Annotated in this window: 60 protein-coding genes (2 of these 60 only partly in view); 6 read left to right on the forward strand and 54 right to left on the reverse strand. The window is 46.4% G+C overall.

Going from position 1 to position 56,894, the window contains the following annotated elements; all coding sequences use genetic code 11:
- Positions 1-1,673 carry the 5' portion of a glycogen/starch/alpha-glucan phosphorylase gene (locus tag HRI96_RS09860; protein ID WP_210117188.1) on the reverse strand. The gene continues 799 nt to the left of window position 1, outside the view, so 1,673 of the gene's 2,472 nt are visible here — the first part of the coding sequence; its start codon is at positions 1,671-1,673; the stop codon falls past the left edge of the window.
- Positions 1,663-3,861 carry a glycogen debranching protein GlgX gene (gene glgX / locus HRI96_RS09865; RefSeq protein ID WP_210117189.1) on the reverse strand — a complete coding sequence of 733 codons (2,199 nt, stop codon included), beginning with the start codon at positions 3,859-3,861 and terminating at the stop codon, positions 1,663-1,665. The genes HRI96_RS09860 and glgX overlap by 11 nt, the downstream gene beginning before the upstream one ends.
- Positions 3,862-4,168: 307 nt before the next feature.
- Here glgX and era point away from each other — a divergent pair, with 307 nt between their 5' ends.
- The 3 genes from era (at position 4,169) to murA (ending at position 7,867) form a co-directional block, all read left to right on the forward strand.
- Complete coding sequence (gene era / locus HRI96_RS09870; protein WP_210117190.1) at positions 4,169-5,116, forward strand: GTPase Era; 948 nt, start codon at positions 4,169-4,171, stop codon at positions 5,114-5,116.
- 205 nt (positions 5,117-5,321) lie between these two features.
- The gene (pepT, locus tag HRI96_RS09875) at positions 5,322-6,584 is read left to right on the forward strand and encodes a peptidase T (protein ID WP_210117191.1); all 1,263 of its coding nucleotides are present in this window, start codon (positions 5,322-5,324) and stop codon (positions 6,582-6,584) included.
- A complete protein-coding gene (gene murA, locus HRI96_RS09880) occupies positions 6,584-7,867 on the forward strand; it encodes a UDP-N-acetylglucosamine 1-carboxyvinyltransferase (protein WP_210117192.1) in 1,284 nt (427 codons plus the stop codon). The genes pepT and murA overlap by 1 nt, the downstream gene beginning before the upstream one ends.
- Here murA and HRI96_RS09885 read toward each other — a convergent pair.
- From HRI96_RS09885 to HRI96_RS09905, 5 genes are all read right to left on the reverse strand, one after another.
- Positions 7,845-8,705 carry a J domain-containing protein gene (locus HRI96_RS09885; protein ID WP_210117193.1) on the reverse strand — a complete coding sequence of 287 codons (861 nt, stop codon included), beginning with the start codon at positions 8,703-8,705 and terminating at the stop codon, positions 7,845-7,847. The genes murA and HRI96_RS09885 overlap by 23 nt on opposite strands.
- 4 nt (positions 8,706-8,709) lie before the next feature.
- Positions 8,710-10,485, reverse strand: coding sequence for an energy-coupling factor transporter transmembrane component T family protein (locus HRI96_RS09890; RefSeq protein ID WP_210117194.1), 1,776 nt, complete (start codon positions 10,483-10,485; stop codon positions 8,710-8,712).
- The gene (locus HRI96_RS09895) at positions 10,482-11,528 is read right to left on the reverse strand and encodes a hypothetical protein (RefSeq protein WP_210117195.1); all 1,047 of its coding nucleotides are present in this window, start codon (positions 11,526-11,528) and stop codon (positions 10,482-10,484) included. The genes HRI96_RS09890 and HRI96_RS09895 overlap by 4 nt, the downstream gene beginning before the upstream one ends.
- A gap of 383 nt (positions 11,529-11,911) precedes the next feature.
- Positions 11,912-12,460, reverse strand: coding sequence for an STAS domain-containing protein (locus HRI96_RS09900; protein ID WP_210117196.1), 549 nt, complete (start codon positions 12,458-12,460; stop codon positions 11,912-11,914).
- Between the two features lie 414 nt (positions 12,461-12,874).
- Entirely contained in the window at positions 12,875-13,654 is a 780-nt protein-coding gene (locus tag HRI96_RS09905; protein WP_210117197.1) for an SDR family NAD(P)-dependent oxidoreductase, read from the reverse strand.
- Between the two features lie 45 nt (positions 13,655-13,699).
- Between HRI96_RS09905 and HRI96_RS09910 the strand changes: the two genes are divergently transcribed.
- A complete protein-coding gene (locus HRI96_RS09910; protein ID WP_210117198.1) occupies positions 13,700-14,482 on the forward strand; it encodes an RNA methyltransferase in 783 nt (260 codons plus the stop codon).
- Positions 14,483-14,534: 52 nt separating this feature from the next.
- Here the strand turns inward: HRI96_RS09910 and HRI96_RS09915 are convergent, their stop codons facing one another.
- From HRI96_RS09915 to HRI96_RS09930, 4 genes are read right to left on the reverse strand one after another with little or no spacing between them, the layout of a single operon-like run.
- Positions 14,535-15,701, reverse strand: a complete 1,167-nt coding sequence (locus HRI96_RS09915; protein ID WP_210117199.1) for a sigma 54-interacting transcriptional regulator — start codon at positions 15,699-15,701, stop codon at positions 14,535-14,537.
- Positions 15,702-15,723: 22 nt separating this feature from the next.
- The gene (locus HRI96_RS09920) at positions 15,724-16,464 is read right to left on the reverse strand and encodes a WecB/TagA/CpsF family glycosyltransferase (RefSeq protein WP_210117200.1); all 741 of its coding nucleotides are present in this window, start codon (positions 16,462-16,464) and stop codon (positions 15,724-15,726) included.
- Positions 16,464-17,306: an RsmE family RNA methyltransferase gene (locus HRI96_RS09925; protein ID WP_210117201.1), complete on the reverse strand. Its 843-nt coding sequence runs from the start codon at positions 17,304-17,306 to the stop codon at positions 16,464-16,466. The genes HRI96_RS09920 and HRI96_RS09925 overlap by 1 nt, the downstream gene beginning before the upstream one ends.
- Complete coding sequence (locus HRI96_RS09930) at positions 17,303-18,784, reverse strand: S41 family peptidase (protein ID WP_210117202.1); 1,482 nt, start codon at positions 18,782-18,784, stop codon at positions 17,303-17,305. Before HRI96_RS09930 ends, HRI96_RS09925 begins: the two co-directional genes overlap by 4 nt.
- 64 nt (positions 18,785-18,848) lie before the next feature.
- On the opposite strand from HRI96_RS09930, the gene HRI96_RS09935 reads away from it, so the two are divergent.
- Both HRI96_RS09935 and lgt read left to right on the forward strand, forming a co-directional pair.
- On the forward strand, positions 18,849-20,000 hold the full coding sequence (locus HRI96_RS09935) for a nucleotide-binding protein (RefSeq protein WP_210117203.1): 1,152 nt from the start codon (positions 18,849-18,851) through the stop codon (positions 19,998-20,000).
- A gap of 2 nt (positions 20,001-20,002) precedes the next feature.
- Complete coding sequence (gene lgt / locus HRI96_RS09940; protein WP_210117204.1) at positions 20,003-20,989, forward strand: prolipoprotein diacylglyceryl transferase; 987 nt, start codon at positions 20,003-20,005, stop codon at positions 20,987-20,989.
- Positions 20,990-21,118: 129 nt separating this feature from the next.
- On the opposite strand, the gene tkt is transcribed toward lgt, so the two are convergent.
- The 43 genes from tkt to rplJ all read right to left on the reverse strand — a co-directional run.
- Positions 21,119-23,089: a transketolase gene (tkt, locus tag HRI96_RS09945; RefSeq protein ID WP_210117205.1), complete on the reverse strand. Its 1,971-nt coding sequence runs from the start codon at positions 23,087-23,089 to the stop codon at positions 21,119-21,121.
- Positions 23,090-23,248: 159 nt separating this feature from the next.
- Positions 23,249-24,691, reverse strand: coding sequence for a hypothetical protein (locus HRI96_RS09950; protein ID WP_210117206.1), 1,443 nt, complete (start codon positions 24,689-24,691; stop codon positions 23,249-23,251).
- A gap of 74 nt (positions 24,692-24,765) precedes the next feature.
- Positions 24,766-25,410, reverse strand: coding sequence for a CBS domain-containing protein (locus HRI96_RS09955; RefSeq protein WP_210117207.1), 645 nt, complete (start codon positions 25,408-25,410; stop codon positions 24,766-24,768).
- Between the two features lie 194 nt (positions 25,411-25,604).
- Positions 25,605-26,309, reverse strand: coding sequence for an ABC transporter ATP-binding protein (locus HRI96_RS09960; protein ID WP_210117208.1), 705 nt, complete (start codon positions 26,307-26,309; stop codon positions 25,605-25,607).
- Entirely contained in the window at positions 26,302-27,102 is an 801-nt protein-coding gene (locus HRI96_RS09965; protein ID WP_210117209.1) for an ABC transporter ATP-binding protein, read from the reverse strand. Before HRI96_RS09965 ends, HRI96_RS09960 begins: the two co-directional genes overlap by 8 nt.
- Positions 27,099-28,136, reverse strand: coding sequence for a branched-chain amino acid ABC transporter permease (locus tag HRI96_RS09970; protein ID WP_210117210.1), 1,038 nt, complete (start codon positions 28,134-28,136; stop codon positions 27,099-27,101). Before HRI96_RS09970 ends, HRI96_RS09965 begins: the two co-directional genes overlap by 4 nt.
- Before the next feature lie 36 nt (positions 28,137-28,172).
- A complete protein-coding gene (locus tag HRI96_RS09975; protein ID WP_210117211.1) occupies positions 28,173-29,072 on the reverse strand; it encodes a branched-chain amino acid ABC transporter permease in 900 nt (299 codons plus the stop codon).
- Positions 29,073-29,317: 245 nt separating this feature from the next.
- A complete protein-coding gene (locus HRI96_RS09980; RefSeq protein WP_210117212.1) occupies positions 29,318-30,463 on the reverse strand; it encodes an ABC transporter substrate-binding protein in 1,146 nt (381 codons plus the stop codon).
- A 310-nt stretch (positions 30,464-30,773) separates the two neighbouring features.
- Positions 30,774-31,022, reverse strand: coding sequence for a hypothetical protein (locus HRI96_RS09985; protein WP_210117213.1), 249 nt, complete (start codon positions 31,020-31,022; stop codon positions 30,774-30,776).
- 243 nt (positions 31,023-31,265) lie between these two features.
- Positions 31,266-31,862: a 50S ribosomal protein L17 gene (rplQ, locus tag HRI96_RS09990; protein WP_210117214.1), complete on the reverse strand. Its 597-nt coding sequence runs from the start codon at positions 31,860-31,862 to the stop codon at positions 31,266-31,268.
- On the reverse strand, positions 31,852-32,907 hold the full coding sequence (locus HRI96_RS09995; RefSeq protein ID WP_210117215.1) for a DNA-directed RNA polymerase subunit alpha: 1,056 nt from the start codon (positions 32,905-32,907) through the stop codon (positions 31,852-31,854). The genes rplQ and HRI96_RS09995 overlap by 11 nt, the downstream gene beginning before the upstream one ends.
- 89 nt (positions 32,908-32,996) lie before the next feature.
- Entirely contained in the window at positions 32,997-33,377 is a 381-nt protein-coding gene (gene rpsK, locus HRI96_RS10000) for a 30S ribosomal protein S11 (RefSeq protein WP_210117216.1), read from the reverse strand.
- A gap of 16 nt (positions 33,378-33,393) precedes the next feature.
- Positions 33,394-33,765: a 30S ribosomal protein S13 gene (gene rpsM, locus HRI96_RS10005; RefSeq protein WP_210117217.1), complete on the reverse strand. Its 372-nt coding sequence runs from the start codon at positions 33,763-33,765 to the stop codon at positions 33,394-33,396.
- A 12-nt stretch (positions 33,766-33,777) separates the two neighbouring features.
- The gene (rpmJ, locus tag HRI96_RS10010; RefSeq protein ID WP_081478566.1) at positions 33,778-33,891 is read right to left on the reverse strand and encodes a 50S ribosomal protein L36; all 114 of its coding nucleotides are present in this window, start codon (positions 33,889-33,891) and stop codon (positions 33,778-33,780) included.
- Between the two features lie 101 nt (positions 33,892-33,992).
- On the reverse strand, positions 33,993-35,321 hold the full coding sequence (secY, locus tag HRI96_RS10015; protein ID WP_210117218.1) for a preprotein translocase subunit SecY: 1,329 nt from the start codon (positions 35,319-35,321) through the stop codon (positions 33,993-33,995).
- A 15-nt stretch (positions 35,322-35,336) separates the two neighbouring features.
- Positions 35,337-35,819, reverse strand: a complete 483-nt coding sequence (gene rplO / locus HRI96_RS10020; protein WP_210117219.1) for a 50S ribosomal protein L15 — start codon at positions 35,817-35,819, stop codon at positions 35,337-35,339.
- Positions 35,819-36,004 carry a 50S ribosomal protein L30 gene (gene rpmD, locus HRI96_RS10025; protein WP_210117220.1) on the reverse strand — a complete coding sequence of 62 codons (186 nt, stop codon included), beginning with the start codon at positions 36,002-36,004 and terminating at the stop codon, positions 35,819-35,821. The genes rplO and rpmD overlap by 1 nt, the downstream gene beginning before the upstream one ends.
- A gap of 3 nt (positions 36,005-36,007) precedes the next feature.
- A complete protein-coding gene (gene rpsE, locus HRI96_RS10030) occupies positions 36,008-36,523 on the reverse strand; it encodes a 30S ribosomal protein S5 (RefSeq protein WP_210117221.1) in 516 nt (171 codons plus the stop codon).
- Positions 36,524-36,531: 8 nt separating this feature from the next.
- The gene (gene rplR / locus HRI96_RS10035) at positions 36,532-36,894 is read right to left on the reverse strand and encodes a 50S ribosomal protein L18 (protein WP_210117222.1); all 363 of its coding nucleotides are present in this window, start codon (positions 36,892-36,894) and stop codon (positions 36,532-36,534) included.
- An 11-nt stretch (positions 36,895-36,905) separates the two neighbouring features.
- Positions 36,906-37,445 (reverse strand): 50S ribosomal protein L6, encoded by a 540-nt coding sequence (gene rplF, locus HRI96_RS10040; protein ID WP_210117223.1) that lies wholly within the window; start codon positions 37,443-37,445, stop codon positions 36,906-36,908.
- Positions 37,446-37,457: 12 nt separating this feature from the next.
- The gene (rpsH, locus tag HRI96_RS10045; RefSeq protein WP_210117224.1) at positions 37,458-37,856 is read right to left on the reverse strand and encodes a 30S ribosomal protein S8; all 399 of its coding nucleotides are present in this window, start codon (positions 37,854-37,856) and stop codon (positions 37,458-37,460) included.
- 17 nt (positions 37,857-37,873) lie between these two features.
- Positions 37,874-38,059, reverse strand: coding sequence for a type Z 30S ribosomal protein S14 (locus HRI96_RS10050; RefSeq protein ID WP_210117225.1), 186 nt, complete (start codon positions 38,057-38,059; stop codon positions 37,874-37,876).
- A gap of 11 nt (positions 38,060-38,070) precedes the next feature.
- Positions 38,071-38,622 (reverse strand): 50S ribosomal protein L5, encoded by a 552-nt coding sequence (rplE, locus tag HRI96_RS10055; RefSeq protein ID WP_210117226.1) that lies wholly within the window; start codon positions 38,620-38,622, stop codon positions 38,071-38,073.
- Complete coding sequence (rplX, locus tag HRI96_RS10060; RefSeq protein WP_210117227.1) at positions 38,622-38,936, reverse strand: 50S ribosomal protein L24; 315 nt, start codon at positions 38,934-38,936, stop codon at positions 38,622-38,624. The genes rplE and rplX overlap by 1 nt, the downstream gene beginning before the upstream one ends.
- A gap of 12 nt (positions 38,937-38,948) precedes the next feature.
- Entirely contained in the window at positions 38,949-39,317 is a 369-nt protein-coding gene (gene rplN / locus HRI96_RS10065) for a 50S ribosomal protein L14 (protein ID WP_210117228.1), read from the reverse strand.
- Positions 39,318-39,328: 11 nt separating this feature from the next.
- Positions 39,329-39,601 carry a 30S ribosomal protein S17 gene (gene rpsQ, locus HRI96_RS10070; RefSeq protein WP_210117229.1) on the reverse strand — a complete coding sequence of 91 codons (273 nt, stop codon included), beginning with the start codon at positions 39,599-39,601 and terminating at the stop codon, positions 39,329-39,331.
- Between the two features lie 10 nt (positions 39,602-39,611).
- On the reverse strand, positions 39,612-39,824 hold the full coding sequence (rpmC, locus tag HRI96_RS10075) for a 50S ribosomal protein L29 (RefSeq protein ID WP_210117230.1): 213 nt from the start codon (positions 39,822-39,824) through the stop codon (positions 39,612-39,614).
- Positions 39,825-39,835: 11 nt separating this feature from the next.
- Positions 39,836-40,255, reverse strand: a complete 420-nt coding sequence (rplP, locus tag HRI96_RS10080) for a 50S ribosomal protein L16 (protein ID WP_210117231.1) — start codon at positions 40,253-40,255, stop codon at positions 39,836-39,838.
- A gap of 3 nt (positions 40,256-40,258) precedes the next feature.
- Complete coding sequence (rpsC, locus tag HRI96_RS10085; RefSeq protein ID WP_210117232.1) at positions 40,259-41,032, reverse strand: 30S ribosomal protein S3; 774 nt, start codon at positions 41,030-41,032, stop codon at positions 40,259-40,261.
- A 1-nt stretch (position 41,033) separates the two neighbouring features.
- The gene (rplV, locus tag HRI96_RS10090) at positions 41,034-41,390 is read right to left on the reverse strand and encodes a 50S ribosomal protein L22 (RefSeq protein ID WP_210117233.1); all 357 of its coding nucleotides are present in this window, start codon (positions 41,388-41,390) and stop codon (positions 41,034-41,036) included.
- A gap of 12 nt (positions 41,391-41,402) precedes the next feature.
- Positions 41,403-41,702 carry a 30S ribosomal protein S19 gene (gene rpsS, locus HRI96_RS10095; protein WP_210117234.1) on the reverse strand — a complete coding sequence of 100 codons (300 nt, stop codon included), beginning with the start codon at positions 41,700-41,702 and terminating at the stop codon, positions 41,403-41,405.
- A 17-nt stretch (positions 41,703-41,719) separates the two neighbouring features.
- On the reverse strand, positions 41,720-42,544 hold the full coding sequence (gene rplB / locus HRI96_RS10100) for a 50S ribosomal protein L2 (protein ID WP_210117235.1): 825 nt from the start codon (positions 42,542-42,544) through the stop codon (positions 41,720-41,722).
- Positions 42,545-42,575: 31 nt separating this feature from the next.
- Positions 42,576-42,860: a 50S ribosomal protein L23 gene (locus tag HRI96_RS10105; protein WP_210117236.1), complete on the reverse strand. Its 285-nt coding sequence runs from the start codon at positions 42,858-42,860 to the stop codon at positions 42,576-42,578.
- Positions 42,860-43,501, reverse strand: coding sequence for a 50S ribosomal protein L4 (gene rplD / locus HRI96_RS10110; protein ID WP_210117237.1), 642 nt, complete (start codon positions 43,499-43,501; stop codon positions 42,860-42,862). Before rplD ends, HRI96_RS10105 begins: the two co-directional genes overlap by 1 nt.
- Before the next feature lie 18 nt (positions 43,502-43,519).
- Positions 43,520-44,140, reverse strand: coding sequence for a 50S ribosomal protein L3 (rplC, locus tag HRI96_RS10115; protein WP_210117238.1), 621 nt, complete (start codon positions 44,138-44,140; stop codon positions 43,520-43,522).
- A gap of 76 nt (positions 44,141-44,216) precedes the next feature.
- Complete coding sequence (gene rpsJ / locus HRI96_RS10120) at positions 44,217-44,525, reverse strand: 30S ribosomal protein S10 (protein ID WP_210117239.1); 309 nt, start codon at positions 44,523-44,525, stop codon at positions 44,217-44,219.
- A 71-nt stretch (positions 44,526-44,596) separates the two neighbouring features.
- Complete coding sequence (tuf, locus tag HRI96_RS10125) at positions 44,597-45,784, reverse strand: elongation factor Tu (protein ID WP_210117240.1); 1,188 nt, start codon at positions 45,782-45,784, stop codon at positions 44,597-44,599.
- Positions 45,785-46,417: 633 nt separating this feature from the next.
- Positions 46,418-46,888, reverse strand: a complete 471-nt coding sequence (gene rpsG / locus HRI96_RS10130) for a 30S ribosomal protein S7 (RefSeq protein ID WP_210117241.1) — start codon at positions 46,886-46,888, stop codon at positions 46,418-46,420.
- A 12-nt stretch (positions 46,889-46,900) separates the two neighbouring features.
- Complete coding sequence (gene rpsL / locus HRI96_RS10135) at positions 46,901-47,275, reverse strand: 30S ribosomal protein S12 (protein ID WP_210117242.1); 375 nt, start codon at positions 47,273-47,275, stop codon at positions 46,901-46,903.
- A 490-nt stretch (positions 47,276-47,765) separates the two neighbouring features.
- On the reverse strand, positions 47,766-52,019 hold the full coding sequence (rpoC, locus tag HRI96_RS10140; protein ID WP_210117243.1) for a DNA-directed RNA polymerase subunit beta': 4,254 nt from the start codon (positions 52,017-52,019) through the stop codon (positions 47,766-47,768).
- On the reverse strand, positions 52,012-55,572 hold the full coding sequence (rpoB, locus tag HRI96_RS10145) for a DNA-directed RNA polymerase subunit beta (protein WP_210118690.1): 3,561 nt from the start codon (positions 55,570-55,572) through the stop codon (positions 52,012-52,014). Before rpoB ends, rpoC begins: the two co-directional genes overlap by 8 nt.
- Positions 55,573-55,861: 289 nt before the next feature.
- The gene (rplL, locus tag HRI96_RS10150) at positions 55,862-56,245 is read right to left on the reverse strand and encodes a 50S ribosomal protein L7/L12 (protein ID WP_210117244.1); all 384 of its coding nucleotides are present in this window, start codon (positions 56,243-56,245) and stop codon (positions 55,862-55,864) included.
- A 258-nt stretch (positions 56,246-56,503) separates the two neighbouring features.
- Positions 56,504-56,894, reverse strand: partial view of a 50S ribosomal protein L10 gene (gene rplJ / locus HRI96_RS10155; protein WP_210117245.1) — the 3' portion only. The gene runs 284 nt beyond the window's last position; only the last 391 of its 675 coding nucleotides appear in the window; its start codon lies beyond the right edge, outside the window; the stop codon is at positions 56,504-56,506.

A 56,894-nucleotide genomic window follows, 5' to 3' on the forward strand; every position in this document is an offset into this window, starting at 1 on the left:
AGAATATTTAAAAGCTGACGCTTATATTCGTGCAGGCGTTTTACCTGAACGTCAAATATGCTGTCGGGATCAAGAAATTCATTCTGCGTCACTTTAAGATATTCGGTAAGCCGCCGCTTGTTTTCCTGCTTTATTTCCAAAAGCTCTCGCAAAGAGGCTTCGTCGTCCAGATATTTTTCCAGTTCCTTTAGCTTGGTCAAATCTTTTATCCAGCCCGGCCCGATTCTTTTGGTGATAAAGTCTGCAAGAAGAGGATTTGCGGAAAGGAGCCACCGCCGCTGGGTAATTCCGTTGGTTTTGTTGTTAAATTTTTTAGGATAAAGTTCAGCCCAATCCTTCAATTCCCTAGTCTTTAAAAGTTCCGTGTGCAATTCGGCAACTCCGTTCACGCTGAAGCAGGAACGGATCGCAAGGCGCGCCATATGCACCATGCCGTCCGCAATGATCGACATAGAGTTGTGTTTTTGGTAATCGCCCGGATATTTTTCACGGAGTTCGATCAGAAAACGGCGGTTTATTTCTTCTACGATTTGATAAATTCTGGGTAAAAGTCCCTGAAATATGTCTATAGGCCATTTTTCTAAGGCTTCGGCAAGTATCGTGTGGTTGGTATAAGCAAACGTCTTTACCACGATGTTCCAAGCCGTATCCCAGCTTACACGGTATTCATCCATCAAAATACGCATCAATTCGGGGATAGCGACTACGGGATGCGTGTCGTTAAGCTGAATTACATTATAGTCCGAGAATTTTGAAAAATCGGTGCCGTATTCGGAAACGAAGCTGCGCACTAAATCCTGAAGGCTCGCGGATGAAAAGAAATACTGCTGCTTTAAACGCAGCGCCTTTCCGCTGGGACCCGAATCGTTAGGATAGAGCACGCGGCTTATGTTTTCGGCGCTGATCTGCTTTTCCACGGCACGCGTATATTGCATATCGTTAAACAGCTGAAGGTTAAATCCGTCCGGCGAAGAAGCCTCCCAAAGGCGGAGCATTCCGACGGTATCCGTTCCGTAACCTACGACGGGAATATCAAAAGGGGTCGCCGTGACGGCTTCGGTATCTTCAAGATTAAAGCGCTCTTGTCCGTCCGGTGTTTTTCTGTACACTATCTTCCCGCCGAAATGCACCGTAACGGCCAAGTCGCTCCGCTTTATTTCCCACGGATCTCTGTGCGTAAGCCATCTGTCCGGATATTCCACTTGAAATCCGTTTTCTATGCGCTGTTCAAACATGCCGTATTCATAACGAATTCCGTATCCTCGCGCAGGATAGTCGAGCGTTGCAAGGCTGTCCAAAAAGCAGGCAGCAAGCCTTCCGAGACCTCCGTTTCCCAGTCCCGGCTCAGGTTCCGTATCTTCAATTACGTTCAGGTTAAGATGAAAACCTTTTAGAATGTCTTCAACAGCTTCTTTTATTTCAAGATTGATCAGATTGTTTCCTAAGGAACGTCCCATAAGAAATTCTGCGGAAAAATAGCAGACACGGCGCAGTCCGGGTTCTTTTTCGTATGTCCGCCGTGTGGCGATCCACTTATCCACAACCGTATTCATACACGCTGAAGCGACGGCGTCGTAGATATCGTGCCGCGTAGCGATGGCAATGTCCTTTCCGTACTGCTGGCGCAGACGATTCATCAATATATTTTTAAATCGTTCCTTATCAAATTCCATTTTTTCCCTCCGGATAATTTGCAAGAGACCTTCTGTTCTGTAATATATCTACACTCTGTAACAGCACCGCGCTTCCTGCCGGTACTACGTATCGTTTTTGCGATGGAAGGATTTCTTCATCCCCCGGATCGCAAATATCATTCGGCGAATAGGCGGACGTATCGACTACGCGGCGCCAGCTTTTTTCTGCGGGTAAGGGCGGCAGGACGGCGATACAATCCCTGTTATTCATGTTTACGGCAAGATAAAAGTTGTTGTCTTTAAGACCGTTAAAGCTCCGCATGCTGTCGCCGTCAAGGCGGCATGCTAAAAAATGCTTCATCTTAGGCCAATCGGGTTCCTGTCCTTCGGCATTATACCAAATTATGTCAGGCAATACTCCGCTTTGCAAGTCTCCGCCTTTAAAAAAGGCAGAACGCCTGAATACGCAGTGAGCTTTGCGAAGCTCTATAAGCTTACGGACAAAGCGCAAAAGATCCGCGTTTTTTTCGCACAAAGACCAATCCACCCATGAAACGTCGTTGTCTTGGCAATAAGCATTGTTGTTCCCTTTTTGAGTCCTTCGGAATTCGTCTCCCGCAAGAAGAAGAGGAACTCCCTGCGAAATGATCAAAAACAAGAGCATGTTTTTTATGGATATGAGCCTTTGTTTTTCGATCGCAGGATTATCGCTTTCGCCTTCTATTCCGTTGTTATAGCTGTAATTGCAATCCGAACCGTCGCGGTTATTTTCGGCGTTCGCCTCGTTATGCTTTGCCAAATAGCTCACAAGATCGTTAAGAGTAAAACCGTCGTGCACGGTAATAAAATTTATGGAATATTCGGGGCTTGAAGACATATAAAGATCGGAACTTCCGGTAAGCCTTGTAGCCATTTCAGTTACCATAAAATTTTCACCGCGGAAAAACCGTCTCATACCGTCGCGGAATTTGTCGTTCCAGCTGCACCAGCGCCCTCCGGGAAATTTTCCCACGTGGTAGGCGCCGGCCGCGTCCCATGCTTCGGCGATGATCTTTGTGTTGCGAAGGACGGGATCTTCGGATATGGCGCGCGTGAGTATCGGGAATTCTTCCAGAGAACCGCTTTCCGAGCGGCAAAAGACGCTCGCAAGGTCGAAGCGGAAGCCGTCCACGTGCATTTGCAAAACCCAATATCGCAGGCAATCGATTATAAAGCGCACCATCACCGGATGATTGCAGTTCATAGTGTTGCCGCAGCCGGTATAGTCGTTATAAAATCTGCGGTCGTCGTTTTGCAGAATATAGTAAATGTTGTTTGCCAATCCGCGGAAAGAAAAAGTGTGCCCCATGTGGTTGCCTTCGGCCGTGTGGTTAAAGACGACGTCCAAAATAACTTCAATGCCCGCGCTGTGAAAATCCTTTACCATCTGTTTGAATTCCGTTACGGCTTTGGAATTCTTTCCTGAAGAATAAGACTGCTTGGGCGCAAAAAAACAGACCGTGCTGTATCCCCAAAAATTTTTAAGTCTTTTCCCCGTCGAGGGATCCGTTCTGTCAAGTTCGTTTTCATCAAATTCAAAAACGGGCAAAAGCTCCACCGCCGTTATTCCGAGCTTTTTTAAATACGGAATTTTTTCCGCAAGACCGCAGAAAGTTCCGCGTTTTTTTGTTTTTGAAGTTGCAGACATAGTAAAGCCGCGGACGTGTAACTCGTAAATTATCGTATCGCGAAGCGGGATATTCAAAGGAGCGTCGTTTTCCCAGTCAAAATCATCGTCGACGACGATACACTTGGGAAAAACGGATAAGTCGCATTTGTTTGAAACTTTTCCGCCGGCTTTGATTCTTTCAAGCTCCTTTGCAGTATCGCCGACGGCGCGGAACGCGTTAAAAACGGAACCTTGGGTGAGAGCTTTGGCGTAAGGATCGAGCAAGTGCGCTTCGCCGTCAAACCGCAGCCCTTTTTCAGGCGCATATTCTCCGTCTGCGCAAAAAAGATACAGGTCACCCGCTTTCAATCCTTTTACGAAAATATGCCAAACGTCTCCTGTCCTGTTTATTTTAGGGTCGAAATTCAAAACCGCATAGGGCTCTTTATCTTCTGCGAATTTAAAAAGCTCCAGGCGGACGGCTTTTGCGTCTCTGCTAAAGACGGCAAAATTAACTCCGCCTTTTTCGATGGAAGCCCCAAAGGGAACCGGAGATCCCCTGCAACAAGTCAGACACATATTTTATATATTATCACAGTTTTGATTAAATACAAATGGCTTGATATAGCGCCGCGCAGAACCGCACACTGCCGTTCGCCGCTCAATTTCCCTAAAATTCCGCACTCAACAAAAAGTCCGCTGCGTCTCAATGTGGGCTCAGGACAGTGCATAACCGCGCGCGCTCAGACCGTCGTGCCGTGCGGGGACACATGCGGTGAGTCTCCTCATCGCATTTAACTAGGCGCCTTGCCGTTCGAGAAGCTCGTCGGCTCAACTCATCCACACACCGCTGACAAATCTGCGCCTTTTCTGTATACTTTTTATCATGAAAAAAAATCCCGATACCGTATCTCAGGAACCTTGCCCTTTACAGCCGAACGAGGAGCATAAAACAGCCGTCGTAGCGATTATAGGGCGGCCGAGCTCGGGCAAATCCACGTTTTTAAATACGGCATGCGGAGCGGCCGTTTCCATAGTTTCGCCCGTACCGCAAACAACGCGAAACGCTATCCGCGGCATAGTGAACACATCGCTTGGACAGCTTGTGTTTATCGACACGCCCGGCTACCACGAATCCGAAAAAAAACTCAACTTAAAACTTAAAAACACGACGGAAGAGCAGCTTAAAGAAGCCGAATGCATTCTTTACATAATAGACGCTACGCGCCCGTGCGGGAGCGAAGAGCATCTTACGTCGGAGCTTGTAAGGCCGCATGCACAAAAAACCGTCGTCGCAGTAAATAAGACCGACGATCCAAAGGCGCGGCCGGCCGTCATACGAGCGTTTTTATCCGAAAATCTTCCTCAAATTCCCGCTTCAAAAATATTTGAAATTTCGGCAAAAAAAGACACGGGAATCGACGACGTGTTAAAATCGCTTTATTCCCTTGCGCCGAATGCGCCGGCCCTTTATCCGAAAGAATTTTATACCGATCAGGAAGTGGGATTCCGCATTTCGGAAGTGATCCGTGGGCAGGCTATAAACCGCCTTGAAGAAGAAATTCCCCATTCCATCTACGTAAACATTGCCGACATGGAAATGCGGAAAGAAGGAAGGGAACTTTGGGTGAGGGCGTTTTTATGTGTGGAACGCGAAAGCCAAAAAGGAATTGTCATAGGCAAAGGCGCTTCCATGATAAAAACGATCCGCATAGAATCCATAAAAGCTCTGCGAAAAATTTTCGATTACCGCATCGATTTGGACCTTCAGGTAAAGGTGGATAAAAACTGGCGGCAAAAAGACACGGTGCTGACAAAACTGCTTGATAAATAAGTTTAATTTCAATTTTTACATTTTATAGTTTTCGTACGGCGCGGCTGCACACGGGCATGCAATATCACTTGCCGCGTAAAACCCTGCGTCCGACTAATGCCGTCCGCGCGCTCCGCGTATTTACTCACATAAAACCCGGCGTCCGATGCACCGCCCGCGCGCTCCGTTGCTTTTTATGCGACAATGCCTTATCCTGTCAGTGATTATGAAACTATTAAGCGAAGACGACAAAAAAAAACTGCTTGAGCGGTTTATCAAATATGTAAAAATACATACTACAAGCGACGTAAAAGCCGCCGACAGCGACATTCAGCCTTCAACCGAAAGACAGCGCGATCTGGCAAAGCTGCTCGCCGAAGAAATGAAAGAAATCGGCCTGCAAAGCGTACAAATAACGGAGCACTGCTACGTATACGGTTTTTTGCCGGCATCCGAGGGCTCGAACCGTTTGCAGGCGTTTTGTCTTATGGCGCACATGGACACCGCAGGAGACGTTTCAGGTGAAAATGTAAAACCCAACATAATAACCGGTTACGACGGAACTCCCGTCAAATTAAAATGCAATATCACGCTTGATCCTGCAACCGACAAGGCGCTGGCGCTTGCCGCAAAAGAAAAAGATACCGTAATCACTACGGACGGAACAACTCTGCTCGGCGCCGACGACAAGGCCGGTATAGCGGAAATCATGACCGCTCTTTCTTTTCTTGCAAAAAATAAAGATATAAAGCACGGAAAGATCGAGGTTTTATTTTCTCCCGACGAAGAGACAGGGCACGGCATGGATAACGTTCCTCTAAAACTGCTTTCCTCAAAACGCGCTTATACGGTGGACGGCGGGCACATAGGCGAAATAGAAGACGAGTGCTTTACGGCCTACAAAAGCGACGTCACCTTTACCGGTCACTCAGTCCACACGGGAACGGCGCGCGAAGGCGGCCTTGTAAACGCCGTTACTATGGCGGCAAATTTCGTCGCATCGCTGCCGCGCCATGAAGCGCCCGAAACCACGGATTCTTTTCAAGGATTTTACGCTCCGCTTGAAATAACGTCTTCGGTAGAGCGTTCCTATGTTTTGCTTTTACTGCGCGATTTTACCGACGAAGGAATAGAACGCCGCAAAAATTTCGTAACTGATTTGGCAAATATTACGGCGGCAGCATTCGGCGGAAAAGCCGAAACAGTACATACCAAGCAGTACCTTAACATGAAGAAAAAACTCGACGAGCATCCTGAAGTCATGGCCGATCTTTACAAGGCGTATGAAAAAGCGGGAATAAGTCCCGTAAAAAAGCCGATACGCGGCGGAACTGACGGTTCAAGGCTCACCGAAATGGGGATCCCTACGCCGAACATCTTTACCGGCGGGCATAACTATCATTCAAGAAACGAATGGGCGTCTCTTTCGCAGATGACGGCGGCGGCGGAAGTTCTCATCCATCTTGCTTCGATAATCGGAGAAAACTGATGTACGAATATCACATTGAAGGCGGATTCCCCGTCCAAGGATCCATACAAGCGAGCGGGAATAAGAATGCTGCCTTACCGTGCATTGCGGCGTCGCTTTTAACCGAAGACACTGTTGTCCTCAGAAACATTCCTAAAATCGAAGATACAGCCGTCATGCTTGAAATTCTTAAAGCCTTGGGAGCGGACGTGGAGCGCATTGCCGAAAACACTTGGAAAATATGCGCAAAAAAAATCGTATCGAACTCAATACCCCATGAGCTTTCAAAGAAAATACGCGCCTCAATACTCTTTGCAGGCCCGCTTCTTGCACGCACAGGTAAAGTTGTTCTGCCTCCTCCCGGCGGAGACGTCATAGGCAGAAGACGCTTGGACACTCATTTTTTGGCTCTGACCGAATTGGGCGCCAACGTGAGCGTCGAAGGGGCGTTTGAGTTTTCCGCAAATAAATTGGCCGGAGCGGATATATTTTTGGACGAAACTTCCGTCACAGCTACAGAAAACGCCGTTATGGCGGCCGTACTCGCCGAAGGCACAACAAAGATCACAAACGCTGCAAGCGAGCCGCACGTGCAGGATCTGTGCACAATGCTAAACCTCATGGGAGCAAAGATAAGCGGAACGGGCAGCAATATACTTACGATCTCGGGAGTAAAGGAGCTTCACGGCTGCGATTTTAAAATAGGGCCTGATTTTATGGAAATAGGATCGTTTATAGGAATGGCCGCCGCAACAAGAGGTACCATAAAGATCACAGGAGTGAATCCTCCCGACTTGCGCCCGATACGCATCGCCTTCGGCAAACTCGGGATCCGCTGGAATTTACAGGAAACAACTCTTGAAGTTCCTCTCAATCAGGAAATGAAAATAAATACGGATCTCGGAGGAATGATTCCCAAGATTGACGACGCGCCGTGGCCGGGCTTTCCCCCCGATCTTACAAGCATTATGACGGTTGTTGCGACGCAGGTAGAAGGCACAGTCCTTATTTTTGAAAAGATGTTCGAGTCGCGCATGTTTTTTGTGGATAAACTTATAAGCATGGGTGCGAGGATCACCTTATGCGATCCGCACCGCGCCGTCGTATCAGGGCCGTCAACGTTGCACAAGGATCATTTGGTTTCTCCCGACGTACGCGCAGGAATGGCAATGGTAATCGCCGCGATGATTGCGCGCGGTGAAAGCGTCATAAGCAATGTTTATCAAATAGAGCGCGGATATGAAAACCTGGTCGAGCGCCTTCAAAAACTCGGAGCGCACATCAAAAAGATTGATGTAAAATAGTTTCATAAGCCGCCTGAATCCTCATAAACGAAGAAATTCCGGACGAAATTCCATCGGAAGAATTTGCCTTATGATATTCGGCGGCGGTTTTGTCTGCAATATCCGCTCCGGCGGAATCCGGATGAAATTTTGCCGCCAGCCTGCGGTGCGCCGATCGTACTTTTTTTATGTCCGCCCCCGGATCAAGACCCAGAACGCGGTAAGCTGCGGCGATTTCATCGCTAACATACGTGTAATTTAAAAGTTCCGCAAGATAATGCGAAGGCTTTTCGCCGCGAAGTTTTTCATCCCACAAAAATTCCGCCGCGCTTAAAAGTCTGAATATGTCGTTCACAGGGGAAACGCGCGCGCCGTTGTGTCCTGCGTCCTGCCATGTGTGTCCGTGCGCAGCGGCAAAATCTTTTTTATTTCCCGCTCCATTTCCTTCGGATTTTTTTACGGAAGCGGCAAGACATTCTACAAGCAGATCGCCGTTTAATTCTTTGGCGGTATAGGCTGCGCGGCAAAAAACGTGCCAGTCTTCCTTTTTGCCGAAGACGGATTTCAGCTGATAAACGGAATTTTCCATATCGTGCAGGCAAAAAACGGTCAGAGCGGCGGCGTAAAACGCGCCGGGGAAAGATTCATTTAAAACGCCGACAAAGCGGCCGTCGTCCAAGATCTTTCGCAGCCGCCTTTCTTCCAAAAATCCGATCAAAATTCGGTCGAAGACCGCTCCCGTCACTAGGCCGCATAAAACGCCCCATAAACCGGCAAAGCAGCCTACAGCCGTACAGATAAAAAATCCTGCATGCCGGTAAAAAAAATTCCTTACGGCTTTTTTTAAAGAATTTTCCATGGAATCATTTTTTCCTAGCTAAAAATAAAACCGAGAGGAATATAAAGGCGATAAGGTCTACAGCGCTTGAAAAAGCCAGCGTCCATTTAAGTTCCACCGCATAGGCCGCCGTAAAATTTATGAGTCGCACTATGTAGAACGCCGCCCGCAAAAAAACATGCACAAATAGAATAAAAAACGGTATCGTAAAAATCCACCTGAATTTAAACAAAACGTCTTCTTCGATTCGGTAATTCCACGACATAAGCGCAAAAAATAAAAAAAACAGAAGCAGCGAAAAAGGATACAAAAGTCTTTCCTGCAAGACGGCGGCGTAGGCTTCGCTTGGATAACCGTACTTGGACGCTACAAAAACAAATTCAAAAAGCGAAAACAGATCCATATTTTCAGCGCCGCTCGGCGCGTACGACAATATTTCAAAATCTTCATAAGGCATGTCAAGGATTAAATAATTATTTTCTTTCTGCACGGCATTCGCCTTTGCATACCTGTATTCAGGTCTTTCTATTCCCGCATAATAGAGCCTGTTGATGGAATCCAATAAAATATACGGAACGAATTTTTCATCGCCGCCTAACTCAGGAAACAGAGAAGAAGAAACCGAAAACATTTTTGCATACGGAACGGACAGGCTTTTAGTGAAAAAGCCGTCTTTATCAAAATACGTAACGGTAAAATCGCGGAGAAAACGCACTAAATTGCCCTGCCGTCCGATATTCGTGATTCCGCGGATAAAATAAACTTCGGACGATCCGTCGCTTTTTTTTATTGTAAAATACAGATCCGAAACGGTTTCATATTTTTGAAGATCCTTATATTCATCGTTAAAAAAATACCGGTCTTTGAGGTTCTTTTCAGATAACGCAAAGTAACGCTTTACGTCCGGATCGGCTTTGCGATTTTGTAAATTCAGTTCGTTAAAAATATAATACGAATCAAGATAGTCGCCCCTGATAAAAGCGTTGTATCCTTCCATTTTGCGCTCAAAGAGTTTTTGAGTTTCCGTATTGCCCGAAGCGGACACTTCCGACAATTTTTTCCACGCCGCTACGGAAAGACGTTCCGCCTCGTCAAGATTTAATTCTCCCGGAGCCGCCAAATTTACAGCCGTCCTTGCGCAATAATGAGCGTAAAGCCAGTCTTCGTTTTTAAAAGCTTTTTTTGCTTTGTCAAGCATTTCATCAAAACCGGCGGGCGCTTCGTCTTTCTCAGGTTCAGGCAAAGGCGCTTCGATCTTAGGCTCTTCTTTTTTATATTCGGAAGCGATTTTAAGTTGTCGCAGAGAATCTTCAATTCTTTCATTGTGCGGATCGATTTCCGAAGCCTGAAGCATATACATGTAAGCGGCTTCATTGTTTCCCTGCTCTTTGCTTTGCTCGCTCATTTCCACATATAATCTGCGCAGTTCGGGCTGTCTTTCAATATATGAAAGATTCTTATTTACCGCAGGCAAAAAAACCTGCACGCAGAGCGTAAGCACTAAAGAAAGGATTAAGGATACGATTATCACAAGGCGGTAGCGCTCCAGCATTCCGGAAGAAAATCTTTTTGTGCTCCCCGAAGGATCGCGGCCGAACTCAAGTGAAAATTCAAACAAAAACGCCGTACACATGACGGCGGGAAGTCCTTTAAAAAACACCGCCAATGCGCGCAAGATCCGAAAGCGAACTATGCTGTGCGGAAAAATTGCAGGAAGATTTCCGTATAAAAAACTCCATATAAAGCAGCCGGCGCCGAACAGTATAAAAAAAGAAACGATAAACGGTTTTTTCAGCTTCATTTCAGCCTTCTTTTACGGACGATCATAAAAAGCAAGGAAAAAACCAAAGATAAAAATCCAACGGCCGTGTTCAGTACCGCAATAAAAGGAATGTCCGATAAGGGCAAAAGCTCTTCCGCCTTTTTGCTCACAGACATGAAAATTTCATTTTTGCAGTAATATCCGGTATTGGCGAACAAAACGGCCATTGTCAAAGCTATTACCAAAAAGACGTTTATCAGTCTCCATTGGCTCATATGCTTTACGGCGCACACCGCAATCAAAGCAAAACACATCGAAAACATGATGATCACGTCAAATTCCGCCCCTGAATTCGACGTGATCAAGGCCGGTAAAAAAAACAGGCAGGTTATAGTTTTTACAGTAAAAGGAGGCTTAAGAATTTCTTCCGCAAGTACGTCGGAAAATTCAAAAGCGGAAGGCCTTATCCCGGCAGCTGAAGCCGTTTCAGGAACAGCGGCAGAAATCGACAAAGCGCCGTCTATGAGTTTGGGGTTTCGGCTTTCAGAGGCGCTTACATCTTCCAGTTTAAATTTTACGCCCGACGCCGAACCGTCCGAGCGCACTGCAGAATAATAATACAAGTATTGCCCGTTTTTTCTAAAAAAACCGCTCGTAACCGTGCGCTTGGCGCCAATATCATGCTCTGCGCCCGTACCGCACCCGGCGCCGGCATCGCGCTCTGAGGCCGCATCATGATCGGCGACGGCGGTCGATGTTTTAAAATACAAAGGAGATTTTAGGCTTAACGGGAATAAAAAGAACAGTGCAATGGCTTCTATCAAATAAAACGTAATAACCGCCAAAAACCGCTTGGGATGGCGGATAAGATTCAACGCTAAAAATAAAGGCGAAAACAGCAAAACCGAAGGAACGGCTTTTATGACGCCTGCAGCGCACATTGCAAAAGAGACGGTTTCCATAGGAAGTCCGGCTATGTACGAGACGCATTGTATGTACAATATGTATAAAACGGCCCCTGCAAAAGTTCCTGTAATGCAAAATATCGGAAAAATCGCCAAAAGTCCAAGCGCCTGTTTCATTTTATTCAGAATATCATGAAAATACGGTAAAAACAACAGGGAACTATGAAAACCACGGCATGCTGAAACTTCGCGGACAAACGTGATTTTCAACAAAAATCAAAGCGGATTTCCACAATTTATCCACACGCCGAAAACACTGTAAAGAAAATAACAATAAGTTATTACAATATATAGAAATACGCTCTGCAAGCGCAAGTCTTTATAATACAAGGAATAAGCGATGCAAAAACGTAATAGAGTCAAAAAACTCTAAAATTTCCACCGATAAAAAAAGATAAATCCTTCCAATGCTTTAAGAAGAAGGACTTATCCACAGATTTTGCACTATGAAACAGGATTCTTGCGTCGCACCGGCGCAAAACACTAAAAAAGTGACGTTTTTACCCTAAGGAACATTGTCCCTGCGCGTCGACGGTTAAAATAGACTTACATTCGGAACAGCGGAAACGTCCGGAGCGGGTAGCCTTAAGCCTCTTTGAACACACGGGACAGGAAAAAATAACGGGAAAAACCGTATTGACTTCAGGCCTGCCGGATTTAAAAAGATCTATAGAATCCGCATAAGTATTTTTTATGTTAAAAAATTGAGAAAAACCCAACAGCTGAAAAACTTCAAACACCTTTGGCTGAATTTCAAGAAGAACGATATCCCCGCCTTTCGATTTAACTAATTTTAAAAACGCAGTAAAAGAACCGATACCTGTCGAAGACACATAGTTCAACGCGCTGCAATTAAAGATTAAATTTATATATCCCGCTTCCACTACTTTGGCAATACGTTTTTGAAAAAAGCTGGAATTGTACGTATCGATATAGCCGTTCAAATGCACGCTTAAACAGTTCGGAACTTCTGCGATACGTTCCAGAGTAATCTTAATACTGTCGTCTTTTTCGTCGTCAAAGCCAGGCACAAGATTATTATTTATCATGCTAACTTAATAAACCTCTTACTCTAAACATTCTATCATAATTATGAACAAAAACAAAACTTTGATGCACTAAATTGCAGTAAAGTCTTAACTTTAAAACATGGTATATAGGAGCTCACGGTTCGTGCGTAAAATTATCCATTCATAATACACTAAAAAACACCAATATGTCAAATTTTACTATTTATATACGGTCAATTCGGCACGCTGCGGACTCAAGCCTACTTATGCCTAAAACAATGTTCTTCCCGATTCGTAACAAAAATCATGCGATAAATTATGATAAACCGCATAAAAAACACCGCTAATCATCCGAGACGGCGACCGCCAAAAACGCCGTTGCCGCTCAAGGCGCTGCCCGCCGAGAGTCCTAGAAATGCGGCCGTCCCGCAAAGCGCTAATCCGCAGAACCGATTATAATTTTCCGTCCCAGCCGAAATCTATGTTTAAAAGCGCCCCGTTTATTTCAGGCGATTCAAGCAAAAACATTCCTCCCCTTGCTACGGAATCTGCGGAAATGAATTTTTTGCAGGGAAGTTTATTTGAAATTAAGAGTTTCTCAGCTTCCGAAACATATTCCGTGTCGGTAAAGCCGGGAAGAACGGCGTTGCAGGTTATGCCGTTTGACGCGTATTCGTGAGCGACGGAACGGACAAGAGAGCCTACTCCCGTCTTTGCGCCGCCGTAGGCAGCGTTGGTCTTGTAGCCGTTTATGTTGTAAGTCCGAGTTCCTCCGAAAAAAAGAAAACGCCCCCATCCTTTTAGGATCATGCCGGGCAAAGCCGTGCTCACGCAGTAGCCGGGAAGGGCGTAGTCAAGCAGAGCCGCGTTCTTCCAATCTTCAAGGGTTGTTTCCGTAAGCGGCTTTTGAATAAAAGGGCCGAAGCAAACGCACACTATGTCGGACTTTTTCAATATCGAATTCAGCGGCGACACGGCTAAATCGCTGAAATTTTCAATTTTGTACACTATTTTTTCTATGTTTACAGGATTTTCACACCTCTGCATGTCCGCGGAATTTTTATCCAAGGGGGCGGATTTAAGTTCCTGGATCAGCGAATCGAACGCTTTTGAATCATGCCCGCCGTGAACGAAAAGATCCGCACCGGAGCGCGCAAGTTTTTTGGACAACGCGCGGCCTATGCCGCCGGAACCGCCTATGACAAAAGCTCTTTTCCCCGAAAAAACACCCATGCGCTAAATTATAGCGTAAATAAAATAAAATATGTATATTTAATTATGAATCTAAACAAGATCCGCATAGTTTTGTCTCATCCTGAAGAAAGCAGAAATATCGGAGCCGTGTGCCGCGCAATGGCAAACAACGACATAAGCACCTTACGGATCGTAGGAAAAAAAGAAGACTATGACGATTCTCACATAAGAGTCTTGGCCATACATGCCTCTCCTATCTGGGATTCGGCACAGTTTTTTAATTCCATAACCGAAGCTACGGCGGACTGTACAGCCTCCGCCGGCACGACACGCAGGCGCGGAAAAAAACGAAAAGGTAAGCTTTTGTTTCCGGAAGAATTTTCTTCGCTCGCAGCCGAAATAACCTCAGGCTCCGAAAGCGGCGCGGGAAATATCGCCATAGTGTTCGGAAATGAAAGAACGGGGCTTACAGATTCTGAACTTCAAGAGTGCACGATAGGGGTAACAATACCTTCTTCGAAAGGCTTCCCATCCCTGAACCTATCCCACGCAGTCCAGATAATGTGCTACCATCTTTTTCGTGAAAAAAACAAGGGCGAACATGGATACACGCCTTTAACGCTCGGCGAAATAGACAAAACGGTAAAATCCATTACCGACGATCTTAAAAAAATAGGATTTTTCCGCATTGCCGGGCGCAGCGACATGGAAAGTTTTTGGCAAAACCTGCTTTCACGGGCGGCGGTTTCGGAAGGTGAAATTCAATACATTGAAAAAACCTTCGGCAAAATAGCAGGGCTGGTATCTAAAAATAAATCGGCAGCCTCGCCGCAGATTTGCAGCGAGGGTTCAAGCAGCACCGAGTAATTGAACTCTCCGCACGAATAATCCGCCGATAATCGGTGAATATTCATTGCGATCAATCGAGCAAAATATCGCACGCATCGATACGGTTATCGCGGCAAAAAAGCATAGCGCGAGAAAGGCAGTGCATGAGCTGGCGGACGTTACCCGGCCAATCGTAAGACTCTAAAATGGAAAGCGCCGCGTCGGAAATACGGCAGGAATTTTTGCTTAAAAAATTTTCAGCGAGAGGCTTTATGTCTTCGATGCGATCTCTAAGCGGACTTAAGCGTATCGGGAAAACGTTTATTCTGTCGTAAAGATCTTCCCGAAATAATTTTTGTTCTATGAGCGACTGCAGATCCGCGTTCGTCGCAAAAATCAGCCGCGAATCTACCGTATTTTCTTTTACCGCTCCGACGGGACGAAAAGCGCCGGTTTCCAAAAATCTTAAAAGTTTAACCTGAACGGAAAGAGGCGTGTTGGCTATTTCATCCAAAAACAGAGTTCCTCCGTCGGACAAAAGCAAAAGCCCCGAAGAATCTACGGCTCCGGTAAAGGCGCCGTGCCTTGACCCGAATAATTCGGTGTCGGCTAAATTTTCAGACAGAGTTCCCATATCAAGCACGCAAAAAAGCGATCTTCTGCGTTTGGATAATCTATGAATAAACGAAGCGGCAAAGCTTTTTCCCGTTCCAGGTTCCCCTAAAAAGATGACCGGCAAATCCGATCGCGCCGCCAGGGCCAGCTGGAATTTCAATTTTTTTAAGAAAGGAGATCCGCCTATAATTTCCGAAAGTATGGAATTTTCAAAATCGGAAAGTTCTACGGATTCGGCAGGATCATATTCCGGCAGCTTTTTACCGGTGCGTAAAAAAATATCTTCGTCGCAGGGAAGCGGAATAACAGAAGCGTCGGAATTTTCCGAAGACTGTAAAAACGACAAAACCTCATCCTGAGGCATTATAAAATGCGTATTTTTTTTCAAACGGTCTTCTTGATAAAACGAAGTTTGTATTTTATTTAAAACCGCCTTATCCGCTATTTTGGGGTCTATAAATAAGGCTCTCCGCCTGCCGCCGCGCGAGCCGGAAATGTCGGAAAGCAAAGGCACATTTATAAATTGAAGATCCGAATAAAAATGTACTTCCGTATCCGCGTAAATGGGTTTCCTGAAAAAATTCGCAATCTCAGGCCGCGCGGTATAAACATGTATTTCACTGGATAAAACAGCGGAAAGCATATTCTTCCCCCCTTCAATCCTCCTACCCTTTCGGCTTCAATCGATACCAGACAAGCAGTATTGTAAACCATAAAAAGGGAAAAACAAGAAATAATTTTAACGGATTATGTAAAATTTCATGAAATATCTCAAAACCTTTATCAAAGGCGTCGTCGCTTATGCGCTTCAGTCTTTTTGAAAATATTCCTATCGCATCTTTGTAATACAAGAATATGCTTGAAGAAAACTGATTTCTGCGGCGGTAGGCCCATACGTCTTTTTCTTTTATGCCGCTGCACAAGAGGGCAAGGGACGGGGAAGCTTTAAATACGGCCTGAACTACGTCTTTTTCAAACGTTTCGGTATATTTTCCTGTACAGCGGCCGACTATGTGAAGTTTAGGAAACGTCGAGCGCACATTGTTTTCCGCATCGTCAAGCTGTTTTTTGTACCCGCCCAGCAAAAACAATGTCTTGTAGTGAATTTCAAGTATGGAAAGTATGTTTATCAGCGCCGTAAAAGGATTATATCTTACAGGAACGGGCTTTTTAAGAAATTCCGCAGCGCGCAGTATGCTCTTTGAAACCGGAAGAACGAGATCCGCATTTCGGACGCATTCCGCATAATCGTTTTGACCTCGCGCCCTTAATAAATTCCAAACCGACAAAAACACTATCTGTTTTGTTCCAGGTTTCGCTAAAAGCTCAAGTATGTGCCCTTCCATTTCTTCCGGACGGCAAACGTCTACCGGCACTCCCAAAATTTCTATCCGCTGTAAAGCCATCAGTTTTTTCCTGTCACTAAATTTTGCAAGACTGCAATTCCGTATAAGGCAGCCGTCTCGCATCTTAAAATATTTGTTCGAAAGTGAACCGGTATAAAACCGTTCTCTTTCAAAAAAGACATTTCGGAGGAGCTTATTCCGCCTTCGCAGCCTACTGCAAGCCCCGCAAGCCTTATCCTCCGATCCTCACCTTCCGCACTGCGCTGAATTGACGGCCTATCCGTGCGTTCATAAAAACCCAATACGGCATCATCCATTCCAAGCGCATCAAGCGCTTGTTCCGTAAGAAAAAAGGCCGCGCTGTTTTTTATTTCGGCGGATCTTTGCCGCCACAGATTTACAGCTTCGTCCAAACCGCACGGATTCTCAAAGACGGTGCTTACAGGGGAACCGCTTTGCTGGCGGGCCTCTTTTATTATACGTAAAATTCTTTCTTGCCGCGAAGCGTTAAAAAACGTTCCGTCTTTTTGCGTATATTCGCCGATTACGGGGATTATGCGCGCTACGCCGCACTCCGCAGCCTGTCTTATAATTATATCCATTTTTTGCGGCCGCGCAATAAACTGAAAAAGCCAATACTCCGCCTGAAAATCTTCAATTAGGGACGCCTGAATTCCGCGCGTAATGTTTTTTCCTTCGTTGCACGCCTGCAATTCAATGAATCTTTTATTTTCATCCGCGCCGCACACTTTCATTTCCTGAAGAGCGCCGTCGGTAAGCCGCACGGACACAAGATCTCCTTTTTTTACACGCAGAACCTGTTTAAAATAGCGGTAATCCTTTCCTTCGATCCGTAAAATTCCGTTCGGCCCTATAGGAACGGAAGCTATAAACTGTCTCATTCTCCGGTGTTTTGGGCTATTCCCTTTTCGGAGGCAGCCTCCTGCAATTCTTTTAAAGTTTTTGAAGACCTCATCAACTCTCGGAAATTTTCCTTTTCCAAAATACCTATAGCTTCGTTAAGCTGAATGTCATAATCAAGATCGTATGAGGGCATACCCTTTGTGCGGTAAACTTCCATGCGTATAATGCGCCGCATGGTACGTATGTCAAACGGATATTTTTTATACAAAACATCCGCATAAGAAGCTATGTCTTTTTCGGACATATCCGGATGAGATTCCACATACTTTGCCACAACGTTTTCTTTCATCATTTCGGAAAAGTTTTTCTCTTCTTCTTCCGTCAGCTCCGGATGCAAAACTTCGCGGTCGGGCGGAATGCCGATCTTGTCGATATTCGTGTCACTCGGCGTATAATAACGCGCTACGGTAACCTTGCAGCCGTCAACATACCCCAGCTGTATTACCTGCTGGACCGAGCCTTTGCCGTAAGTGTTTTGTCCCACAAGATAGGCCAAATGATAATCTTTTAGCGCGCCTGCAAGAATTTCGGAAGCGCTGGCGGATCCTTTGTTGATAAGAACCACTATAGGAATGTCTTTGGGCATGGAAGTCTTCAGGCGGCTCGCCGTATATTCGTAAGTGTCATAAGGAACGCGGCTTTTTGTAGAAACTATTACGCCGCTATCGATAAACTTATCCGCAACATCTACTGCGCTTGTGATAAGCCCCCCGGGATTGTTCCTAAGATCTATTATCAGACCTTTAAAGTCATTCTTTTTAAATTCATTCAAACCTTCTTCAACTCTCTTTGCGGTTTCAGGCGTAAATTCGATGAGCTTAAGATAACCCAAGGAATTTATCATAGCGTATTTTACGGTAGGAACTTCTATAAGCTCTCTTATCAGAGTCTTTGTGAAATTCATGTTTTTGCCGCGCAAAAACGAAACTTCTACGGGATCTCCTACCTTGCCGCGCAGATGAAGCAGCACTTCGTTCATCGTCATATCTACCGTAGAAAGTCCGTCTATCGCGGTGATAAGATCGCCGGCGTGGATTCCCGCCTTAGAACCGGGAGTGTTTTCAATCGGCGACACAACTTCGACATAAGCCGGTTTTTCAGGCGAATTGGAAACGATTTTTGTTATGGAAAGCCCGACTCCTCCGAATTTTCCTACAGTGGTATCTGCAAGCTCCCGCACGGAATTGCTGTCAAGGTAAATCGAATACGGGTCTTCCAGCGCGCTCATCATTCCTTTTATGGCGCCTTCGTATAATATTTTCGGATCTATTTCATCCACATAGTTTTGATCTACAAATTTCAAAGCGTTTCTTATCCGCCTTAAATACTCATCCGTCGGATCCGAAATTTCGGAAGCCGAAGCCAGAGCCGATTGTGTAAAGCACTGGGAAGATATCAAAAGCAGGAAAACAAAGTAAACGGCGCCTGCGAAACGTCTTAAAATTTTATTGTTCATATAAGTTATTTTATGTCACGTAAAGGATTTGTCAAGGCAAGCGATATTATGTTATACTGCTTTTATGCAAATCATACCTGTTGCAAGCGGAAAAGGCGGCGTCGGAAAAAGTCTTTTGTCGGCGAACATGGCCATCGCGCTTGCTCAGTCCGGCAAGAAAGTCGTTCTTGCGGATCTGGATCTAGGCGCGTCGAATCTTCACCTTGTACTCGGCCAGAGTTCTCCCAAAACGGGAATCGGCACGTGGATTTCGGAACGCAGCGATTTTGACAGCATCATTACCGTCACTGATTACGAAAACCTCAACTTTATCGCCGGCGACAGCGAAATTCCGGGGCTTTCATCGCTTGGACTGGAAACAAAACGAAAACTCATTTCAAACCTGCTGAACATAAAGGCCGATTACCTTGTGCTTGACTTGGGAGCGGGAACGCATTCAATCATACTGGACATGTTTTTGCTTTCTCCGCAGGGTATCGTCGTGACGGCGCCCACGGTTACGGCAACTCTAAACGCATACCTTTTTTTGAAAAATGCTGTATTCAAACTGATAAATTCTACTTTTAAAAACGGCTCTGCAGGTCGCAAGTGGCTTAATAAATTAAAAAAGACTTCCCAGTCGATGCAGCGGCTCTATATTCCCAAAATGATAGAAGAACTCGGCAATGTAGACGCGGAAAACACAGCCATCCTTAAGCGCCGCATGGAAAAATTCTGCCCGCGCCTTATAATCAATATGATCGATGATCCTAAAGACACGGAAAAGGCCCTGAAAATAAGAAGATCCTGCACGCAGTACCTCGGTCTCGACATAGAATATTTGGGCGTGATGTACCGCGACGCCTATCAGGACAAGGCGCTTTCTTCAAGGCTGCCGGTGATAGTTTACAAACCGCAGAGCATTCTTTCTCAAGGAATTTTTAGAATTGCGGATAAAATAATAGCGTCCGAAGCGGTCAGTTTTGACACCGACCTAAGTTCCGGAGAAGAAGGAGATCAAAACGATTCCTTCAGTGCCATAAGCGAAGAAGCGGAGGAAGATTACACGCAAAAGATGGAAAGCCTTCAAGACCTCATAGGCGGAGGAACTTTTTCCACGGGCGAGCTTTCGGAAATGATAAAGACCCTTCAATTCGACATGACTCAGTTAAAAAAAGAAAACAATCTTCTAAAATCAAAACTTGTAAAGGCCGCCGAACAGGGCTTTAAGGTGTAAAAATGTATTTGCCTCTTTCGATCACATACCCCTCATGGCTGCATCCTGAAATTTTTCCAGGAGTACCGGTGCTCGGCCTCATACGTTGGTACGGACTGATGTACATAGTTGCGTTTTTTGTCGCTTACACGCTTTTTAAAAGATTGGTAAAAGAAGGTTTTTTGGACACTCAAGAATACAAGACAAGCGAAGAAGATGTTTTTTCATTTTTCACTACCGTCATCCTGTTTCTTTTAATAGGCGCACGCGTTTTTTCCACGCTTGTCTACGACACGAGCGGATTATATTGGGCTAAGCCGTGGCTTATTTTTTGGCCCTTTTCCGAAAACGGGAATTTTACGGGACTGGCGGGAATGTCTTACCACGGGGGATTTATAGGAGCGCTTTCAGGTTCCGTATTTTGGTGCGTCCGAAAAAAAAAGCCGGTTCTAAGGTGGGCCGACGCCGCAGTCTGCGTGATCCCCGCCGGATACACTTTCGGACGGCTGGGCAATTTTTTAAACGGCGAATTATACGGGCGCATCACGACAATGCCGTGGGGAGTTGTTTTTCCGCACGCTCAAAGATTTTCAAAATCGCTCGATTGGTTACAGGATTTTGCGCAAAAAGCGGGCATTGATCTTACGGCGGCGTCAAACCTTGTAAACCTGCCGCGTCATCCGAGCCAGCTCTACGAAGCTTTTTTTGAAGGCTTGGTCCTTTGGGCGGTTATATGGTCTTTGCGTAAGAAAAAAGTTTTTGACGGATTCTTGGCGGCCGTCTATACGTTCGGCTACGGAGCCGTCCGCTTTGTGATAGAATATTTTCGCGAACCCGATGCGGATTTGGGATACCGCATAATAAAAGAAAGCAACGCGCCTATTTATCTGAACACGTCTCTTATGAATTTGTCTACGGGGCAGATTTTATGCCTTATCATGATGGCGGCGAGCCTGCTGTTTGCCGCAGTCCGCATCATAGGAACTTACGGCAAACGAAAATCCGGCTAAATGCGGAAAATCAACAAACCGGCGCCTTAAAACTTTACAAAGCCTTAAGAGCGCCGGCCAGATCAAGCGAGCTGCCCGAAAAGTGAAATTTTGGGACAGCTCTCAAAAGAGTCAAATTACGACAAAAAACTATTTTTTCAATAATTCCGCAAGCTTTTCGGCGGTAAAGCCCAAATGCTCCGCAACTTTTTCCGCAGGCCCCGATTCTCCGAAGCGGTCTATACAGAAAATATCCTCATGAGAAGTGGCAAACCTGTCCCAGCCCATGCTGATGCCGGCTTCGGCCGTAACCACGCGCTTTGCGGGGCCGATGATCTTGTCCTGAAATTCTTTATCTTGTCTTCCGAATAAATTCAAATCCGTAACCGAAACCACGCGTATTTTTTTGTTAGGAACAAGTTTTGCGGCTTCGAGCGCCATATTTACTTCCGACCCCGTAGCCAAAATAGTTATGCCGGGCTTTGCCGAACCTTCGTGCACTACGTAGGCTCCCTTTCTGGCGGTCGTCTTCCAATCGGGATCCGCCTTTTCGTAAACCTTTAAGGCCTGCCGCGTAAACGCCATGCAAACGGGATGATCTTTGCTTTCCATCGCCATCTCCCACGCAAGCTCGGCTTCCTGAGGATCGCCCGGGCGCAAAAACTGCACATTGGGAATAGCCCTTAAGCCGGCAAAGGTTTCGATCGGCTGGTGCGTAGGACCGTCTTCGCCCACATAGATGGAATCGTGCGTAAGTATGTAAATGGGATTTATTTTTTGCAATGCCGCAAGGCGAAGCGAAGCGCGCATATAATCCACAAACACAAGGAACGTCGCTCCGAATGCGCGCAATCCTCCGTGCAGGGTAATACCGCAGCAAACGGCCGACATCGCAAATTCCCTTATGCCGAATTCGATATAGCGGCCTTTTCTGTTTGAAAAAGTATATATGCCGTCGGAATTTTCAAGCTTTGTCTTATTAGATCCTGTAAGATCGGCGGATCCGCCTACAAGATTCATGTAACGGCTTGCCATAGCGTTTAAAACCTTTCCGTTAACATCGCGGGTAGCGGCTTTGTCGCCCGTCTTATAAACCGGAGAGGAAGCCTTACCGGTAGCTTTGCCTTTAAAAAAGGCGTCCCACGTTTTTCTGAGTTCCGGGTTTTCTTTAGACCACGCTTCAAATTCTGCGTTCCAATCTTTTTCGGCTTTTGCAAACGATTCTTTTTTGCTTTTAAAATACTCATAAGCTTCGGGCACTACGTAAAACTGCTTGTCTTCAGGTAAACCGAGCTTTTTCTTAGCTTCAAGTACGCCTTGTACGCCGAGCGGAGAACCGTGCACATCGGCAGTATTTTCTTTAGGGGCGCCCTTGCCTATTACGGATTTAAGCATGATCAAAGTCGGCTTATCTTTGCATTTCTTTGCTTGTTCCGTCAGAGAAACTATTCCGTCAACATCGTACATCGAGCCTTTTAAAACCTGCCAGCCGTAGGCTTCATAGCGTTTGGCGATGTCGTCGGTAAACGTTATGTCGGTAGAACCGTCAATGCTTATTCGGTTTTCGTCGTAAAAAACGATGAGTTTTCCAAGTTTTAAATGCCCCGCAAGGCTTGAAGCTTCGGACGAAACGCCTTCCATCAAACAGCCTTCGCCCACCAGGGAATAGGTATAATGATCGACTACAGTGTGTTTGGATGTGTTAAAGCGGGCGGCCAGCATAGTTTCGGCGATAGCCATTCCTACGGCCATTGAAATTCCCTGCCCCAGCGGCCCCGTAGTGCACTCAACTCCGTCGGTTAAACCGTATTCCGGATGCCCTGCGCATTTTGAACCGATCTGCCTGAAATTCTTTATATTCTGCAGCGACACCTTGTACCCGGCCAGATGCAATATGGAATACAAAAGCATGGAACCGTGTCCTGCCGATAAAACAAATCTGTCCCTGTCGGGCCATTTTGAGTTTTCGGGGTTGTGTTTCATTATTTCGCCGTATAAGACGGCTGCAAGCTCGGCAGCTCCCATAGCAATTCCGGGATGTCCGGAATTCGCTTTTTGAATGGCATCCATCGACAAACTTCGTATGGACAATGCAGCTGCGGCAATTCCCTTTTGATTCATAAAAACCTCTCTTTTATCTTATTTTATAGGGCATCTCGAAAAACTCACTCAAGGCGATTTTTCGGGATTTCGGCGAGTTGTAAGCCGCTGTATTATCGCGAGTTACAACATCGCATTTTAACGGCGCAGGGCCGCAGTTAACTCTAAAAACTGCAGTTTTTAGAGCTTCCCTATAATTTTAAAACCTTTTTTACTCTGCTCGATAACGGAGGCCCGTATAATAGGCCTTATATCATAAAAATTAAATTCCATTCCTTCAAGCGAAAGCATCATAGCTTCCGATTCTTCATTGATGTAGGCGGGCGTCATCTCAAGCGATTCAAGCATGTGAAGAAGATGAGTATAAAGCTGTGTTAATATCACCAATTCCTGCTGCGGAAGTTTTTCCAAGTCCACAGCTTCCGCCATGATGTCGCACATAAGAGAACACGCTTCCCTGTACAATTTAACCGCGCTGTGCCTTACCGCTCCGGTAACAAAGTCTGCAAACCAATTATAACTTTCGGAGATCGCAGCTTTTCTGTTTTCTATGCGCTGTTTTAGATCTCTTATATCCTTTTTTTCAAAGGGAAGAGCTTTAAGCGATTCTTCCAAGCCGATCGTATCGTTCTTTTTTTGATACAGAAGATCTTTGATGTAAGTATCGATGAGAAAATCAATCGAAGGAAGCCAATCCTCCGCCGCCAATTCCTTAAAAGAGCTGTTCCACGCGCCCATCGCCGGAACGTCTTCCCCTGTCCGCCACAGCCTGGACTCCACTCCGTAGCTTTCAAAGCCGATTTTTTTGGATCTCTGTAAAAGTTCTTCCACGGAACCGCATTCTTCACACGAAAGCTCGTCGCCGTGTTTGAAAAAAACATCAGCCAGCTGCTCTTCAATAGAATTCAGCGGCCCCGTACTGTCAAAATCGTCGAGAAAATATTTTTCAAGTTTATCGTACCATTCCTGCCTTTTTACGTCGTCCTTACGGATCCTAAGGCCGTGATCGCCCGTTTTCATAGGCGAAACTGAAAAAGTACCCGCGTCCCAGTCTATGAGCTCGCAGAGAATTCTGTCGCCGTAGTGAATGCCGCAGGCTTTTTGAAACGGTTCCAACGAAATTCCCGTAAGCCATACCTTTTGCGGCAATTCAAAGTCAAAACTTGCAATATCCAAATCGCCGTTTGCAGGATCGGCTGCTATATACTGGCTAACATATTCTTCCCCGAACAGTAAAAAGAATTTAGCGGCCGAAAAACTGTCAAATTCTTTGGACGTTTTGTAAAGTGAAGCTCCGTTAAATAAAAAATTCAGCGAAAACGAAAGCGTTTCAGGATTTGCAAAGGGCATGAACCTGTGCCCCGGAATAAACATGTTTTTGTCTATTTCTTCCTGGGTAAGCTTGAATGAAAATTTTTTTCCGGTAAAAGCGCCCGCCCTTGTTATATAAACGCCTTTGTGAAGTTCAAAGACAAAGGGGCTTGTTTCAAGATAATCTTTGCAATCCTTTAAGCTTATTTTACCCTTTCCTTTTATGAGGAATTCCTGAAGCGCTTCGGCTGTAAACGGATAGGGATAAGTTCTGAGAAACTGATTTATGACCGCTTCCGATGAAACATACATATATATAAGATACTATGAATACCCACAAAATAAAACAGGCCGATAAAAAAATCTACGAAATGAAGATCTTTTAACTAGTTTTCACGAATGCTTCTCAGTTCGGCGTTGACTACGCTGCCGATACTTTCCAACTGCGAAAGATTTATCCCTGACGCTTTTATGGTTATGCGCCTGTGCGCCGGATCGTCGCCTTCCCAAGTTATCAGCGAAATTATGTTTCCGTTCAGATCCGCTATAGCCTGCGTTATTTTTGCAAGGATCCCGGGCTGGTCGCTTACCATAAACGTTGCGCGCACGCCGGGTTGGCGCACGCCGAAGAGGTTTATGAGCGCATTGAACAGATCGCTTTCCGTTATTATGCCGACAAGCAGATCTCCCTTCATAACGGGAAGACAGCCTATGCCGTTGTCTATCATTATCCTTGCGGCTTCTTCCACAACTTCGTCCTCCGACACTGTGCGGACATTTTTATGCATGACTTTTTCAACCGTAAGTTTTGAAAGCAAATAGCCTATTTCATACATGTCCAATGTCGTAGCAGCCGAAGGGCTCGCCCTGTTCAAATCATTTTTTGTTATAATTCCTACAAGGCGTTTCGATTCGTCCAAAACCGGTAACTTGCTGATCTTTTGCTTCATCATAAGCGCCTTCGCATCCGTCACGGACACGGAAGGAGAAATATAAACCGGGTTTCGCGTCATTATATCTTTAACTCTCATAATTCCTCCGGATAAATTAATCTTCAAGCTACATTATAGCACATTTTTGCACACAATCGACTGCACACATAATCAACGGCACGCACAATCGGCTACGCACGCAATCAACTGCACAATTGTCTGCGCACACAATCGACTGCGCAATCGAGCTGCCGTAAAATACAAACGGTAAATCTTGCAGACGCAGCATTATCCTAGCCGCCCAAATACGCTTCTTTTACGGCCGGATCCTTTGCAAGGTCGGCGGCGGCTCCCGTTTTAGTGATCGTCCCGGTTTCCAAAACGTAGGCTCTGTCCGCTATGGACAAAGCTTTAAACGCGTTCTGTTCTACAAGAAGAACCGTAGTTCCTTCTTTGTTGATCCGCTGAATTATTTCAAATATTTCATCTACGAGGATGGGCGCAAGCCCCATGCTTGGTTCGTCAAGCAAAAGAAGAATGGGGTTGGCCATTAGCGCCCTTCCTATCGCCAACATCTGCAATTCTCCTCCGCTCAAAGTACCCGACACCTGTTTTAGTCGTTCCTTCATGCGCGGAAAAAATTCAAACACTTTTTCCATATCCGCCTTTATGCCGGCCTTATCGTTCCTCTTATATGCGCCCAATTCCAAATTTTCTTTAACCGTAAGATTTGCAAAGATACGTCTGCCTTCCGGCACTTGAATCAGATTCCGCAAAACAATTTTATCGGCTTCCATGTCGGTGATGTCTTCGCCGTTAAAAAAAACTTTTCCTGACTGCTTTTTTATTATGTTGGAAACGGCGTGCAGCGTAGTGGTCTTACCCGCTCCGTTCGAACCGATAAGAGTAATTATTTCTCCCTTTTCCACGGAAAAAGAAATTTTACGAATAGCCTTGATCGCTCCGTACGAAACTTCCAGATCTTTTACTTCAAGCATCCAGAGCCTCCTGTCCCAAATAAGCCTTTATTACCTGCGGATCCGACCTTATTTCTTCGGGCAATCCTTCGGCGATGATTCTGCCGTAATCAAGAACCATAATCCGCTCGCAAATTCCCATGACAAGACGCATGTCGTGTTCGATAAGAAGTATCGTCAAATCGAATTTTTTGCGTATAAAGGCTATGAGCTTCATCAATTCCGCCGTTTCCTGCGGATTCATACCCGCCGCGGGCTCATCAAGCAAAAGAAATGTCGGATTAGACGCAAGAGCTCTCACTATTTCAAGTTTGCGCTGTTCGCCGTACGGCAGGTTTTTTGCCGTTTCATCTTTTTTATTGTCGATCTTAAAAAGGCTTAAAAGATCGTTTACCTGAACCGTCATAAGCTCTTCGTCATGCCTAAAACGCGGCGTGCGCATAAGTACGTCCAGCGGGTTTACCGACCTGCTTGAGTGCAGCGCTACTCGCACATTGTCGGCCACGCTCATGCCCGGAAAGAGCCTTATGTTTTGAAACGTTCTCGCCATTCCCATCTTATTAAGCTGATAGGGATGCGACTTATTTATTATTCTGATCTTACCGCTTCTGTCCCAAAAGGTTATCTGTCCTTCCGTGGGGCGGTAAATGCCGCTCAGCATATTGAACACGGTTGTCTTTCCGGCGCCGTTCGGACCTATAAGCCCTACAAGTTCTCCGTGAGCGATCTTGCATGAAAAATCGCTTACCGCTCTAAGCCCGCCGAATACTATCGATATATCGGACGCCTGTAAAACCGTCTTTTCGTCTTTCATCTTTTATCTCCGTTTTTTGCTCCGGCATTATCGGATCCTGCGCGCCGTTTACCCAAAAAGGCCGACATCTTTTTTTTGAAAAGCGGCATGTCGTCCCACAGCTTTACAAATGAAAATTCCTTTGTGCCCAACAGTCCCTGCGGCCTGAACTGCATCACAAGGATTAAGATCACGGGATAAAAAAGCAGCCGATAATTCTGCAAAAAGCGCAAAAATTCCTGCAAAGAAGTTAGGACAAAAGCGGATAAAACGCTTCCCGTAGTCGATCCCATTCCTCCCAAAACGACGAATATCAAATAGTCGATGCTCCTGTTAAACGAAGCGATATCCGGCTTAATAAAGCCGATAAACGGAGCGTACAAGGCGCCGCCTATTCCCGCAACAAACGAAGCTATCACAAAACCGATCATCTTATATCTAAAAACTCCGATTCCGCTTGAATTTGCCGCTATTTCGTCGTCGCGGACGGCGAGAATCGCGCGGCCGTAAGTGGAACGTATAAAATTCTGCAGTAAAACTATCAATAAAACAAGACTTCCTATTATCACAAGATAAGCGACGGTAGGATTCAACGTCATCAGCGTCGGAAACTGTTTGCCGTTAGGCCCTCCCGTCACGGAGCGCAGGTTCACCAAGATAACGCGGATTATTTCACCGAAGCCCAGCGTGACTATCGCAAGATAATCGCCTTCAAGTTTTAAAGTCGGAAAGCCGATCAAAAAACCAAAAAAAGCCGTTACAAGCCCGGAAAGTATAATGCCGACGGGCAGCGGAAGCCCCATATTGGAAGAAAAAAGTATCGTAGAATACGCTCCGATGGCCATAAAACCTGCCTGCCCCAGCGAAAGCTGCCCCGTAATTCCGCATATTATGTTCACGGATAAGGCCATGATCGCGTTTATTCCTGCGAGCGTCAAAATCTGCGCCGAATACGCATCTATCAAAGAAACTTCTATCAAAACCGCCGGAACTGCTACTGCAAAAACAGCGCAAACGCCGGGAATAAGCATGTTGCGGATTACCTTATTTTTCATAAAAACTCCTGAATGCCGAATTGCGTATCATAACCGTCAGACCTTTACCCTTGCGGTCTTGCCCAAAATTCCCGAAGGTTTTACCAAAAGAATGATAATCAAAATTGAAAATGAAATCGCGTCCGCAAACTGCGACGACAAAAATCCTTTTGTAAGCGTTTCCGCTATCCCAAGGATAATGCCGCCGAGCATAGCGCCGGGGATCGATCCGATTCCTCCTAAAACGGCGGCGACGAAGGCCTTTAATCCGGGCATGTATCCCATAAACGGATCGATCTGCGGATAAGCCGTAGCGTATAAAATTCCCCCTGCAGCCGCCAGAACGGATCCTATGGCAAAGGTAAAAGCGATTGTATTATTTACGCTTATACCCATAAGGCTTGAAGCCTGAAGATCGTACGAGACGGCCTTCATAGCTTTTCCCGTCTTTGTTCGGTCGACAATGTAACTGAGCGCTATCATAAGCAAAGCGCTCAATATGATCACTACAAGCTGAATATTTGAAACGGAAACGGAACCTATTCTAAAATTTTTGATCGGGAAGGTCGGAAACTGTCGCGGATCCGGTCCGACGAAGGGCAAAACCCGCATAGTGTTTTGCAGGATCAATTCAACTCCGATTGCAGTGATCAGTGAATTAAGACGGGGTGCCGTGCGGAGCGGTCGGTAAGCAAAGCGTTCTATGGCAATGGAAAGCAAGGCGCAAACCGCCATTGAAACGACAAAGGCCGCTATCATCCCTTGAGAATTGGTGCCCAGCGCCTTAAGGACAAAATACCCGGTATAAGCGCCTATCATCATAATATCGCCGTGCGCAAAATTTATGAGCTTTACTATTCCGTAAACCATCGTGTAACCGAGGGCGATAAGCGCATAAATGCTGCCCAGAGAAAGTCCGTTTATGAGCTGCTGTAAAAAAATAATTCCGGTGTTCACCACATCCTCCTGCCGGCATTATTGCAAAGACAGGGGCTCCGCCTAAAATATCCGGCGCCCGAAGCTTTTACGTCACGCGGCACAGATCGTTACAATCAAACACGTATATATTATAGAAGCATAGTAATTTAGTAAATAACTAAAAAAGGGCATCGGCCGTCGACGGCGGATGCCCTTATAACCGCTATTACGAGATTTATCCGTACCGGATACAGGTTCTTCGCTTATTCAGCGGCGGCTTTATATTACGGGTTAACGGTAGCCTTATATGCAGGCATGAGTTTACCGTCGGCGCCCTTTACTATTTCAATCATTACTGCCGACTTTACGGGATTGCGTTTTTCATCAAAACTCAGCCGCCCTGTAACATAGTCGGAATCGGTAGCTTTTAAAGCGTCGCGTACAGCCGTCGGATCGTCGCTGCCGGCTCTGACGATTGCATCGCGGAACATATAAACGCAGTCGTATCCGAGTGCGGCAAAGGAATTCGGCTCTTTATTGTACTTGGCTTTAAATGAAGCAACAAATTTCTGAACGGCCGGAGAAGTGGAGTCGGGTGCATAATGGTTTGAATAAAAACCGTTCAAAACTTCGTCGCCGGAATTACCGGTCAAGCCGTCCCAGCCGTCAGCCCCTACGATCGGAACCTTAATTCCCTGAGCCCTAAGCTGCGTAGCTATGAGAGAGACAGTTCCGTAATAATCCGGAAGATAAACCACCTCGGGGTTCGCATTTTTTATCTTTGTAAGCTGAGCGTTAAAATCCTTGTCGCCCGTGCTGTAAGATTCTTTGGCAACGATGGTCCCGCCGTTAGCCGTAAATGCGGCAATAAAATTATCCGTAAGGCCTACAGAATAATCGTTTCCGACGTCATATAAAACCGCAGCTTTTTTCATGCCGAGATTTTCCGAAACGAAACGTCCGCCGACGGTTCCCTGGAAAGGATCTATAAAACACGCTCTAAAAATATAGTCGCCGGCGTCAGTAATTGCAGGCGACGTAGCAGCCGGTGCAAACTGGACAACCTTGCTCGCCTGCGCCAGAGTAGTGATGGCTTGAGCGCAGCCTGAAGTCAAAGAACCGATTATAAGTTTTACGTTATCTTTTGTCGTAAGCTTTTTAAAAGCATTTACGGTTTTATCGGGATTTCCCTCGTCGTCTTCGCTTACAAGAACAAATTGCTTTCCGTTTGCGCCGCCCGAAGCGTTTATTTCTTCAATTGCAAGGTCAATGCCGTTTTTGCATTCAACGCCGTAGACTGCAACTCCTCCCGAAAGCGGAAAAATACCGCCTATCTTTATCTGGCTGCTCTGCTTTTTTGCACAGCCCGCCGCAAGAAAAATCATATATGCCGACAATGCCGCGCCTATAAATTTTACGGTTATTTTCATATTAAAACCTCCGATTTCATTCTTTCTTTAACTCTGCTTAACGGCACCCCAAAAACTCGCATTTAGCGACTTTTCGAGATTTCAAAGAGTTTTAACTCCGCTTAAATATATTCAAAAAATTGAAGTTATGCAAGGCTGCCGTCAAAGGCGCGGCAACGGCGTATGCGCCGAGACTGATAAAGTACATACAAGCGGTGCAGTGCCGGACGACAGCAGACTGAACAAGATGTGTTAAGCTGTTCCAAAACAAGACAAAAAAAGCCGTTCTTTTAAAGAGCGGCCTTGTGCGGATAAAATTTTATGCGTTCAACTATGCTTGAGCTTCTGCAGGAGCGGCTTCGGCTTCCGCAGCGACGGCTGCCGCCGGTTTTGCCGCGCGAGCGGCTACACGCGCTTTATTTTTTAACGCAGCATTGCAAAATTTGCAGATCTTTACCTGTTTGCCGTCAATTTCCTGCTCATAGATAACTTTTATATTTTCTTTTTGACAGACAGGACATTTCCCTCTTCCGTGAGCCGGCTGTCCGCGCAAACCGCTTCCGCGATGATTTTTAGACATTTTCTACTCCCATAAAAAGCTGAACATAAACGTAAATTTACAAATCCGCTTTTTATTTATAATAGGGAACCTCGAAACCCGCCTTTAGGATTTTTCGAGATTCCGGCGGGTTGCAACCCGCCGTATTATCGCAAGTTACAACATCGCATTTTCAAAGTTACGGAATACCGTTTAAGGCAATCCCATTTTACCAAAAACACCGATCAAGCCGCATTCGAATCAATCGATGCTTCCACAGATCTTTTACTTTTCCTCTTTCCCGTCGGAAGGTTTCTTTTCTGCCTTAGGAGCCTTAGCTTTCGGAGCAGCCTTCTTTTCCGCTGCTGCGGATCCGCCGCCGGCTTTTTTTGCAGCCGGTTCTTTTTTGGCCTTTGCCTTAGAAGATGCTTCCGTCTTGTCGCCCGTCTTTTCAGCGGGTGCGGCAGCTTTTTCAGCCTTGGCGGCCTTTTTTTCGGCTTTTTTAGCTTCGGCTTCAGTATCAAGCTTGTAGTCCACCAATTCAAGGATGACCATGTCCGCGGCGTCGCCTTGGCGGAATCCTATTTTTAAAATTCGAGTATATCCGCCGTTGCGGTCCTTCATTCGCGGACCTATATCGGTAAACAATTTGTTCAGGATCTTTTCATCCTGTACGAATTTCGCAACCTGACGGCGGTTATGAACCGTGTCCTCTTTTCCGCGTGTGATAATTTTTTCTGCAGCTTTTCGTACTTCCAAAGCTTTCGACTTCGTCGTGGTAATACGTTCAAACCTAAACAGAGACGTTACCATATTCCGTGACATGGCACGGCGGTGGGCTGTCGTACGTGAAAGCGGATTAAAACCGTTTTTATGATTCATCTGATTCTTCCTTCTGCTTTGTTAGATTGACGGCATTTTTAAGATGACTGTAATCGGTCATGCCGAGCGTAAGATTCCATTCGTGGAGTTTTTCTTTGATCTCGGTAAGACTTTTTTTACCGAAGTTGCGGGTCTTCGCAATGTCATCTTCCGTTTTTTTCGTTAATTCTCCGATCGTGCGAATATTGGCGTTTTTAAGACAATTGGAAGATCTCACTGAAAGTTCAAGCTCTTCGACGGGCGTGTTGAGCAATGTGCGAATATGCTCGTCTCCTTCTTCAAGATCGTCTCCGCCGGAATATTCACTGTCATTAAAGTTCACAAATATCGAAAAATGATCTTTTGCGATCTTTGCGGCTTCGGCAAGAGCGTCTTCTGGCTTTATTGTTCCGTCCGTCCAGATCTCCAGGACAAGTTTGTCATAATCATTGCGCTGCCCCACACGGCAAGGCTCGATCGAGTATTTAACCTTCGGCACGGGGGTAAATATCGCGTCCATCGGAATGGTGCCGACGACTTCAATATAGTGTTCGTTTACTTCCGCCGGAACGTATCCTCGCCCAAGATCAACTTGAATTTCAAAATCAAGGCGTGCGCCTTCCATCATTTTGAAAATCGGCTGGCCTTTGGACATGATTTCCAAGCTGCCTTCTTTTGCAAAATCATCGCTTTTTACCGTTCCCGGACCTGTAAACTCGTACAGCAGTGTATCCTGTTCAATGTCCTCGGGAAGCCTTAAATGGATCTGTTTTAAGCTGTTCAATATCTCAAGAGCGTCTTCTTCAACATTGGGAATAGCTTCAAATTCGCTCGAAATAACGTGAGGAACACCGTCGGCATCGTATGAAGTTATCCTTACGGAAGTGATCGCATATCCCTGAATGGAAGAAAGCAATACGCGTCTTAACGTGTTGCCCACCGTAGTTCCAAACCCGGTTTCAAAAGGATAGGCTATAAACTTACCGTAATTGGGATTGGCTTCAAGATGTTCAAATGTAATGCCTTTGGGCTTTTTAAAACCTTTAAGCAGATTTTTGCGAGCCATCTGGACTCCTTTAATTTATAAAATTACTTCAACCAAGAGTTTTTAAGCTCCTGATTTCCTCAACAACTCACCTATGCAGCTTTTATGCGTTACATATGGCGGGTCTTGCGCGGTCTGCATCCGTTATGCGGGATCGGGGTTACGTCGGAAATCGATTTTACCTTAAGCCCCAAAGAACCTAAAGACCTGATCGCATTTTCACGTCCCATGCCGGGTCCCTTTACGAACACGTGAACTTCACGCAATCCGTAACTGGCCGCCTTTTGCACGGCCGTTTCCGCAACGGACTGAGCCGCAAACGGAGTGGATTTTTTTGCTCCGCGAAAACCGAGCCCGCCGGAAGACGACCAAGCGAGTGTGTTTCCCCGTAAGTCCGTAATAGTAACGATAGTATTGTTGAAGGAAGCCTGAATATATACATTACCTTCAAAAACGCTCTTTTTTTCTTTTCTTTTCTTTACAGTAGCCAATTATTTACCCTCCGCCTTAGACTGCCTTTTTCTTGTTTGCAACAGTCTTCTTCTTTCCCTTGCGAGTGCGGGCGTTCGTACGTGTTCTCTGTCCGCGAACGGGAAGACCTCTTCGATGGCGAAGTCCGCGATAACAGCCTATATCCATAAGCCGTTTGATGTTAAGACCTATTTCCGTGCGAAGCTGACCTTCAATCTTATACTCTTTATCAAGAATTTCACGGATCTTACCGAGATCCTCGTTTGAAAGATCATTGATCATCGCCGTGGGATCAACCTTCGCCTTCTGGCAAATAGCATTTGCCGACGATCTGCCGATTCCGTAAATGTAAGTCAAAGCGACCCTGACATGTTTATTTGGGAGGTCAACTCCCGCAATTCGAGCCATCTGTTACTCCTCTCAGCCCTGTCTCTGTTTGTGTTTCGGGTTTGTACAAATTATACGGATAATCCCGTTGCGTTTGATAACCTTACATTTGTCACAAATAGGCTTTACACTGGTTCGTACTTTCATAAAGTCCCCTTGGGATCGGTCTTACCGGGCTTAGGCAGCTCGCAATGAGTCGCACCCGAAAGATCTTCTCCCGTTTTAATTCTACAAAAAGCTCACAAAACCTAAAGATTTCGTGACCGAATCCTGCCCTTCTTTGTCAATCCGTCATGATGATGCATCTTAAGAAGAGCTTCCACCTGACTCATAGTATCCAAGTCGACGCCGACCATAATTATCAAAGACGTTCCGCCCATCAACATTGAAATTGACTGAGGAAATCCGAATAAATTTTGGATGACCGTCGGTAATACGGCTATAGCCGCAAGGAATAAAGAGCCCGGAAGAACTAAACGGTTCAACACCCGTTGTAAATATTCTTCGGTCTTATCGGTGCGTATACCGGGAATGGATCCGCCGTTTTCCCTAATGTTCTTAGCTATTTCAGTGGGGTTCAGGGATACCTGAGTGTAGAAGTATGCAAAGAATACTATAAGGATTACCATAAGAATATTATACCACCAGCCGGCCGGATTTAAAAAAGCTGAAAGCTTTCCTATCCATCGCGCCGAATTCTGGTTGCTTCCTATACTTGATATGATCTGCAGCGGAAATGTTAAAAACGACGATGCAAAAATTACGGGAATAACGTTCGACGGATTAATCTTAAACGGAATATACGTATTTTGACCGCCGTACATCTTTCTGCCGACTACACGTTTTGCATAGTGCACCGGAATTTTTCTCTCTCCCCGTTCTTCAAAAATAACAAGTCCGATAATTCCGATAAACATGACAAAGACGACCACGACAAAGACGACATTTATTTCATTGTTGCCGACCATCTGCGCCAAGTCCAGAACCGCAGAAGGCAATCGGGCAACTATGCCCGCAAAAAGCAACATCGAAATTCCGTTGCCGATGCCGCGCGCCGTTATCTGATCGCCCAACCATATAGTTATCATTGTTCCCGTAGAAACCGTAAGCATAGCGAGCATTTTCATCTGTATGCTGCCGCTCCAAGCGTCGGGGATGCTGTCAGCGTAAACCGTTACGGCGAACGACTGTATGAGACACACTACGATGGTTCCGACGCGCGTCCACCACGCTACGCGGCGCTGCCCGCCGTCTTCCTGCGCCATACGTTTCAACGACGGAAAAATAATAAGCGCAAGCTGCAAAATAATCTGCGTCGAAATGTAAGGCATAACGCCGAGCATGAATATTGAAAAACGCGAAAACGCGCCGCCTACAAAAAAGTCCATATAGCTGGCAAAGGCGTTTCTATTCTGTGTTGCCAAATTATCGAAATACTGAAGCAGAACGGCTGCGTCGATTCCGGGAACGGTAAGAACGCTGCCCATGCGGAAAACAGCAAGGATAATAAAAGTAAAGAATAAGCGGTTTCGCAATTCTTTAAGTTTAAAAATATTTACAATAGGACTGCTTGCCATCTGTTACTCCGTTGCTTATTTTTTTTCTTCAGATTTTTTCTCTGAATCCTTTACCGTAACTGTTCCGCCGGCTTTTTCAATTTTCGCTTTTGCGGAAGCGGAAACCTTATCCACGTTAACCGAAAGTTTTTTCGTAAGCTCTCCGTCGCCGAGGATCTTTACCGAATAAGCGGATTTTCCGATCAATCCCTTGTCGATCAGGGTTTCCCTGCTCACAGTTTCGCCTTCGCCGTATTTCGCTTCGATTTCCGATAAATTAAAGACCGCGTATTCCTTTTTAAAAAGGGCGTTCGAAAAACCTCTGTTAGCGATACGGCGGTACAAGGGCATTTGGCCGCCTTCAAATCCGATATAGGTTTTCCCGCCGGAACGCGACTGCTGTCCCTTATTGCCGCGCCCTGCCGTAGTACCGCGGCCAGAAGATGAACCTCGGCCGACTCTTCTATCTTTTTTATTTGCGCCCTCGGGAGCGTTCAAAACAGGATTGTAATCCGCCATTATTTCACCTCTTCAACTTTTACTATATGAGAAACGCTTGCTATCATTCCACGTATAGAGGCATTGTCTTCATGTATCGCGCTTGAACTGATTCTTCTTAAGCCGAGACTCCTCACCGTAGCGACCTTATCTTTTTTTTGCCCGATCGTACTTCTGATAAGAGTAACTTTGATCTTCTTTGCCATAAATTACCCCCACAACTCGGCCAGAGTCTTGCCTCTGTTAGCCGCTACAGTGCGCGCGTCAAGCATTTTTGCTATTGCATTGAAAGTCGCACGCACAACGTTTACCGAAGCGCTCGAACCGATCGACTTTGAAAGCACGTCGGTTGCGCCGGCGGCGTCCAAAACCGCACGCACCGTACCGCCGGCAATAATACCGGTACCGGAACACGCAGGTTTAAGCAGCACGGAAGAACTCTTGTATTTGCCGATAATTTCATGAGGAATGGTTCCGTTTTTTATGGGCAAAGTTATGAGGTTCCTTTTAGCCTTATCTATACTCTTTTTAATAGCTTCGCTTACGTCGTTGGCCTTTCCTAAACCGTAACCGACTCGTCCCTTTCTGTCGCCGACAACGGTCAGCGCCGCAAACGACATGCGCCGTCCGCCTTTTACGGTCTTCGCAGTGCGGTTAAGAGTAACGAGTTTTTCAATGAACTCTTTTTCTCTGGGGTCCTTATCAACATTTTTCCGATGTTCCATAGCCTCTCCTAGAATACGATCCCGGCTTTACGGGTTCCGTCAGCAAGGGCTTTAATAACACCGTGATAAAGATAACCGTTCCGGTCAAAAACTACCGTAGTAATTTTTTTATCTTTAAGGCGTGCCCCAAAAGCTTCTCCAAGTTTTGCAGCTCCGTCCGTATTGGGCTTAAGAGCGGCAAAATCCTTTTCAAGTGTGGAAATTGAAGCAAGGGTTTTTCCCTCATCATCATCAATTACCTGAACATAAAGATTACAATTGCTGCGGGTCACAGTCATGCGCGGACGAAGAGCCGTTCCGTAAACGGATTTACGGATATGGATCTTTCTATGCAGACGTTTTCTTCTTTTATCGTCAAGTTTCTTTAACATATCGCTTCACCTTATTTAACACCGGTCTTACCGACTTTGCGTCTGATGACTTCAGTAGAATAACGAATTCCCTTTCCCTTGTAAGGTTCGGGTTTACGTAATTTACGAATCTGAGCGCTGAATTCTCCGACCTGCTGCTTGCTTATGCCGGAAACGGTAACCTGCCCCTGTGCGTCGGCCGTCACCGTAAGACCGTCCGGGATCATCGCAACAAAGTCGTTGGAATAGCCCAAGTTCATAACGAGCGTTTTTCCCTGCACTTCAGCGCGGTAACCTACGCCTGTTATGACAAGCGTTTTTGAAAAGCCCTTCGAAACGCCTATGACCATGTTATGGATCAGGTTACGGTACAGCCCGTGTGCGGCATTTGCAGCCTTCGTTTCTTCCAGCGGCGTCACCAACACCTCGTTTCCCTTAACTTCGATAGAAACGTTATTCGTATAATCCTGTTTCAATTCACCCTTAGGCCCCTTTACGGTAACCAAAGAAGGAGCGACGTTTACGCTTACGCCCTCGGGAATAGCTACAGGAAGTTTACCAAGTTTTGACATGTCGTACTCCTATTACCAAACCTTACAGACGAGCTCGCCGCCCACCATCTTCTCTCTAGCCTTACGAACAGTGGTAACGCCGGAAGATGTTGAAACGATAACTATGCCGTAGCCGTTAAAAACACGCGGCATATCTTTATAACCCGAATAAACGCGGCGTCCGGGCGTTGAAATTTTTTCAAGTCCGTGAATTACCGAACCGTTTTGATCGTCATATTTTAAGAATATGCGGATCACACTGTGGCCTTCTTCCTGAACCTTTTTAAAGTTTTTGATAAACCCTTCGGTTTTCAGGATTTTCACGATTTCCAACTTTAATTTGGAAGCGGGAATGTCTACCTTTTCGTGGCGGGCCTGTGCCGCATTCCGGATCTTTGTAAGCATATCTGCTACGGGATCTGATGCACTCATTTTACTCTCCTACCACGCTACCAGCTGGATTTAATGACGCCGGGCAATAAGCCTTGGCTTGCATATTTACGAAAACAAATTCTGCACATCTTGAATTTCCGCAGATAGCCTCTTGCCCTGCCGCAAAGCGGACACCGGTTATATCTGCGTGTGCTGTACTTAGGCGTACGGGATGCCTTTATCATCATTGATTTTTTAGCCATGAACTCCTCACTTATTTACGGAAGGGCATGTTGAACTTGGCAAGCAGAGCACGGGCTTCACTATCCGTTCTGGCACTAGTTACAATAGCAACGTTTAATCCGGAAATTTTAGCGATCTTATCGAAATCGATCTCCGGAAAAATTATTTGCTCTGTAATACCAAGAGAAAAATTTCCGTGACCGTCAAAGCCGGTAGCTTTGATTCCGCGGAAATCCTTGACACGCGGCAGAGCGACATTGATAAGTCTGTCGAGGAACTCATACATGATGTTTCCTCGGAGCGTTACCATTACGCCTACCTCATTGCCCTCACGAAGCTTGAAGTTCGCAATACTTTTCCTCGCCTTTGTTTTTACAGCTTTCTGACCGGTTATTTGGGTAAGGTCGTCAAGCGCGGCATCAAGGAGTTTCTTATTTGTGAGAGCTTCGCCTACACCCATGCTGACAACTACCTTTTTTACGGCGGGTATCTGCATGACTGAAGTATAGCCGAGCTCTTTAAAAAGCTCTGGCGCGATAGTGTCCTTATAGACTTTCTTAAGCCGGGGTACGTAATTATCCATTACAGTGCTTCTCCACTTTTGCGGCTGACACGAATTTTCTTGTCGCCTTCAATCTTATATCCGACTCTCGTCGGGTTACCTTTTTTGTCAACGACTGCAACATTGGAAATATGCAGCGGCGCTTCAATTTCGGCGATACCGCCCTGATCCTGCTGAGAGCGTTTTTTCATTGCTTTTTTAACAATGTTTATGCCCGACACGATCACCGCATCTTTTTTAGGAATGATGCGGACAACGGTTCCGCGTTTACCTTTGTCTTTACCTGCAAGCACTTGAACCGTATCGTCCTTACGGATTTTATATTTTTTGTCCATAGTCAATATTCCTTACAAAACTTCCGGAGCAAGCGAGATTATCTTCATGTAATCCAAATCGCGCAGCTCGCGGGCGACGGGTCCGAAAATGCGCTTGCCCTTGGGATTCTTATTTTCGTCTACGATGACGCAAGCGTTATCGTCAAAACGGATATAAGTTCCGTCCGGACGGCGGTATTCTTTTGCCTGGCGGACAATAACGGCCTTTTCAACGGAACCCTTTTTTATAGTAGACGTAGGAATCGCTTCTTTTACGGCTACGACAACAATGTCACCGATTCCGGCATAGCGGCGGTGAGATCCGCCGATGACCTTAATACACTGGACGATTTTTGCGCCGGAGTTGTCAGCGACGGTCATGTTTGACTGCATCTGAATCATAGTTTTTCTCCTTATTTAGCGCGTTCAACGATCTCGGCCAAACGCCAGCACTTATCCTTGCTCAAGGGGCGGCATTCCACAATACGGACCGTATCACCGATATGGGCGTCATTTTTTTCATCATGAGCCTTATATTTTTTAGTCCACGTAACATATTTTTTGTAAAGCTGATCCATTCGTTTTGTAGAAACGGTGACGACTATCGTCTTATCCATCTTATCGCTTGTGACAAGTCCTACAAAAGAACGTTTCGACGCTTTGGCTTTTACAGCTTGTTCTTCCACGGCTCAGCTCCTACTTATTCTCTCCGGCAAGTTCTTTTTGCCGGATAAACGTATTCAAGCGGGCGATCTCTCGGCGCATAGTACGTTTTTGCATCGGATTATCAACATGGGAAATGATCATCTGAAAACGCAAATCCATGTATTTCTTTTTCTGCTCTGTAAGCTGATTTACCAATTCAGCATAAGACAGTTCTTTGTCTGTTTTTTTTGTCGACTTTGCCATCTTATACCTCCTTAATCTTTTGTAGGCTTATAAGCAATTTTTGTTTTTATGGGCAATTTACTTGCCGCAAGCTTTAAAGCGTCGGCAGCAAGCCCCTTTTCGATTCCGCCTATTTCAAACAGTATCATGCCCGGCTTTATGTTCGCAGCCCAAAATTCAGGAGCGCCTTTTCCTTTACCCATACGGGTTTCGGCAGGCTTCCGTGAAATCGGCTTATCCGGAAAGACGCGAATCCAAACCTGTCCGGCGCGATTTATCTTACGGTTGATCGCAACACGGGCAGCTTCGATATGAGTCGCACGCAGCCAGACGGGATCCATGGCCACAAGCGCGACGTCTCCAAAATCAATATTATTATCGCGCGTAGCAAAACCGTGTTGTCTGCCGCGCTGCACCTTACGGTGAATTACTCTTTTAGGACTAAGTGGCATAGACTAACTCCTTGAAGCCTTGTCCGCGTTTTCGGCGCCTTTTTCGACGGAGGTTTCACCGTCTTGTCCGGTCGCATTTGCACGGGCAGGTCTTTCACGCCGAGGCTTTCGGACAAGCTGTCCTGCGTCTTCGTTCTGCTCATGACCATAATTCATGCCGTTGTACACCCAAACTTTTACGCCTATTTTGCCGTAAGTAGTGAGAGCTTCAAAGACACCATAGTCGATATCCGCACGAAGAGTGTGAAGAGGAACTCTTCCTTCCTTCTGCTCTTCGCTCCGCTTCATTTCGGCGCCGCCGAGACGTCCGGCCAAGCGGATCTTTATACCCTGAGCGCCGGCTCTCATAGCGTTGCTCGTCGCCTGCTTCATAGCTTTACGGAATGAAGCGCGACCCATCATTTGACGGCCTACATTTTGCGCAATCAAAGAAGCGTTGACGTCGGCGCGTTTGATCTCTTTTATCTTTATCTGCACCTTCTTTGTCAGCTGCTTTTGAATGTCCGTACTGATCTTTTCGATCGTAGCGCCTTTTACACCGATAATTACTCCCGGGCGGGCCGTGTGAATCACGATGGTAACCCGCTGAGGATGACGAATGATCTCAATCTGTGCGATGTCCGCATTTTTACATTCCGGAAACTCGGAGATCATTTTTCTGATCTTCATGTCTTCCAAAACCAGGTCTGCATATTCACGGGGAGATGCATACCAGCGGGACTGCCATGTCTTGTTGATTCCAAGACGTAAACCGATAGGACTAACTTTCTGACCCACTTTATTCCTCCGCCTTTTCGTCAACGACCACTGTAATATGACACATGCGTTTTAAAAGCTGATCGGCGCGGCCGCGCGCACGGAACCAAACTCTTTTCAGTCTAGGGCCTTCGTCAATACGAATTTCCTTAACGAACAGCATGTCTTCATCCAGTTTGTTGTTAGCATTCAGCGCATTGGCCACCGCAGACTTCAACGTGCCGCGGATAAGTTCCGCGCCTTTCTGCGGCATATTCTCAAGAATCGCCATCGCCTTCGAACAGGACTTTTGATTGATCACATGCGCTACAGGACGAACTTTAGTAGGAGATGCGATCAGGAATTTTGCAGTGGCTACATAACCTTTCTTTACAGTCATAATATCCACCTATTATTTAGCTGCCGGAGCCGCGCCGGCGCTAGCTTTTTTATCAGTACCACCATGTCCGCGGAATATACGCGTAGGAGCAAACTCGCCGAGCTTGTGCCCGACAAGGTTTTCCGTGATATAAACCGGAATCCATGTTTTTCCGTTATAGACGGAAATCGTATTGCCAACCATTTCAGGGATGATTGTAGAGCAGCGGGAATATGTCTTTATCATCTTCCTGTCAGACTCTTTATTCATTTCCGTAACCTTTTTATACAGGCTCTTTTCAACAAAAGGGCCTTTTTTAACAGATCTTGACACTATTAACTCCTATACAACTATTTCTTCCGACGCGAAACGATAAATCTGTCCGACGTCTTCCGCTTGTTGCGGGTTTTATAGCCTTTGCAAGGCTGTCCCCAAGGAGTAACGGGGTTACGTCCCTTACCTCTGCCTTCACCGCCGCCGAGCGGATGATCCACAGGGTTCATCGCCATACCGCGCACGGAAGGACGAATTCCGAGCCACCTTGAATGTCCGGCTTTACCCAGCTGAACATTCATGTGGTCTTCATTTCCTACCACGCCGATCGTAGCATAGCATTTTCCGTTTACGCGGCGGAGTTCGCTTGACGGCAGGCGGAGAGTTACATAGTCTCCTTCCTTCGCCGCGACCTGCGCGCTTGCGCCTGCGGACCTGGCCAACTGCCCGCCGCGGCCTATCGTCAATTCAATATTATGCACGGTAAAACCCACAGGAATTACCGAAAGCGGAAGCGCGTTTCCCACGGAAGGATCCGCATTTTCTCCGGACATTATCTTTTGCCCTACGGTCAAACCTTTAGGCGCAATAATATAACGCTTGTCGCCGTCGGCATAGAAAATCAATGCGATATTCGCACTCCTGTTCGGATCGTATTCTATAGTCTTGACGGTTCCCGGAATTCCGTGTTTGTCGCGTCTAAAATCAATATCACGGTATCTGCGCTTGTGTCCGCCCCCCTGATGACGTACGGAAATACGTCCTCCGGCGCCGCGTCCTCCGTAAGACTTTCTGCCCGACACCAGAGTTTTTTCCGGCTTGTCGGCAGTCAGTTCATCCTTTCGCAGGTCAACACGTGTTCGGGTCCCTGCGGTGACCGGCTTAAAAATTTTCAGAGCCATATCTGATTCCCCTTAATTCGCAGTCTAAGGCTTAAGCGCCTTCGAACACCTTAATCGTCTCGCCGTGTGCTATGCGCACTACGGCTTTTTTATAAGAAGACGTACGCCCGGGTCTGCCCCGAAGGCGTTTAATCTTTCCCATCACATTCATCGTCGTACAGCCTATAACTTTTACACTGAAAAGTTTTGAAACCGCATCCTTAACCTGTGTTTTAGTAGCATCGGAACGCACAATAAATACATATTTATCCTGTTCGCGCAATGCATTTGCCTTTTCGGAAATAACAGGCTTTATAATAACGTCTTCGTTAAACATTATTCAGCCTCCTTTTCGTCAGCATTGTAAAACTGTGAAATATTTTTCGCAGCCGTTTCAAGCAAAATGACTTTGCGTCCGTAAAACAAGTCGTGCGCACGCAATCGGTTATAAGAAAGGAAGTATAAATTGGGAATATTGTTTCCGGCCTGCTTTATCTTTGCGTCATCATCTTTAAGGATGATAACAGTCCTTTCATTTTTGGCAAAATTATCAAGAATTTTTACCAAATCCTTTGTCTTTCCGCTTTCTACGGTAAAATCTTCCACCACGGTGAGCCTGTCGCTCTGCGCCTGAAGGCTCAAAATCGACTTCATCGCCAAGCGCTTTGCTTTTTTAGGGATGGAATAGCTGAAATCTCTCGGTTTCGGGCCAAATATAACGCCGCCGCCGACTAAAAGCGGAGATTTTTTATCGCCGCGCCGGGCACGCCCGGTGCCTTTTTGTTTATACGGCTTTGCATTGCTGCCGTGCACTTCGGAACGGCCCTTTGTGCAAGCCGTGCCCACGCGCTTATTTGCCAGTTCATTATTGATGGCATAGTAAATGACATCCTCATTCACAGGAAGACCGAACACTTTATCATCAAGCATAATAGTGCGCAGCTCTTTACCATCGACAGAATAGACTTTCTTTTCCATAATTATCTTCCTCCGTCGTTATTTCTTTACCGCGGACTTGACGATCAGCGTACAGTCTTTATTCCCGGGTACCGCCCCGCGAACCATAATAACTTTCAATTCAGGATCAACTTTAATGATCTTAAGATTTTGCACCGTGACTTTTTCAGAACCCATGCGACCGGGGAGCTTCGTGTTCTTAAAACAATGCCCGGGTGTTGTGGAATGCCCCGTACCGCCCGGCTCTCGATGAAATTTGGAACCGTGCGTAGCGCGTCCGCCGTGGAATCCCCACCGCTTCATTACGCCGGCAAAACCCTTGCCCTTAGAAGTCGCACTCACGTCAAGAAAACGTGTTTTTTCAAACAGTTCAAGACCTACAAGGTCTCCTACTTTTACGTCATTGTCAAAATCGCGAAATTCTTTTAAATAACGTTTCGGTGAAATATTTTCAGGAAACTGTCCGGCATATGCCTTGCTGGCCTTTGAAGACTTAATATCTTCAAGACCCAAAACTACGGCATCATACCCGTTGGTTTCTTTTGTCTTTGTGGAAACAACCACATTAGGTTCGACGTGGATCACGGTTACTGGTATAAGATTACCGCTTTCGTCAAAAACCTGGGTCATCCCCACTTTTTTTGCAATCAGACCTTTCATTCTGATGTTCTCCTTAAACAATTTACGGCCGTCATCCCAGATCCGGAGGACCGATACCGTTTAAAAGCAATAAAAACTACTGCTTGATTTCCACATCCACACCGGCAGGCAATTCCAGTTTCATCAACGAATCCATAACATCGGACGTCGGTTCAAGAATATCGATAAGGCGCTTGTGCGTACGCATTTCAAACTGCTCACGTGATTTTTTATTTACATGAGGAGAACGCAATACGGTAACCTTATTTATCCTGGTAGGAAGCGGTATCGGGCCCGAGACCTTTGCGCCCGCTTTCTGCACAGTCTGCACGATGGCTTTTGCACTCTGATCGATCAACTCAACATCGAAAGCGCGGAGTCTGACACGAATCTTTCCGTTAGCCATTATTCCTCCAATGGATTTGAAATAGAGCCTGCAGCTTAAAAGCCGCAGGCATTATCTATAACAAAACCGGACTATTCTATTACTTTAGTAACCTGACCGGAAGCGATCGTACGACCGCCTTCACGAATAGCAAGCTTAAGACCTTCATCCATAGCGATCGGGTGGATCAATTCGCCGATAATCTTTACATTATCGCCGGGCTTTACCATATCCGTTCCCGCTTCGAGCGTTACCGTTCCGGTAATATCCGTCGTGCGGAAATAGAACTGAGGCCTATAGCCTGAGAAGAACGGGCTGTGGCGTCCGCCTTCTTCCTTGGACAGAACATAAATCTGCGCTTCGAATTTCGTGTGAGGATGAATGGATCCGGGCTTTGCAAGAACCTGGCCGCGTTCCACGTCTTTCTTTTCAATACCGCGCAAAAGAACGCCTACGTTGTCTCCCGCAATACCCTGATCGAGCGTCTTTTGGAACATTTCGATACCGGTTACGGTTGACTTCTGCGTCGGGCGGATACCTACGATTTCAACTTCGTCGTTCATGTTTACAACGCCGCGCTCTACGCGTCCAGTTACAACGGTTCCTCGTCCGGAAATAGTGAAAATGTCTTCGATCGGCATAAGGAACGGTTTTGCTTCGTCACGAATCGGATCGTCAAACCACGTGTCCATAGCCGTGAGCAGTTCTTCGATGCAGGCGGTGTTTTCAGCCTTGTCGCTTTCGTTCAAAGCCTTAAACGCGGAACCTTTTATGATCGGAGTTTCCGCGGCAAAGCCGTATTCTTTAAGAGTGTCTTTTACTTCTTCAACTACCAATTCAAGAAGATCCGGATCATCCACCTGATCAACCTTGTTCAGGAAAACGATGATCTTCGGAACGCCTACCTGACGAGCCAACAGCAAGTGTTCGCGCGTCTGGGGCATAACGGAATCGGGAGCGGAAACGACGAGAACGGCTCCGTCCATCTGAGCTGCGCCGGTGATCATGTTTTTGATATAGTCGGCGTGTCCGGGACAGTCGATGTGCGCGTAGTGTCGTTTGTCCGACTGATATTCAAGGTGGCGCGTATTGATCGTAATACCGCGCTCTTTTTCTTCCGGAGCGTTATCAATTTCATCATACTTAAGCGCGTGATCACCGTATTTTTTTGCACAATACTGTGTGATTGCTGCAGACAAAGTAGTCTTACCATGGTCAACGTGACCGATGGTTCCAACGTTCATGTGGGGCTTAGTTCTAACGAACTTCTCCTTCGCCATGTTTTTCTCCTTGCCGGACTATCCTCTTTGCCGGCATACATAATTTTATGTGATGCACTTTAAGCCAGAACATGACGGTTTTCTGACGAAAACGCCATATTCGCATACACACTTAAATCGGTTAATGCCTGTGAGATGATTTTAGAGTTGGAAACGGAACAGAAATTAATCTCGCACGACATTCCATCTATTCGGAATATCAATGGCCGGCACCACCTATCACCATCAAACTTAACCGCCTGACGACTGGTCTGGCATCCATGAGCCTGACGTCCACATATTACGGACCTGTCAGAAACCCTTAATGTCATCAATCATCTTTACGGATCCCGCCGACGGCGGAATCAGCACATTAAAGGGTCGTACAAACCTGAAAATTGAAAAAACAATTAACTTTACGGCTGCACCGGGCTTAACACCCGCCTGACTCTCAAAGAACCCTGCTGCAATGTCATAAAATGAAATTTGCAGTGAAATTATTTATACACTTTTTATAATTAAATTGCAATAGCAAAGTTAAAAAATATCAAAAAAAAGCACCTTTAAGAGTCAATTTTAAAATTCTCAAAGGTGCCGTATTACAAAAATAACTGAATTTTCAAGCGACGAACTTTTAGTCCTAATCGCCGAAAACTACCATCTGTAATGGGCAAAGGCCTTGTTAGCCTCAGCCATTTTATGAGTGTCTTCTTTTTTCTTAAACGCAGTGCCGGTGTTGTTAAAAGCGTCAAACAATTCAAGAGCTAACGTGTCGGCCATTCCGTGTCCGCTTCTTGAACGGGCGGCCGTGATCACCCAACGCATAGCCAAGGCTTCACGTCTGGAATCACGGATTTCTACGGGAACCTGATATGTAGCGCCCCCGACGCGGCGCGACTTTACTTCTACGACTGGTTTTACGTTGTCGATCGCCTTTAAAAATACTTCCAAAGGCTCCGCTTCGGTCTTTGCTTTCAGCTTATCCAAGGCTTCGTACACGATTCTGGTACACGACGCTTTTTTTCCGTCCAACATCATACGGGTTATAAATTTAGAAATAACTACGCTGTTGTATTTTGCATCCGGCAATATCGGACGGTCGATAGTTTTTTTATGTCTTCCCATCTTTACACTCCTTTATGCCTTAGGCTTTTTTGCGCCGTATTTCGAACGGCCGCGCTTGCGATCTTCAACGCCCAAAGCGTCTTTCGCACCGCGGATGATATGATAACGAACGCCCGGCAGATCCTTTACACGGCCGCCGCGGATTAAAACCACAGAGTGTTCCTGCAAATTATGTCCGATTCCCGGAATATATGCAGTAACTTCTATTCCATTGCACAAACGAACGCGGGCTACCTTGCGGAGAGCCGAATTCGGTTTTTTGGGCGTGACTGTCATAACACGGGTGCATACGCCGCGTTTTTGCGGACAGGACTCAAGCGCGGGAGATTTGGTTCTGTTTGCAGCAGTTCTACGTCCTTGACGAATTAATTGATTAATTGTAGGCATCGGCCTATTCTCCTCTATAATTGTTGCCGGTCAGCACTCCGGGCAAAATTTCAAACCTTAGTTTGAAAGACACCGCAAATAAGCGCGGCGCTTTTAACTTAGACCGCCGAAACGGCGCAGTCGGTTAAAATTCAGGTTTTATATATTACAAAATTCACGAAACGTAAGTCAAGCCTTTTGAAAGGCAGGTTCCGCAAATACTTAAGGACATCTCGAAAAACTCACCTTCAGCGATTTCTTCGAAGTTTCGACGAGTTATAATATGCTTTCAGCGAGAAGTCCGTTCGCTACGCTCACTTACGAGTTTGCATCGCAAACTCGCTGTGTATGCCGCGGTCGAGCTTTTAGAGCAAAATTCTCTAAGCATAACGCTCGAAGCGTCACGCGGCCGGAACCTCGCCTCCGCACCTCGTTTTCAAAACTCGCCATTCAGTTTACATACTAAAGGGTTGGAAAATTTCGAGTTTAATAAAACCCGAAATCCAATCTATCAGTCCGCGTCGTCGGCCATCATTGCGCCGGCGGATTCTTCAAGCTGTTCCGCAAGAGCCTTTTCTTCCCTGCGCCGCTCGACAATTTCTTCCATTTGCACGTCAAGATCTTTGTCGGACTCGTCAAAAAGCCTTACATTTTTGTAATTCCTTATGCCGGTTCCGGCAGGTATCATGTGCCCGATGGCCACATTTTCTTTTATGCCGTGCAGACCGTCGGTAGCCCCGGAAATTGCCGCATTGGTAAGAACGCGCGTCGTTTCCTGGAAAGAGGCTGCGGATATAAAGGAATCCACGTTCAGCGAAGCCTTGGTTATTCCCTGGAACATCGGCTGAGCGATCGCAGGCTGTCCGCCTTCGGCAACTACGCGGCGGTTTTCATCATGGAATTTATATTTGTCCACCTGCTTGCCGAAGATAAAGTGCGTATCGCCTACGGCCATAACTTCCACCTTTCTGAGCATCTGACGGACGATAATACCTATGTGCTTATCGTTTATGTCTACGCCCTGCGCGCGATAAACCTGCTGGATTTCGTCCATAAGGTAGTTTTGGAGCGCGTTTTCACCCAGAATCGCAAGTATGTCATGCGGACTCGGAGAGCCGTCGCACAAAGATTCTCCCGCAACGACGTGATCGCCGTCGCGGACAAGCATGCGCTTTGTCATGGGAACCAGATGGTCGAATTTTCTGCCGTAAACGTCTTCCACTATGACAAGGCGCTTTCCCTTTGTAACGCCGCCGAATTTCACGATTCCTGAAATCTTCGAAAGGACGGCAGGTTCTTTGGGTTTTCGCGCTTCAAACAGCTCCGAAACGCGCGGAAGACCGCCGGTAATGTCGTTAGTTTTGGCAACTTCTTTGGCAAGCTTTGCAAGCGTTACACCGGCTTCAACCTTCTGCTTATCTTCCACTTGAAGAATCGCTCCCGAAGGAAGGTGATAGCTTCCCATTTCGTTTCCGGCTTCGTCCGTGATAAGGATGCGCGGCTGTTTTACGTCCAAGTGCAGATCGCTTATGCGCCGCTCGACCGAACCGGTTTTTGCGTCGATCTTTTCTTCCAAAGTCGAACCAATGATAACGTCTTCAAAGTGAACGTAACCCGAATACTCGGCGATAATCGGCTCGCTGAAAGCGTCAAATTCGCCTATAACCGCGTTGGCTTTAACTACGTCGCCCGGTTTGACATAGATAGTCGAACCGTTGCCGATTTCCACCCTTATTGAATTTGCGACGCCTATGTAAAGAGTGTCGCCTACGATTATTATGCGTCCCGTCTCCGAAGCGGTTACATCTTTGCCTTTACGATTGATTATCGCCGTATCCTTCATGATGAGATTCCCATCGGAAACGAGAAGTTTATCGCCCTTTTCCATATCGTAATGCGCTAAAAGATGCGTGGTTTCCATATATCCTTTGCGCGTGAACAGCCAGTTTCCGTCTTTCGTGTCTACGCGGGAACCTTCCACCGCTCCTATGAGAGCGTCGTATTTAAGAGAAATACGATTGTCTTCGGTAACTTTGGACGCGGTGCCTCCTACGTGGAAGGTGCGCATGGTAAGCTGGGTTCCCGGCTGACCGATGGACTGAGCGGCGATTATACCGACGGCCTCACCGATTTCAACGATCTTGTTGCGCGCAAGGTTTTTACCGTAGCACTTTACGCAAAGCCCGTGCTGGGCTTCGCAGGTCAACACGGTGCGGAGCTTAACTTTTTCAACGCCGGCTTCTTCGATCTTTTTTGCCAGATCGTCGTCGATGTACTCGTTGACGTCGCATAAAAGCTCTCCGGTAATGGGATGAACTACGCGTTCAATAGTATAGTGCCCCACAATGCGCGAAGAAAGGGTTTCAACGATTTCGTCGCCGTTCTTTATGGCCGCATAATCAATGCCGTTTATGGTTCCGCAGTCGTCCTCGTTTATGACTACATCCTGAGCAACGTCTACCAAGCGGCGGGTCATGTAGCCGGCGTCCGCCGTTTTCAGAGCGGTGTCGGACAAACCTTTTCTGGCGCCGTTAGTGGAAATAAAGAACTCGATAACCGACAAACCTTCGTAGAAATTGGAACGTATGGGAAGCTCGATGATTTCGCCGTTAGGCTTAGCCATAAGGCCGCGCATAGCCGCGAGCTGAGAAATTTGCTTGGGGGAACCGCGCGCGCCCGATTTTGCCATCATGTAGATAGTGTTAAAACCGTCCTTGTCTTTGGCAAGGTTTTCCATCATGACCTTTGTCAAAGATTCGTTGGTGCGCTGCCAAATATCTGTAACCTTGTTGTATCTTTCCTTGTCCGAAATAAGACCGCTTGAATACTGGCCTACGATCTCTTCTACTTCCCTGTTGGCCTTGTCCATCATATCTTTCTTTTCTTTAGGAATGATAATATCGTCCATCGAGAGAGTGGCGCCGTAGAACATCGCATTCCTGTACCCGACGGACTTAATCGCATCGAGCATTTGAATGGTAAGCCAAGGTCCGTTGATATGATAGACTTTTTCGATCATCTTTCTGAGCTTTTTGTCGTCCATCTGCTCGTTGACGTATTCTACCTCATCAGGCATCGCTTCGTTAAACGCAAGCCGTCCGGCCGAAGTTTCTATAACCTTGCCGTTATAAGGGCGTTTTTCTACGGGAACCTTTATCAGCGACTGCCACTCAATGCTTCCGCCTTCGGCGGCAAGTCTTACTTCATCTGCCGACGAAAACCTTTTGCCGCTTCCCTTGCCGGAAGTTTTTATTGAGGTCATATAGTAAATGCCCAAAACCATGTCCTGCGACGGATAAACTATAGTGTTGCCGTTTGCAGGATCAAGCAGGTTTCTTGCGGAAAGCATGAGCGTCCAGCATTCCATCTGCGCAGCTTGAGTAAGCGGCACGTGGATGGCCATTTGGTCGCCGTCAAAGTCCGCGTTAAATGCCTTACACGCCAGAGGATGCAGCTTTATCGCCTTTCCTTCTACAAGGACGGGCTCAAAAGCCTGTATGCCCAGCCTGTGAAGAGTGGGAGCGCGGTTAAGCATAACCGGATGTTCGCGGACAACTTCGTCAAGAATGGCATAAACTTCGGGCGATTCCTGTTCTACGAGCATCTTAGCCTTTTTGATATTGAAAACGACGTCCTTGTCCACAAGCTTTTTCATTATAAAAGGTTTAAACAATTCCAAAGCCATCTTTGTAGGAAGGCCGCACTGCCAAAGTTTCAATTCGGGACCTACGACGATAACGGAGCGGCCGGAATAGTCGACGCGTTTTCCGAGCAAATTCTGGCGGAACCGTCCCTGTTTACCCTTCAGCATGTCGCTTATGGATTTCAGCGGACGGTTTGAAGCGCCTTTTACGACGCGCTTTCTCTTGCTGTTGTCGAACAGAGCGTCCACAGCTTCCTGCAACATTCGCTTTTCGTTGCGTATGATGATGTCCGGTGCGGAAAGCTGCTGAAGCCTTTTAAGTCGATTGTTGCGGTTTATCACTCGGCGGTACAAGTCGTTTAAGTCGGAAGTTGCAAAACGTCCGCCGTCAAGCTGTACCATAGGGCGAAGTTCCGGCGGAATTACGGGAATAACGTCAAGAATCATCCACGAAGCCTTGTTGTCCGAAGTGCGGAAACTTTCGACTATTTCAATGCGTTTTAAAAGACGCTTGTCGCTTTTTGCGCCTTTTTCGATCATCTTTGCGCGGAGTTCCGCGGCAAGGGCGTCAAGATCAAGCCCTTCCAACAAGGTTTTGATCGCTTCCGCTCCCATTCCGGCCGTAAACGCCTGTCCGTAACGCTCCTGCGCTTCGATGTATTCTTCTTCGGTTAAAAGCTGCCGTTTTTTAAGATCCGTGTCGCCCGGATCGATTACTATGTACTTTTCGTAATACAAAACCGACCGCAATGCCGCAACCTGCAGGTCAAGAAGCAATCCCATTCTGCTTGGAACCGAACGATAATACCATATGTGGCTCACGGGCGCGGCAAGTTCTATATGCCCCGTGCGTTCGCGCCTTACTTTAAAATGAGTAACTTCAACGCCGCAACGGTCGCAAATGACGCCCTTATAGCGAATAGATTTAAATTTTCCGCAATAGCATTCCCATTCCTTTGTAGTACCGAAGATGCGCTCACAGAAAAGGCCGTCTTTTTCAGGGCGGAGCGTGCGGTAATTTATAGTCTCGGGTTTTTTAACTTCACCGTAGGACCATGCACGAATCGTATCGGGTGAAGCAAGCTTTATCTTAAGGCTCGCAAAATCTTGAATATCACGCATTGGTAGTCTCCTTGTCAAAACCGGAAGCCGCTTTGTCGATCAGCTCCTGATCCCGCTCCGTAAGAGCGATCTGTTTACCTTTGGCGTCGTAAATAGTGAAATCCAGCGCCAAGCCGCGCATTTCCTGAACTAAAACATTAAAAGATTCCGGAACGCCGGCAGGAGTGGACGGGTCGCCCTTTACGATCGACTCGTAAATTTTCGATCGTCCGTTCATGTCGTCGGATTTGATAGTCATCATTTCCTGCAAAGTGTTTGCGGCGCCGTAAGCTTCAAGAGCCCATACTTCCATTTCACCAAGGCGCTGTCCGCCGAACTGTGCTTTTCCGCCGAGAGGCTGTTGCGTAACAAGAGAATACGGTCCGGTAGAACGCGCATGCATCTTGTCGTCTACAAGGTGGTGCAGTTTAAGATAATATATGACGCCTACAAAAATAGGATTTACAAACGGTTCTCCCGTGCGCCCGTCGCGAACGATTTGTTTACAATCCTTTGAAAGCCCCGCTTCTTCAAGTTTTTTCGCAATCATTTCCTGCGACGGCGACTGAAACACCGGCAATTCGTAGAACTGATTCAAATACTTTCCGGCAATGCCGAGTTCCGATTCCATAATCTGGCCTATGTTCATACGGGAAGGAACGCCGAGAGGATTCAAGCACACGTCAAGAGGAGTTCCGTCTTCCAAATACGGCATATCTTCAACCGGAAGTATTCTTGAAACGACGCCCTTGTTTCCGTGTCGGCCGGCCATCTTATCGCCTTCGCGGAGTTTGCGCTTGTTCGCGATAAGAACTTTTACAACTTCATCAACGCCGGGACTTAAATCATCCCCTTCGGTACGGCGCAAACGCTGAACGTCTATGACGACCCCTTCCACACCGTGGGGAACGCGGAGCGACGAATCGCGAACTTCTTTTGCCTTTTCGCCGAAAATAGAATTGAGCAATTTGAATTCGGGAGTAGTCTCCGTTTCGCTTTTAGGAGTTACCTTTCCTACGAGAATATCTCCCGAGCGGACTTTCGCTCCCACACGGATAATACCTTCGCTGTCCAAGTTGTCGAGCGTTTTTTCAGCCGTATTCGGAATGTCGCGGATGATTTTTTCAGGCCCGAGCTTTGTCTCTCGTATCTCAGTCGAAAATTCCTTTATGTGAATGGAAGTGTACATGTCTTCTTTTACGACACGCTGAGAAATCAGAACCGCGTCTTCGTAATTATAACCGTTCCACGGCACAAACCCGACCAAAAGGTTCCGTCCCAAGGCGAGCTCGCCGTTAAAGGTTGCAGGCCCGTCGGCAAGAATGTCTCCGGCTTTTACTTTTTCACCTACGTCAACCGTCGGTCTTTGATGATTGCACGTATCCTGATTAGTACGCTGATATTTTAAAAGAGTGTATTCGTCAAGTTCGTTTTCAGCTTTGCCGTCGGGTTTGACTTTAATGCAGTCGCTTGAAACCCACACGACTTCTCCCGCTCTCTTTGCGGTTACAAGAACTCCGGAATCGTAGGCGCATTTTTGTTCCATGCCCGTTCCGACGTACGGAGGTTCGGGGAACAAAAGAGGAACGGCCTGACGCTGCATGTTACAGCCCATCAAGGCGCGGTTTGCATCGTCGTGCTCAAGGAACGGAATGAGCGCGGCCGAAACGGAAATGACCTGGCGCGGAGAAACGTCCATGTACTGAACGTCTCGCGGCGAGCGCTGAGTGTAGTTGCCGCGGTGCCGGCAGGAAATAAGTTCCGTGCTGAAGGATCCGTCAGCCTTAAGACTTTCGCTGACCTGTCCTATGTAATACTTGTCTTCGTCCATAGCCGACAGATATTCATAGTCCTTAGTAGCCTTTCCGTTTTCTATCTTCCGGTACGGAGCTTCAAGGAATCCGTATTCGTTTATGTGAGTATAAATAGCCAGCGAAACAATCAGACCGATATTCGGGCCTTCGGGAGTTTCTATAGGGCACATACGCCCGTAATGCGAATAGTGTACGTCGCGAACTTCAAAGCCGGCACGATCTCGTGAAAGTCCTCCCGGCCCTAAAGCATTTAAACGCCTTTTATGCGTAAGTTCCGCAAGAGGATTTACCTGATCCATAAACTGCGACAACTGGCTCGAACCGAAGAATTCTTTAATGGACGCAACGATCGGTTTAATGGAAATAAGATCCTGCGGCTTCATGGTTTCGGTTTCTTTAAGGCTCATGCGCTCCTTCGCTATGCGTTCCATGCGGCTGAATGCGGTCTTGAGCTGATTTGTCATAAGCTCGCCTACGGAACGGATACGGCGGTTTCCCAAATGGTCTATGTCGTCGATCTGCTCTTCACCTATGTAGACGTTCAAAAGAAATTTCATCGTCGCAACGATGTCTTGTTTAACGAGCGTATGTTCTTCAACGTTTTCCTTGTAATCGAATTTCTTATTCAGTTTATAGCGGCCTACGCGCCCCAAGTCGTAACGGCGCAAAGAAAAGAACATGGAATTCAAATCTTTTTCCGCGGCGTCAACGGTAATAGGCTCGCTCGGCATAAGAACCGAATAAACGGCCGAAAGCGCGTCTTCCTTGGTAGGCTCTTCGTTTTCGGAACCTTCTTTGGCAAAACGTATGTCTTCGCGTTCAAAACAGTTTATGATTATCTGGGAATTGAGCGACAGATTTTTTTCTTTATTGTTTTTATCGCCGGGATTTTTTCTGGTATCAAATTTAATTACCGAAATAGACTTAACTCCGTGAGCAATAAGCTCGTCTATGTCATGAAGATAAAGGCGAACGCCCGCTCGGTAAAGTTTTTTTTCTTCGCCCGAATCCTTGTCTTTTACTACTACAGGCTCGGCCAGAACCTTATCTACAAGAGCGTCTCTGTCTTCACGGGTGTCTTTAATTTTGACATTTTCCACTTCGTAAAAACAACGAATGATCTCTTCGCGGGTATTGTAACCTAAAGCCCGCAAAAAAATCGTTCCGAGAATTTTCTTTTTGCGGTCGATCTTAGCAAAAATCAGTTCTTTTTTTTGGTCTATTTCAAATTCAAGCCATGAACCGCGGTAGGGAATAATGCGGCTGCCGTAAACGCCTTTATCGTGGCTGAATATAACGCCGGGAGAGCGGTGAATTTGAGAAACTACTACACGCTCGGCGCCGTTTATGATAAACGTTCCGCGGTCAGTCATGAGCGGAATGTCGCCCATGTATATATCTTTTTGCAAAATCGCGCCGGTCTGCAAAAAATTTAAATTTATCCTGGCTTTTAAAGGAACCGCGTATGTCAGACCCTTTTGCTTGCATTCAAATTCCGAAAATTTGATGTTCTGCATATCAAGATCGTAAAATTCATATTCGAGAGCCATGTCCCCGTTAGGGCTTTCAATAGGAAAGGTAGATGAAAAAACTTCCTGCAGCCCCTGTTCGTCAAGCGGCTCTTTTTTTTCAACTTTATTTTTCTGCAGGAAACTCTCATAAGATGACAACTGAATGTCTATTAGGTTGGGAACATCCATAAATTTTTGGATGTTTTTTCCAATGTACTGACGGTTGATCGTCCGGCTTTTTGCGAACATCAAAAACCTCGCTAAAAAAAACATTGCAATCTTATTTTGCTACATGAAAGAAACTCCTTCACAGCACAAAATCATTGCACAAATATTTTATAATAGACAAATCGGGGCTGCCCTGAAAATTTTCAAGGAGCAGCCCGAAAATCAGTCAAGTTTCGCCGCAAACGGGAAAGACCGCAAACGACAAGAACCTGACCGGCTTTTAAACGGCTCGCAAGGAAGCTTTAAGACTCTTACGCCCCTGCAGGAGCCGAATTCAAGCACGATTTTTATAAGACGGTAATCATTCCGCTTATTTTTTGCTTGCCTTGCCTCCGGCTTCGGTGATCTTTTTGATCATCTCGTCGGCGTCGGCTTTGCTTACGCCTTCCTTAACGGTCTTCGGAGCGCCTTCAACGAGCGCCTTTGCTTCTCCAAGTCCGAGCCCCGTAATTTCACGCACAATCTTGATGACGGGGATTTTCTTTGCAGCGTCAAAAGAATCGAGAGTTACGGTGAACTCAGTCTGCTCTTCTCCGCCGCCTGCAGCAGCCGCGCCGCCTGCAGGAGCCGCAGCAACGGCAACCGCCGCCGTTACGCCGAATTTCTCTTCCATAGCCTTTACAAGCTCCGAAGCTTCCAAAACCGTCATGTTTGCGATCGCGTCAAGAATTTGATCGTTTGTTAATGCTGCCATATTGTCTTCTCCAAAAATAAAAATTTTTAGCCGCCGCGAGGCATATTTTACCCCGCTTAAGCATTTTCTCGCCGCTTTAAGGCACTCAAATCGCCGTGCTGCGGCATTTTATAAAGGGCGCTAAAGCTTTTTACAAAAGTTTTACAACACCCCACAGCACGGACAGTCGACAGCGATGAAGCCTGACCGCGCTTAAAAACAAAAACAGAAGCTGAAAGGTCGCCCCTTAGAGCCGCCTCCACAGCCAGGCGAAAACCCTTAGGTCGCGGCTGTTTCCGCTGCAGGAGCTGCGCCTTCTGCTTTGGGAGCTTCGGCCGCAGGAGCCGCATTTTCTGCAGGCTCGGCCTTGGAAGCCGCCGCCTCGGAAGGAGCCGCACCGGCAGTCTCTTCAGGCGCACCGCTTTTTGCAGCTTCAACAGCCGCTCCCCCGTCCTTTTCTTTTTTTTCTGCATACGCCTTCAATGTGGCGGCCAATTTACGCGCAGGCCCGTTGATTGCAGACATAAGCATTGCGATGAGTTCTTTTTTGCCCGGAATCTTCGAATAGGCTTCCATTTTAGCCACATCGTAGATTTCTTTTCCGATATACCCCGCCTTAACGCTCAAGGCCGGCACTTCTTTGGCAAAATCAAACAAAACTTTCGCGATA

The sequence above is a fragment of the Treponema parvum genome (assembly GCF_017893945.1).
Taxonomy (GTDB): Bacteria; Spirochaetota; Spirochaetia; order Treponematales; family Treponemataceae; genus Treponema_D; species Treponema_D parvum_A.

Bases quoted from the DNA above. Each gene is read 5' to 3' on its own strand.
- HRI96_RS09885 (WP_210117193.1), bottom strand. From the start codon at position 8,705: ATGGAAAATTCTTTAAAAAAAGCCGTAAGGAATTTTTTTTACCGGCAT.
- rpsH (WP_210117224.1), bottom strand. From the start codon at position 37,856: ATGAGTGCATCAGATCCCGTAGCAGATATGCTTACAAAGATCCGGAAT.
- tuf (WP_210117240.1), bottom strand. From the start codon at position 45,784: ATGGCGAAGGAGAAGTTCGTTAGAACTAAGCCCCACATGAACGTTGGA.
- HRI96_RS09970 (WP_210117210.1), bottom strand. From the start codon at position 28,136: ATGAAAAATAAGGTAATCCGCAACATGCTTATTCCCGGCGTTTGCGCT.
- rplO (WP_210117219.1), bottom strand. From the start codon at position 35,819: ATGGCGGATTACAATCCTGTTTTGAACGCTCCCGAGGGCGCAAATAAA.
- HRI96_RS09925 (WP_210117201.1), bottom strand. From the start codon at position 17,306: ATGAGACAGTTTATAGCTTCCGTTCCTATAGGGCCGAACGGAATTTTA.
- rpsJ (WP_210117239.1), bottom strand. From the start codon at position 44,525: ATGGCTAACGGAAAGATTCGTGTCAGACTCCGCGCTTTCGATGTTGAG.
- HRI96_RS09910 (WP_210117198.1), top strand. From the start codon at position 13,700: ATGAATCTAAACAAGATCCGCATAGTTTTGTCTCATCCTGAAGAAAGC.
- HRI96_RS09985 (WP_210117213.1), bottom strand. From the start codon at position 31,022: ATGTCTAAAAATCATCGCGGAAGCGGTTTGCGCGGACAGCCGGCTCAC.
- lgt (WP_210117204.1), top strand. From the start codon at position 20,003: ATGTATTTGCCTCTTTCGATCACATACCCCTCATGGCTGCATCCTGAA.
- rplQ (WP_210117214.1), bottom strand. From the start codon at position 31,862: ATGAATCATAAAAACGGTTTTAATCCGCTTTCACGTACGACAGCCCAC.
- rplD (WP_210117237.1), bottom strand. From the start codon at position 43,501: ATGGAAAAGAAAGTCTATTCTGTCGATGGTAAAGAGCTGCGCACTATT.
- rplF (WP_210117223.1), bottom strand. From the start codon at position 37,445: ATGTCAAAACTTGGTAAACTTCCTGTAGCTATTCCCGAGGGCGTAAGC.
- rplE (WP_210117226.1), bottom strand. From the start codon at position 38,622: ATGGATAATTACGTACCCCGGCTTAAGAAAGTCTATAAGGACACTATC.
- HRI96_RS09900 (WP_210117196.1), bottom strand. From the start codon at position 12,460: ATGATAAATAATAATCTTGTGCCTGGCTTTGACGACGAAAAAGACGAC.
- rpoC (WP_210117243.1), bottom strand. From the start codon at position 52,019: ATGCGTGATATTCAAGATTTTGCGAGCCTTAAGATAAAGCTTGCTTCA.
- HRI96_RS09895 (WP_210117195.1), bottom strand. From the start codon at position 11,528: ATGAAACAGGCGCTTGGACTTTTGGCGATTTTTCCGATATTTTGCATT.
- HRI96_RS09960 (WP_210117208.1), bottom strand. From the start codon at position 26,309: ATGCTTGAAGTAAAAGATCTGGAAGTTTCGTACGGAGCGATCAAGGCT.
- HRI96_RS09915 (WP_210117199.1), bottom strand. From the start codon at position 15,701: ATGCTTTCCGCTGTTTTATCCAGTGAAATACATGTTTATACCGCGCGG.
- rpsL (WP_210117242.1), bottom strand. From the start codon at position 47,275: ATGCCTACAATTAATCAATTAATTCGTCAAGGACGTAGAACTGCTGCA.
- rpmJ (WP_081478566.1), bottom strand. From the start codon at position 33,891: ATGAAAGTACGAACCAGTGTAAAGCCTATTTGTGACAAATGTAAGGTT.
- rpmC (WP_210117230.1), bottom strand. From the start codon at position 39,824: ATGGCAAAGTCGACAAAAAAAACAGACAAAGAACTGTCTTATGCTGAA.
- rplX (WP_210117227.1), bottom strand. From the start codon at position 38,936: ATGGACAAAAAATATAAAATCCGTAAGGACGATACGGTTCAAGTGCTT.
- rpsE (WP_210117221.1), bottom strand. From the start codon at position 36,523: ATGGAACATCGGAAAAATGTTGATAAGGACCCCAGAGAAAAAGAGTTC.
- rpmD (WP_210117220.1), bottom strand. From the start codon at position 36,004: ATGGCAAAGAAGATCAAAGTTACTCTTATCAGAAGTACGATCGGGCAA.
- HRI96_RS10050 (WP_210117225.1), bottom strand. From the start codon at position 38,059: ATGGCTAAAAAATCAATGATGATAAAGGCATCCCGTACGCCTAAGTAC.
- HRI96_RS09955 (WP_210117207.1), bottom strand. From the start codon at position 25,410: ATGAGAGTTAAAGATATAATGACGCGAAACCCGGTTTATATTTCTCCT.
- HRI96_RS09890 (WP_210117194.1), bottom strand. From the start codon at position 10,485: ATGAAGCTGAAAAAACCGTTTATCGTTTCTTTTTTTATACTGTTCGGC.
- HRI96_RS09980 (WP_210117212.1), bottom strand. From the start codon at position 30,463: ATGAAAATAACCGTAAAATTTATAGGCGCGGCATTGTCGGCATATATG.
- rpsG (WP_210117241.1), bottom strand. From the start codon at position 46,888: ATGGGAAGACATAAAAAAACTATCGACCGTCCGATATTGCCGGATGCA.
- HRI96_RS09995 (WP_210117215.1), bottom strand. From the start codon at position 32,907: ATGGCTCGCAAAAATCTGCTTAAAGGTTTTAAAAAGCCCAAAGGCATT.
- pepT (WP_210117191.1), top strand. From the start codon at position 5,322: ATGAAACTATTAAGCGAAGACGACAAAAAAAAACTGCTTGAGCGGTTT.
- rplR (WP_210117222.1), bottom strand. From the start codon at position 36,894: ATGTTAAAGAAACTTGACGATAAAAGAAGAAAACGTCTGCATAGAAAG.
- era (WP_210117190.1), top strand. From the start codon at position 4,169: ATGAAAAAAAATCCCGATACCGTATCTCAGGAACCTTGCCCTTTACAG.
- HRI96_RS09905 (WP_210117197.1), bottom strand. From the start codon at position 13,654: ATGGGTGTTTTTTCGGGGAAAAGAGCTTTTGTCATAGGCGGTTCCGGC.
- rplC (WP_210117238.1), bottom strand. From the start codon at position 44,140: ATGAAAGGTCTGATTGCAAAAAAAGTGGGGATGACCCAGGTTTTTGAC.
- rplN (WP_210117228.1), bottom strand. From the start codon at position 39,317: ATGATTCAGATGCAGTCAAACATGACCGTCGCTGACAACTCCGGCGCA.
- rplB (WP_210117235.1), bottom strand. From the start codon at position 42,544: ATGGCTCTGAAAATTTTTAAGCCGGTCACCGCAGGGACCCGAACACGT.
- rpoB (WP_210118690.1), bottom strand. From the start codon at position 55,572: ATGTTCGCAAAAAGCCGGACGATCAACCGTCAGTACATTGGAAAAAAC.
- HRI96_RS09930 (WP_210117202.1), bottom strand. From the start codon at position 18,784: ATGAACAATAAAATTTTAAGACGTTTCGCAGGCGCCGTTTACTTTGTT.
- rplL (WP_210117244.1), bottom strand. From the start codon at position 56,245: ATGGCAGCATTAACAAACGATCAAATTCTTGACGCGATCGCAAACATG.
- glgX (WP_210117189.1), bottom strand. From the start codon at position 3,861: ATGTGTCTGACTTGTTGCAGGGGATCTCCGGTTCCCTTTGGGGCTTCC.
- rplV (WP_210117233.1), bottom strand. From the start codon at position 41,390: ATGACTGTAAAGAAAGGTTATGTAGCCACTGCAAAATTCCTGATCGCA.
- HRI96_RS10105 (WP_210117236.1), bottom strand. From the start codon at position 42,860: ATGTTTAACGAAGACGTTATTATAAAGCCTGTTATTTCCGAAAAGGCA.
- secY (WP_210117218.1), bottom strand. From the start codon at position 35,321: ATGGCAAGCAGTCCTATTGTAAATATTTTTAAACTTAAAGAATTGCGA.
- HRI96_RS09965 (WP_210117209.1), bottom strand. From the start codon at position 27,102: ATGAAAGACGAAAAGACGGTTTTACAGGCGTCCGATATATCGATAGTA.
- rpsM (WP_210117217.1), bottom strand. From the start codon at position 33,765: ATGGCTCGAATTGCGGGAGTTGACCTCCCAAATAAACATGTCAGGGTC.
- rplP (WP_210117231.1), bottom strand. From the start codon at position 40,255: ATGCCACTTAGTCCTAAAAGAGTAATTCACCGTAAGGTGCAGCGCGGC.
- tkt (WP_210117205.1), bottom strand. From the start codon at position 23,089: ATGAATCAAAAGGGAATTGCCGCAGCTGCATTGTCCATACGAAGTTTG.
- HRI96_RS09935 (WP_210117203.1), top strand. From the start codon at position 18,849: ATGCAAATCATACCTGTTGCAAGCGGAAAAGGCGGCGTCGGAAAAAGT.
- HRI96_RS09950 (WP_210117206.1), bottom strand. From the start codon at position 24,691: ATGTATGTTTCATCGGAAGCGGTCATAAATCAGTTTCTCAGAACTTAT.
- murA (WP_210117192.1), top strand. From the start codon at position 6,584: ATGTACGAATATCACATTGAAGGCGGATTCCCCGTCCAAGGATCCATA.
- HRI96_RS09920 (WP_210117200.1), bottom strand. From the start codon at position 16,464: ATGGCTTTACAGCGGATAGAAATTTTGGGAGTGCCGGTAGACGTTTGC.